This is a genomic window from Citrobacter sp. Cf116 (assembly GCF_030336505.1).
In the GTDB taxonomy this organism is placed as follows: domain Bacteria; phylum Pseudomonadota; class Gammaproteobacteria; order Enterobacterales; family Enterobacteriaceae; genus Citrobacter; species Citrobacter freundii.
In genome coordinates this window covers 57672-111532 of record NZ_JAOWEQ010000029.1, presented here as the reverse complement: position 1 = coordinate 111532, position 53861 = coordinate 57672, and the positions used below count along the sequence as shown (strand labels likewise).

Below are 53861 nucleotides of genomic sequence, written 5' to 3'. Positions count from 1 at the left end.
TCCAGTTTGCGCGTTTTGATGCCAAAAAAGTGGCTAAAACACAGCGTAAATAGCGGGACGGTGGCGACCACCACGGCGGCAATACCGGAAGGGACATTTTGATGTTCTGCGACGGTGACCAGTCCATTACCCACAGCCAGCAGCAGGATACCAATTAACGCGGCGTTCAGGATTAAGCGTAAGGGGGGGAGCTTATGCCCGCGAATAAGTAAAAAACTTGTTAACAAAATTCCCGCAGAGAGAAAACGTACGGCTGCCATCATTAACGGCGGCCAGCTTTCAACACCAATGCGAATAACGAAGTACGTGGAACCCCAAATGATGTACAGCGCGAATAGCGCACTGAAAAGCGGTAACAATTGCCTGAAACGCATAATCCCTCACGGTAGAAATAAAAAGGTGCAACATAGTAAACGTCAAAACTATCTTACTGGCGAGATTTATAATTACGTGTCGATGTTAAAAACTTGTTGACCAGAAAGGTCAGTTTCAGCATGGCGTGTTTTACTTCATACTTATGACTGCAAAAAAATAATATTGAGGGTCAAAATTTTGGCAGGAAGTAGCTTACTAACCTTACTCGATGATATCGCCACGCTGCTGGATGATATATCAGTGATGGGAAAATTGGCCGCGAAAAAAACCGCGGGCGTGCTGGGAGATGATCTGTCGCTTAATGCGCAGCAGGTATCGGGCGTGCGGGCGAACCGTGAACTCCCGGTGGTCTGGAGCGTGGCGAAGGGGTCGTTTGTAAACAAAGTTATCCTTGTACCGTTGGCGCTATTGATAAGCGCATTTATTCCCTGGGCGATCACCCCCTTATTAATGGTAGGTGGGGCGTTTCTCTGTTTTGAAGGGGTAGAAAAGGTTCTGCATACCCTGGAGGCGCGTAAGCACAAAGAAAGCCCGGAAGAGCGTCAGCAGCGTCTGGCTGCTCTGGCCGCACAGGATCCACTCACCTTTGAGAAAGATAAAATCAAAGGGGCAATACGTACTGACTTCATTTTGTCTGCCGAGATTGTTGCGATTACGCTGGGTATTGTAGCGGATGCACCTTTGCTGAATCAGGTGTTGGTGTTATCGGGTATCGCGTTAGTGGTGACCGTGGGCGTGTATGGCCTGGTCGGGATTATCGTTAAGCTTGACGACATCGGGTACTGGCTGGCAGAAAAACGTAGCCAACTTGCCCAGTCGCTGGGGAAAGGGTTGCTGGTGGTTGCCCCCTGGCTGATGAAAACACTTTCTGTGGTCGGTACATTGGCGATGTTTTTGGTGGGGGGCGGTATTGTGGTACACGGAATATCACCGCTGCATCATGCGATTGAACATTTTGCTCAACAGCAAAGTACATTGATTTCGCTAATGCTTCCGACCCTGCTTAACCTGGTGCTCGGCTTTATCATCGGTGGGATTGTCGTTCTGCTGGTGAAAGCTGTCGCCAGACTGCGCGGAGTTTCGCACTAATTGTTACAGGACTGATTATGCAAAACGCCTCTTTGTCATCTAAGGTGTAAAGGTTTCTCTTGATACAGGAGGCAGGTATGGTCTTTTCTGTCAGTGAGGAAGTCACCTCCAAAGAGGGTGGCCCACGTATGATCGTTACCGGGTATGCCAGCGGAATGGTGGAGTGTCGCTGGTACGACGGCTTTGGCGTTAAACGGGAAGCATTCCGTGAAGATGAACTGGTGGTGCCGGGCGAGCGAAGACAGCTCTGTCAGGATGCCTGAACATTTGACTCGACCGTAACCTGGTGATCTCTCACCCATTAGTTATATTTATCATTTTGGTGAGAATTATTTACTTGTCAGGCAAAAAAATTGCAGATAAGGTTTGGTTCACATCAGATTTTCTGGTGTAACGAATTTACAAGTGCTTCTTGCATAAGCAAGCTTGATCCCGACCCGATAAGGGCCGGGATTTTTTTCGCCCTCAGTCAGCGATTGATCTCCGATACGCTAAAGTCATGGATATCAAGCTCGAACGCGTCGGCCAGTTCATGCCATGTATGGTAATCTCGGCCGTCGACGCTAACGCGCTCCGGGTCATCCTGGCTGCGATGAATTTCACTCTCGCAGATTTCGTTGATTGCCTTTAGCAGCGCGTCGACATCGACGCTGACTTCACGTTTGGCCGTATCGCTGTACTCTTTCGCGGTTTTCATCCTCATACCTCTCAACCGTTAAGGATACCGGGGGAGCGTACCCAAACATCAGATACGCACAACTTAAGTATAGACCGTCGATAAAACCCGCAATCGCGCGTGCAGAGCGCTGCCAGAAAAAGGAATTTGTTCTACACTGGCACAAAGCCACAGGAGGAAAACTATGAAGGTGAATGATCGGGTCACAGTCAAAACGGACGGCGGTCCTCGTCGACCGGGCGTGGTACTGGCAATCGAAGAGTTTAGTGAAGGCACCATGTACCTGGTTTCGCTGGAAGACTACCCGCTCGGTATCTGGTTCTTTAATGAATCAGGTCATCAGGATGGTATCTTTGTGGAAAAAGTGGAGTGAGATGAGTTCCGCTGTTTGATTCTGACTGGTGGAGTCGCCACCAGTCAGAACGTCTTAGCGCATATTCACAAAGATACCATTGGTGACGTTGTCCGTAAGTCTCACAACGTGATAGATAACTTGCTTATTATGCGTCTTAATCTTTCGTTTTATATTCCCCTTATGGGATGACACCGTCTTGGCTTTGATATTCATTTGATCTGATATCTGTATTGTTCCCTGACCCTCCATCCACATACGCAACATGCTGGATTCGGTTCGACTTAATGATAATGTCGGCAGATTCACATCAATAGCAATATCTACTTCTTTTTTCAGAATATCGCCAAGTAGTTTATCCAGTGAGTCAGGTTTAATCGATTTAGAACTAATCAATAAATTTTTTCTGACGAGTAGATATTCATCAAAATGCACGTTGGCAATTGCCATAAACACAATAAATAATGTGCTGGGATGCTGATTAATGATTTGCTTTATTTGCTGGCTATTAGCAGGTTCGTGGATAAAGCAGTCCTCATTAATAAACACCACAGCGGGTTGTTGAGAAACACAGGCGAGACTGAGTTCATCAACGTTGGAAATGTTGTTGATTTCCCTTTTTTTCACTCCCCGACTTACCAGATATCCGGTTAACCCTAGTCGAGTGTAACTGCATAAATCCATAATAATCGTTGACATGGCATACCCTCACTCAATGCGTAACGATAATTCCCCTTACCTGATTATTTCATCACAACTAAACGGAATAATAACGACCCAAGATGACGCTTTCGCTGTTTTTCAGGCGAATTTACTATCCCGTAAAGTTGCGTATAATTTGCCAGGAAACATCTTAAAGTAAAGTGAATGTTGCGTTATGTGAGTGAGGCAAAAACAAATAAGCCGCGACAGAGATATCCTGGTGGATGTTGTTACTTTTTAAAATTAGGACAATCCTTAGTAAAACAGGATAAAAATTAAGGGTTATTATTTTCCAGGCATTTCGCTGACGATATCGGCCAGTAAATTAAAAATTTCACTGAATAATCGTTCGCAGAATGGCGCAATTAATGGCATTAGCGCCGCCATCAGTGAAATACCTACGGTCAGAGTGAGAGGAAAGCCGATGACGAAAACCGACAGCTGTGGCGCCATGCGATTTAACAAACCAAGTGCGAGGTTCAGCGTGAGTAGCAGCGTCATTACCGGCAGGGCCAGCATTAGCCCGTTGAGGAAAATCAGGCTACCCGCCCGTGCCAGCGCGAGAAACGCATTGCTGTTCACCGGATTGCCACCGATGGGCAGAGTATGAAAAGTATCTACCAGCAGCGAAATCAGCCATAAATGGCCATTAAAGGTCAGGAACAGCAGCATGGCGAGCATGTCGATCAGTCGTGCCAGAACCGGCATATTCAGACGGCTACCGGGATCGAAGAATGTCGCGAAGGAAAGGCCCATTTGCAGGCCAATTAATTCCCCGGCGGTACGTACTGCGGCAAACGCAAACTGCATGGTGAAGCCTAAAGCGATACCGATCAGGATTTGTTGCATTGCCTGCCATAGTGCGCCGATCGAAAAGATGGGGACGTCAACGGCGGGAATTGATGGGGCGATAACGACAGTTATCATCAACCCCAGCCCCAGCTTTACCCGTTTGGGGATGGCTCGTTCACTGAGGATGGGGGCCGTTGAGATGAGCGCCAGTATGCGCAGCAAAGGCCAGAAGTATAAATTCAGCCAGTGGAGCCACTCAACGCTGGTCACCTGCAACATAACGTTGTCTACCCGATGATGTAGGGGATATTGCTGAACAGCGTACGCACGTAGTCGAGCAGCAGGTTAAGCATCCACGGGCCAGCAACAATGATGGCAATAAACACCGCGACAATTTTGGGAATGAAGGACAGCGTCATTTCGTTAATCTGGGTCGCCGCCTGCAGAATACTGATGATAAGACCTGTGACGAGAGCGACCAACAGCAAAGGTGCAGCAAGGGCCAGGGCGACTTTCATCGCCTCTGTGCCCATCATCATGACCGATTCAGGAGTCATTTCGCGCCTCTAACTGTAAAAGCTTTGTGCCAGCGAGCCGACAAGTAGCTGCCAACCGTCTACCAACACAAACAGCATCAGCTTAAACGGCAACGCGATTGTGGCTGGCGGTACCATCATCATCCCGAGCGCCATCAGTACGCTGGCAATCACCAGGTCGATAATCAGAAACGGAATAAAAATGGTAAAACCTATCTGGAATGCTGTTTTCAACTCACTGGTGACATAAGCGGGTAGCAAAATTCGCATCGGCACGGCTTCTGGTCCCTGTAATGGACCGCTGTTTGCTAAGCGCGCGAAGAGTGCCAGATCGGCTTCACGGGTCTGGCGCAACATAAACTCACGCAGCGGCTGGGCGCCTTTCTCCATAGCTTCCTGCATGGAGATCTTCTCTTCGCTGAACGGTTGATATGCGTCGACGTAGATTTTATCGATCACCGGCGACATGATGAAAAAGGTCAAAAAGAGCGCCAGGCCCAGTAGCACCTGATTAGGTGGTGCAGAGGGGGTACCCAGCGCATTTCGCAGGAGACCGAAAACAATGATGATGCGGGTGAAGCTGGTCATCATCAGCAAAATTGCAGGCAGGAACGTCAGCGAGGTGATGAACACCAGTGTCTGCACGGGCAAAGACCAGCTTTGTCCGCCGCCCGGCAACGGCTGACTAACTAGACCCGGGAGTTGGGCGAGGGCAACGGGACTGAAAAGCCACAAGCCTGCCAGCGTGAGGGATAACAAACGGCGCATCAGGATCTCCCAGAACGCTTAAGCAAACTCTTCATCATGGCCTGGAAATCCGCAGGGGAGGCCGTTTTTTCTTCTGCATCGGCAGGTGCCGGGGGCAGGGTGTGCAGGACGTTAATCTGCGAGGCTGTGACACCCAGTACCAGACGGGCATCTTCGACCTCGACAATCACCACGCGCTCACGTGGACCCAATGAGGTGCTGGCCGTGACTTTCAGCCCGCGTGTACCGGCACTTTTGGGGGCAAACCCCAGACGTTTAATGACCCAGGCCACCGCCAGGATCAAGACGATGATCCCGAGCAGCGCGCCGCTTACCTGCACCAGCGGTGAGCCGGGAACGGCGGCGGGTTGAGAAACGGTAGCCTGGGTATTCATGATTAACGGCTCAGACGGCGCATTCGTTCAGATGGGGTTATAATGTCAGTGATACGCACACCGTATTTATCCGCGACCACGACGACTTCGCCCTGGGCAATCAGATAACCGTTGATTAGGATATCCAGCGGTTCGCCTGCCAGGCCATCCAGTGCGACAACCGACCCCTGCGTCAGGCGCAGCAGCTCTTTGATGGTCATGCGGGTACGGCCCAGTTCGACGGTCAGTTTGACCGGAATGTCCATGATCAGGTCGATGTCCTGCAAAGCACCGCTGACGTCGCCGCCACCTAACTGCTGGAATACCGCATCGGCCGCACTTTTGGTGGGCGTGGTTTTTTGCTCATTTAACGCGTCAGCCCACAGATCGTCCAATGCGCCAGTGTTCTCATCGGACGGATTATTCATATCACTCATTTGGGCTGTTCCTCATTCAGCGAATTCAAAATCGGGTTTATCAGATGTTCTACGCGTAACGCATACTGACCGTTTACAGTGCCATACTGGCTGGTCAGCACAGGCACGCCGTCCACATGAGCAATAATGCGGTCGGGTTTTTCAATCGGCAGTACATCGCCGGGTTTCAGTTTTAAAATCTGGGATAGCCGCAGCGGAATGTCGGCAAAGTTTGCCACCAGCTCCAGCTCAGAATGCTGAACCTGACGCACCAGATTATTGCGCCAGTTCTGATCTTCATTACGCGAGTTTTCCAGCGGCGGATTCACCAGCAGCTCACGCAACGGCTCAATCATGCTGAATGGCAGACAGATGTTAAATTCACCGGTCAGGTTGCCAATTTCAACGTGGAACGGGGTGTTCACCACAATGTCGTTCGGGGAGGTGGTGATATTGGTAAATTTCACCTGCATCTCAGAACGGACGTATTCCACTTCCAGCGGGTTGATGGCCTTCCACGCGTCGCTGTAGCTTTCCAGCGCCAGCTTCAGCATGCGGTTGATAACGCGCTGTTCTGTGTGCGTAAATTCGCGGCCTTCCACTTTCGTCGGGAAACGACCGTCACCACCGAACAGGTTGTCTACGGCGATAAATACCAGACTTGGTGAGAACACCACCAGACCCGTACCGCGCAGCGGCTTCAGGTGGATTAAGTTCAGGTTGGTCGGAACCGGCAAGTTGCGCGCAAATTCGTGGTAAGGCTGGATACGGATCGCACCCACGGTAATATCCGGACTACGGCGCAATAGGTTAAATAACCCCATACGGAACTGGCGCGCGAAGCGTTCGTTAATGATCTCCAACGCCTGTAAACGCTCACGTACCACGCGACGCTGAGTGTTGGGATCATAAGGACGAATATCGCCTTCTTTTGCGATACCTGAAATGGGTTCGTCTTTGGTTTCGCTATCGCCGTTCAGCAATGCGTCGATTTCTGCCTGAGAAAGAATACTGTCGCCCATGTCTTTACCGCAGAATAAAAGCTGTATAAAGAACGTCGGTGACAACCTGTTTCGGCTGCCCAACAACAAGCGGAGTCGCCAGCGTCTCTTTGATGGCGGTAATCAGCTGTTGCTTACCTTCCTCGGTGGCGAGTGTGGCCGCATTCTGACGAGAAAATAGCAGCAGCAAGCGGCTGCGCACTTCCGGCAGATATTCGTTAAGACGTGAACGTGTCGCCTCATCTTTCATGCGCAGTGTGATACCGATATACAGCACACGGTCTGCATCACCCAGATTGACGGTAAAGGTATCCAGCGCAAAGAACACCGGGGCTGGCGGTGGAGCCGGTTCCGCTTTGACGCTGGCGGAAGGCTGCTGCTGCATGCGCCAGTAGCTATAACCTGCAGTTGCGCAGGCGGCGAGGGTAATTAATACCAGCAGAGGGATCCAAATAGCGCGTTTACTTTTTTTGTTAATCGCGGAGTCAGTCATCAGATACGGGCTTCCTGTTTCGGTACAGCTTATGGGCTGATTATCCCGTGTCCTGTCCACGACAAAGCGTGGAAAAGACGCGGATAATCATGCTACCTCTGGCGTTAGGCGAAGATGTCTACTGCGCCATCGCCGCGGGCAGCGGCTTGCAGCGAGGCTGGGGTTGCCAGTATTGCGTCATCTTCAGCGGCAAAAATGTCTTGTCCTTGAGCGCGACCAGACTGCTGTTGCTGTCCGGAAGACTGCTGATGGTCAGCGAAGCTTTCACTGCTGATGTTGCTTTGCCCCAGTTGGATCCCGCTTTCAGCCAACTGTGTACGCAGCATCGGTAATGCGGCTTCCAGTGCGGCGCGCACGTGGCTGTGCGGTGAAACCATTTGTAACTGCGCGAGGTTATCGTCCAGCTTGAGCGAAATATGTACCTGACCCAGGTCCTGCGGATGCAGACGCAGCTCTGCGCTTTGCTGGCCCTGGCGCGTGAACAAGGTGACGTGCTGGCTCAGCGATTGCTGCCATTCATGGCTACCTAACGGAGCGCTTAACACCGGCGCGGCCGTCGGTAACGGTTGTGCGTGCGTTTGTGGACCACTTAGCGGGGCCGCAGTCATGCCAATGCTGGTCGGCGACGGGGTGCTGTCGATTTCAGCTCTGGCGTTCGCTGCTGCCGTCAGCGGGGTTAATGTTGGATTGTTTGCCTGATTAGCACCACCGCCAGCAATCGTGACATCCGCTTTGCCTTTTTTGGCATCACCAGGCAGTAATTCGTCTGCATTATCAGTTGCCGCGCCGTGTACCGCGCCTCGTGACAATGCGGAAAGCGCCGCATCAACAGGGGCTGGTGCGCTGTCGACGGCAGGCGTAGCCAGTGGTTGTCCTGGCAGCATGGCGAACAACGCGCTCAGGTTGGCGAGATCGTCATCACTCAGCGTAGTGTTTTTTTCGTCCTGCTGAGCGACTTTGCTCAGTGTAGTCAGGGCATTCGCTTTCAGTGAAGGCGTGAGAGCGGACAACAGTTGCTGAGCGTCAGTCATGTCGGCAAGAGAAGTCTCGGTTTGCAGCTCCTGTTGCGCCAGCAGATCGGTTAATTTGACCGACTGTGTGGCATCGCCATTTTTTTGCAGCAACCCTTTTTGCAGCTTACTGCTGGCCGCCTGTAAGTCAGCAAGCGACAGCGGGGCGTCTTTACCTTGTGCGTCGCCCGCACCTAATGCGCCAGCCAGTAGCGCTAAAAAATCCTCGGGTGAATCTACCGCTTTGCCTGACTGAAGACCTGCGGCTACATCGGTGTCGGTGGTAATCAGTTGGGGTAAAGTAATCATTCGGGTTTCCTCATAGCTGCGCGCTGAGCAAATTCATCCATTTTTTTCTGATCCAGACGGTTTTCGGCCAGTAACGCCGCCGAGGTTTGTCTGTCCTGCAACGTCTGCCACGCCTGTAATCGTTGTTTTTTGTCGCGCCAACTGTTCAATGCCTGGTCTACTCTCTGTGTCCATTGATTGAGCTGTTGGCGATGTTGCTCAATCGCTTTTTCCAGCGTCTGAATAAATTGTTGGTAATTGATCCAGCGATTGCTGGTAATACCCTGGCCCATGTCGTTGTTCAGATTGTTGCGATACTCATGCTGATAATCGATCAGCATTTTCAACTGCTCTTCCGCCTGCTGACAGCCAAGACGCATCTCTCCCAATAAGACAGCAGCGTCATCTACCTCTTTTTCAGCCAGGTCTTTCAATGTTGCTAATGCACCATGTTGTGCCATGACCTATGCTCTCCTGCTTAATCACACACTAGGGAAAATCAGTTCCAAAGCTTGTAGAGAATCTTCCCAGTCAGCCCGTTCAAAAATACCTTGCTGTAAGAATGCCTCCAGCTGCGGCCATAAGGCGATGGCTTTATCCAGCATCGGATCGCTGCCTTTCGCATACGCCCCCACGCTGACCAGATCGCGGTTACGTTGGAAACTGGACAGCAACTGTTTAAAGTTACGCACCCGTGCATAGTGTTGTTCACTAATGAGCGCGGTCATGGCACGGCTGATCGAGGCTTCAATATCGATAGCCGGATAGTGACCCGCCTCGGCCAGATGACGAGACAGCACAATGTGACCGTCCAGAATCGCGCGCGCGGAATCGGCAATCGGGTCCTGTTGGTCGTCACCCTCGGTCAGTACCGTATAAAACGCGGTGACTGAACCGCCGCCGTGGATACCGTTACCGGCCCGTTCGACCAGCGCCGGTAACTTAGCGAATACTGAGGGTGGATAACCTTTGGTTGCCGGTGGCTCGCCGATCGCCAGGGCTATCTCACGTTGTGCCATCGCGTAGCGGGTGAGGGAGTCCATAATCAGCAATACATGCTGTCCGCGATCGCGAAAATCTTCGGCGATGCGCGTGGCGTAGGCCGCGCCTTGCATACGTAACAGCGGCGAGACGTCCGCCGGAGCGGCAATCACTACCGAGCGTGCGCGACCGTCAGCACCGAGAATATTTTCAATAAAATCTTTAACTTCGCGACCACGCTCGCCAATCAGACCCACGACGATAACATCGGCCTGGGTATAGCGCGCCATCATGCCGAGCAGGACGCTTTTACCGACGCCGGAACCGGCGAAAAGCCCCATACGCTGGCCGCGGCCAACGGTTAACAACGCGTTGATGGGGCGTACGCCGGTATCCAGGACGTGTTCAATTGCGGTCCGTTGCAGGGGGTTAAACGGAGGTGTAATCAGCGCGCCGGTTTCGGTGGTATCCGGGGCGGGCAGTCCGTCGAGCGGTTTGCCGCTACCGTCCAGCACACGACCCAGCAGAGCAGGGCCAAGCGGTAATTGCTTCCCGCTTTGCAGACCTTCTCCGGCAATATTCTTCGCGTATACGCGTGCGCCGGGCAGAACGCCTTCGACCTCTTCGAGCGGCATCAAAAACAGACGTTGACCGTTAAAGCCCACGACTTCGCTTTCGACCTCCTGGGTTTCGTTGCCGTCCTGGCGTTCAATGACGCAGGTGGCACCGAGCGGCAGCTGTAATCCTGTGGCCTCCAGCACCAGCCCGGTTGCGCGGGTCAGGCGACCATAACGACGCACCGCAGGCAGCAGTGACATTTTCTCTTCGAAGTTGTCCAGCGTATTGAGCCAGCGAGTCAGGCGAGTGGTCATTACACGACTCCTGGCGCTGCCAGACGGCAGAGTTCTTGCCAGCGTGTGGCGACGCTGGCATCCAGATCGCCTTCGTCGGCGGAGACTTTACAGCCGCCGTGATGCAGAGTCGGGTCGCCGCGCAGCCGCCAGCCGTGCAGGCTGAGAGTGGCACCGAGCATCTCCTCTACACGCTGGAGATCGTCCGGATGTACGCGCAGCTGAGGCTTACCGCTAAACAGCGGTTCCTGTTGCAATAACTGTTGGATTTGCTTAATCAGCGCCGCGTTATCCACGATTGGCGTCTGACCAATCACCTGACGCGCAGCTTCCAGCGCCATTTGCATCAGTCGCGAGGCAATGACGCTATCCAGCGCGTCCAGCGTATTCTGAAATTCACTCACCAGCTGCTGCATGCGGGCATGGATCGGCGCATGCTGTGCTCGCGCCTGGTTCTGGCCTTGCTCCAGCCCCTGGCTCAGACCTTCCTGATAGCCTTGTTCGTGACCTTTTTGTCGACCTTCCGCCAGCCCCGCGTTATACCCTTGCTCATGGGCCTGCATTTGCAGCTGTGCGAGCTGCTGTTCAAGCTGTTGCTCTGCGGAAAGCTGTGGCTCTTCAGCTTCTTCTGACAGCGGCGTTTCGCTGTGGTCGGCCAGTACGAACTCCGCCATCGGTGGGGCGAGGTCGTCCGGAGTCCAGACTTTCCACGGCAGTTCGTTAGACATAGGTATCCTCGCCGCTGCCTATCACCATCTCTCCAGTTTCCGCCAGACGACGCACAATAAGCAGAATGGCTTTCTGTTCGTTTTCCACCTGCGACAAACGCACCGGGCCGCGGTTGGCAAGGTCGTCACGCAGAATATCGGCAGCACGTTGCGACATGTTGCGCAGGAACTTCTCGCGTAGCGGCTGTTCGGCACCTTTCAGGGCAATCAGCAGAGATTCGGAATCCACTTCCTGCAACAGGCGCTGGATACTGCGATCGTCGACGTCCACCAGGTTTTCGAACAGGAACATCTCGTCGATAATTTTCTGTGCCAGCTCGCCGTCGAATTCGCGTACGGCGGTAATAACCGCTTCTTCCTGCTGGGTTTTCATCAGGTTGATAATTTCTGCTGCCGTTCTCACGCCGCCCATTTTGCTGCGCTTGAGGTTCTGACCATCGAGCAGACCGTTCAGTACCTCGGTCAGTTCTGCCAGCGCGGCAGGCTGCACGCCGCCGAAGGTGGCGATACGCAGCATCACGTCGTGACGTAAACGCTCGTCGAACAGCGCCAGAATATCGGCGGCCTGGCCCCGTTTGAGGTGTACCAGAATGGTGGCGATAATCTGCGGATGCTCGTCGCGGATAAGGTCGGCGGCGCTTTGCGGTTCCATAAAGTTGAGCGTTTCAATGCCGCTGGTGGTATCGCGGGTTTCCAGAATATCTTCCAGCAGGCTGGAGGCGCGTTCCTCGCCCAGCGCTTTCACCAGCACGGAGCGCAGATATTCGTTGGCGTTGATATTCAGCGCGGCAAACTGTTCTGCTTCTTGCTCAAACTCGGCCAGTACTTCCGTCAACTGTTTGTTGGAGATCTGGCGTACGTTCGCCATCGCTGTACTGAGCGCCTGAACTTCGCGCGTGGAAAGGTGTTTAAACACCTCAGCCGCGCGATCTTCGCCAATGGTCATCAGCAGGATGACGCTTTTATCGGTACCGGTAAGGGCATTACTCATGATCGTTACTCATCCACTGGCGAATGACCAGCGCCACGACGCGCGGATCGTTATCTGACATTTCACGAATACGCTGGCTCATCACTTCTGCACCCAGACGTTGATTCGTACGACGCTGCTGGGTTTGTTCGTCTTTGCTGAGGCGAACTTCTACCGCTTCTTCGGTTTCCTGACGGATGCGCGTTTGTTCTTGTACCGCTTTTGCTTCTTCGCTGCGGCGAACCAACTGCGGGCGAACAGCCTTACGCCACAGGATCCAGGCAACAAGCAGCACCAGCAACCAACGGCCAGCGGTCATCAACTGTTCAATAAAGACCTGCTGTTTCCAGAACGGCAGCTCGCCAAGGGAATCGTCGGTCGCCGTGAAGGGTGAATTCACCACGTTCAGGGTATCGCCACGCTTGTCGGAGAAGCCCATCGCTTCGCGGGTCAGGTCCTCAATCTGTTTCATCTGATCGGCGGTTAACGGCAGCGGTTTACCGTCCGGCAACGTTTTATAGTTGACCACCACTGCAACCGAGAGACGCTGCACATCGCCGACGTTCATTTTGGTGTGGCGAATGGTACGGTCGACTTCATAGTTGCTGGTTTCATTACGCTGCGTACTGCGTGGACCAGCATTATTGTTGTTATTTGCCGTTTGCGTGGTTTGCGCATTTTGCTGATTAGCCGGAGGGGTGGCGATTGGCGCGGTATTAGCCGGTGCTGGTTGATTAGACAATGCGCCCGGTACGCCGCCTGGCGCTCCGCTCCCGATCTGCTCGCTGACGTTTAACTGGCGTGAACGCAGCACGGCCTGGGAATCATCACCGTTTGGACGGTACTGTTCTTCGGTTTGCTCTTTATTAGCAAAATCCAGTTGTGCGGTGACCTGCGCATGTACGTTACCGTTGCCGACAATCGGCGACAGGATCGATTCGATACGACGTTGAACGCGCCCTTCGACATCGCTGGCGTATTTCAACTGCGCATCGTTAAGATCGCGGCTGCTGGTGTTTGACTGAGTTAACAGATGACCCGCCTGGTCGACCAGCGTAACGTTGCCCGGTGGCAAGCCTGCAACAGCGCTGGAAACCAGATGCGTGACCGCACTGATTTGACCTTCATCCAGTGCGCGGCCAGGTTCAAGGTTAACGGTCACGGAGGCTGAAGGTGCTTTTTGCTCACGCACAAACAGCGACGGTTTTGGCATTGCCAGATGCACGCGGGCGCGTTTTACCGGTCCCAGCGTTTCAATGGTACGGGCTAATTCACCTTCCAGCGCACGCTGGTAGTTGACCTGCTCGCTAAACTGGCTAATACCAAACTTTTCCTGATCCAGCAGCTCAAAGCCAACGGCGCCGCCCTTCGGCAGACCTTGTTGTGCCAGACGTAACCGCAATTCGTGAACTTTATCGGCAGGAACTTCTATAGCACCGCTTCCCTCAGTAAAACGATAGGGAACGTTCATCTGCGTCAGTTGGGTGACAATCGCGCCACCATCCTGATCGGATAGGTTGCTGAACAGTGTGCGGTAGTCAGGTGTTTTGGCCCACAGGACCATCGCCACGATGATAGCGACGGCAGCGGCTCCCGCCACAATCAGAGGAATTCTGGGATTCGCGCGCAGGCGGTTTAACCACTCGAGAGGTTTAAGCTGGGTTGCAGTCGATGCTGTCGCACTCATCTCGCACCTCGTGGCTTATCGTGGACGGCGTTTTTTGCAAAGTGGAACAAGACTCACTCCCGGGTCAGCAAACTCGAAAAATTGACGGTCTCATTATTTGCGGTTTCGAATTTTTCTATGCGTTAAAAACCGTGGTTTTTTATCGTTATTTAACGCCTTTATCTTATTGACTAACTGGTAATCTCAGCTAAGTAAAAAATCATCCAGGGGATCAGCATGTCGGCAATACAGGGGATTGAAGGGGTCATCAGCCAGTTACAGGCCACGGCGATGTCAGCAAAAATGCAGGATATGCAGCCACAACCGACCGTGAGTTTTGCCGGTCAACTGCATGCGGCGTTAGACAGGATCAGCGATGTGCAAACCGCATCTCGCGTGCAGGCAGAAAAATTTACCCTCGGTGAGCCGGGCATTGCGTTAAATGATGTGATGACCGATATGCAAAAAGCGTCGGTATCAATGCAGATGGGTATTCAGGTACGTAACAAACTGGTGTCGGCGTATCAGGAAGTGATGTCGATGCAGGTGTAGGTTTAACGTGCAGAGACTGGTTGCCGGATAAGCACAGCGGCCATCCGGCAACCAGTTACTTCTGAATCAAATAGCGGATCGTTGGGCCATCCTGCTGAATATCCAGCACCGTATAGCCGTGATTACGCGCATCCAGTGGAATATTGTTGATTGACTGCGGGCAATCGCTCACCACTTCCAGAATTTCACCTTTCTTCAATTGCGGCATCGCTTCCAGCGTGGCGACAGCCGGGTATGGACACGGTTCGCCGACCATATCGAGGCGATAATCAGGCACGATATTTTTCATACAGACTCCTTGGCAGGCGTCAGTCCTGCGCGACGGAAGAAGCGTTTTTCCCAGCCGATAATGAGCATCAGCGCGGCAAACAACAGCAGATAGGTTACCAGCAGACCGCCGAGCGGACCGAAGGTGTTGAGCAGATTCACTTTGTCCCAGTTGGTGGCAAGCGCGGGAGCAAAATCATCCCAGTAGTAGGCCAGAATGGTCGAGCCAATAACGTTGCCCAGACCAACCCACCAGTAATGCACCTGGCCTTCAACGGCGCGGTACATCCAGCCGGTTTCGCATCCGCCCGCTAAAACGATGCCAAAGCCGAACAGCAAGCCGCCGATCACCGCATTTGGACCCGCCCACATGATTTTAGGCTCGACGCCCAGTTGCACGTAGCTAAAGATACCGATGGCGCTGACCGCCATCCCGAAGATGATTGCTTTTGCCATATGGGTGCGACCAGAAATCCACAGGTCGCGGAAGGCGGAGGTGAAGCAGATTTGCGCCCGTTCAATCAGCAGACCGAACCCAACGCCAAACAGCATCGCCAGACCGAGCTTGGGTTTATCCATCGCGGTGAGCAGCGCCCAGCCGATCATGCCGATAAACACCAGCATGCCAAGGCGGAAACGGCGACGGGCCTGATCTGGCTTTTGCGTCAACGGCGAAGCGGCGGAGACTTTCTGCATTTTGACCGGAATACGAAACATCGGCAGCAGGGTAAAGCGTGCGCCAAACCATGAGCCGATTGCCGTTGCCAGCGCGAAAAACCAGGCATGTAACGAGAACTGTGGAATGCCGGTGAAGAATGCGGCCAGGTTGCAGCCCATCGCGAGCCGGGCACCGAATCCGGCGATCATCCCGCCGACTATCGCCTGCATAATGCGCACTCGGCTACGCGGCATGCGTAATTTGACGTTGTTAGCCCACAGCGCGGCAGCAAAACAGCCGCCGAACATACCGAGGATCATCATGCCGTCAATGCGGGTCAGGGGCGAGCCTTCGAGATGGATCAGCTTGTAGTATCCCCACTCTTCGGCGTGCACGCCAAACAGTTGCAGGATTTGCCCACCCCAACGGGTGAATTCACCGGTAACGGCCCAGAAGGTTCCCGTAATGCCGAAATAATAAGTGGAGAGAATACCCGCTGCGATGACCGCAGGGGCGGGGGCCCAAAATTTAATTAACCAGGCCTGTTTGAAGTGTTGCCATGACATGCGTTGCGCCTCTGAACTCAGAAGGTATGTAACAAGAAGTGTGGATACTACACCGTTCAGAATTTTTGACTATGAGTAATAAGAGGTAATACCGTCTGGATCAATCTTTCTCAACGCTGCCGAAAGGCTGGCGACATCAGGCCTTTAATGCCACAATCCCATTTTCTTCGCATGCAGGATGAATGATGAAAAAATTAGCAATCGTTGGTGTATTTCTGGCGCTTACCGGATGCGCCGAAGTAGAAAATTATAACGACGTGGTGAAAACGCCAGCGCCAGCCGGTCTGGAAGGATACTGGCAGTCAAAAGGTCCGCAACGCAGTCTGGTAAGCCCGGAAGCGATTGCCAGCCTGGTGATAACGAAAGAGGGCGATACGCTGGATTGTCGCCAGTGGCAGCGGGTGATCGCGCTGCCGGGGAAACTGACGATGCTCTCTGGCGATCTCACCAACGTGACGGTGAAACGCGAGCTGTATGAGATCGAGCGCGAAGGCAATACGCTGGAATATGACGGTATGACGCTGCAGCGGGTGGATCGCCCGACGCAGGAATGTGCTGACGCGTTAAAGAAAACGCCGCTGGCCACACCGCTGCCATAAACCGTACGCCCCGGTAGCCTCTGGCCACCGGGGTTGAACTTTACAACACGTCCTCAATCACCCACACGCTGACGCTACCACCGTTACAGAAAAACGTTGCTTCACCGTTTTCATCGGTGACCACGCTTTCCTCGCGATTTCCCAGATAGTCACGCCAGGTTTTATTGCCGTAATTGGCGCCGAGATTGATGGTCTTTTCCCCGTCATCGCCGTTTGACAGTACCACCACACAGCCGGGATCGTCGTCTGTTCCGCTGCGGCTAAAAGCGATACAGTTAGGATGATCGAAAAAGAGCGTCTGTACCCCGTGTGCGAAGCGCTGGCGCGCGAGGATCAGTTCATCAAGCTGTTCGATGATCGGCATGTCGATAGGATAGGTTTCGCCATCGCCGCCGGTGTCTTCGTAATGCGCTCCGTAGAGGTCAGGGTAAAACACCGACGGTACGCCATTTTCACGCAGCAAGATCAGCGCATAGGCCAGTGGCTTAAACCACGGCTCGACGGGGGCTTCGAGTGCCTGTAAAGGTTGGGTGTCGTGATTGGCCACCAGCGTGACGGCATGAAACGGATCGGCTTCTACCAGGGTATCGGCGAAAATCTGGCTCATGTCATAATCGCGGCCCTGACGGGACGCTTCGTGGAATTTCATCTGCAAAGGGGCGTCGAACAGCATGGTTTTCCCCTCCACCTGATTAATGTAGGTTTGCAGCTTGTCGACTTCGTGGGACCAGTATTCCGCGACGATAAACAGCGGTTTTGGCGCCACCTCCTGCACGTGCTCAATCCATTCTTTATAAAACCAGGCCGGAATGTGCTTGACGGCATCCAGGCGAAAGCCGTCGCAATGGGTTTGATCCATCACCCAGCGCGCCCAGTATTTGATTTCCTCGGTGACGGCGTGATTACGAAAATCGATATTTTCTCCCATCAGATAATCAAAATTACCCAACTCATCATCAACCTGGTCGTTCCAGCCTTCGCCGGTGTAATCGTTAACGATTTTAAAAATCCCGTCTTCGGTGGGATTCTCGATATGGTCAATGCCGCTGAAGCATTTGAAGTCCCATATGAATTGCGAGTACTGGCCTGCGCGGGCAGGGAAGGTGTAGCGCGTCCAGCCTTCGCATTCGATAATCTCATCGTCTATTTGCGTGCGATCCTCGGCGTTAACCCGTTGGACGCGGATCTTTTCTTTCTCATCTGCGCCCATTTTGTGGTTAACCACCACGTCCAGCAGTACGGCAATATCATTGTGCTTAAGCGCGTCTATCGCCGCCAGCAGCTGGTTTTTATCGCCGTATTTGGTGGCGACGTTTCCCTTTTGGTCGAATTCGCCCAAATCAAACAGATCGTAGGAATCATAGCCAACGGAATAACCGCCGGACGCGCCTTTATAAGCGGGGGGCAGCCATACCATATTGATGCCGATATCATTGAGTCCGCCTGCGCGTTCGGCAAGCTCGGGCCAGAGTTGACCGCCATCAGGGTAATACCAGTGGAAGTACTGCAATAACGTGGGATTTTTCATCTTCCGTGCTCCAGAAGTCGTTTGGCCGACCTCTGGAGTATGGAAGATAATTCAGACGAGACGGGAAATTATTGTGGCGTAGTGGGGGCGTCGGGTACCAGCAGCATACCGGAAAGACGACCATAGGCGTTATTCAGCGTCTTTTGGCGTGTCGACTGGCCGATGAGGTTGCTGAGTTCATCCAGGCGCTGCTGCAACAACGTTTTGAGTAATTGTTCATTATCCAGCGTCTGTTTAATGTACCCGGCCACCAAGTCCTGAATACTTCGCGTAATGCCCGGTGGAGTTTGCTCTTCCATGACCACTTCAATACTTTGCAGATAGGTAACTTCCTGTTCCAGTAAAAGGTCCCATTCACCGCGCTGCGCCAGTTCCAGCAGTGAGTGACTGAGCAGCGCGATGCGCTGCCAACGGTTGATAAACTCCACGGCTGAGGTCATTAACGAGACTCCTGGGACGTCGCTTTCGGTGAGATCTGTTTCCAGGCTTCCGCAATGTTGCCGAGCAACCCTTCGACTTCTTCAATGGCCTGACAATCATTACGCAAGTTAGCTTGCAGTAAACGGCGGATCATATAGTCATACAGCGAGGACAGGTTAGTAGCGATTTCACCGCCATTCTCCTGATCCAGACCTGCTTTCAGACCATTGTCGATAATGTTAATGGCTTTGCTTAAGGCCTCACCTTTGGCGACGATATCACCCTGCTGCATAAACAGGCGAGCGCGCACGAGGGCGCTGTTCGCGCCATCAAACAACATTTCAATCAGCTGATGCGGGCTGGCGCTCATTACGCCACTCTCTATACTGACTTGTGCATAGGCTTTGGTACCGCTCGCGGTATACATACTTACCTCGTGTTATCAGGAATTACTCATCGCAGTAAATTGCTGGCCCAAATAGGTACTGGTGCTGTTCAGTTTGCTCATCATGGTGTCCAACTGCGTAAACTGCGCTTTATAGCGCGCGACGGTATCATCAATGCTGTTGCTGACGGCCAGATATTGTTTGGTCAGTTTTTTCAGCGTGGCGTTAATATTGTCCTGGGCTACATCAATAATGCCGTCATCGGCTAGGTAGCCTTTTACTTCAGTGGCAATTTTTGTGGTAATTCCGGTTTCTTTACCATCACCAACCAGCAATTGACGGGTCGCCGCGGTGTTATCTTTCAGCGCTTTTGCCAGCTTGGTGTCGTCAATTTTCAGCTTGCCGGAGGTTCCGTCAGTGGTAATCCCGATTTCACCCAACGTTTTGAATGCACCGTCGCTGGCGCCATTGGAAAACTGGGCGCGAATCCCTATCTGGATAGTTCTTACTGCGCTGTCGCCGATCAGTGCACCGTTATTTTTATCTTGTGCTTCGGCTCCTGGATCTACTTCAGTGTATTTGGTCAGCGTTGAGAATGTATCCAGCAGCGAGTTATAGGCATCCACCCAACCTTTGATCGCTTCTGTTGCTTTATCATTGCTCTTGGTGACGGTGATTCGCGCGTCAGTAACTTCTTTAGTCAGATTCAGCGTTACGCCCTGAGGGGCATCGGTAATGGTGTTGCTTGGGCGTTCAATATCAATGCCGTTAACCTTTAACAGCGCATTTTTGGCTTCCACCAACTGTTTCATATTTCCGCTACCGGCGGTGCTGTCATAGGCCAGTAAGTCATTAAGCTTACTGTCGCCGCTGACGGAAATAGTCATCTTATTATCGACACCGCTGTCGGCAGTTAATACCAACTGATAATCATTTTCCTTAACTTTAACGATACTGGCGGAAATACCGCTGTCGGCGTCGTTAATGGCATCTCGAATTCCTTCCAGCGACGTCTGATCTTTGCTGAGCTTAATCTCCAGCGGTTTTTCACGGCCTTTTTGTTCAATTTTAATGGTACGGCTTTCGGAAGATGTATCACCTAACGCTTCCTTCGTTGAGCTGATTCCACTTTTGGTACTTAATGATTGCGCCTGCGCTAGTTGCGTAACGCTAACGGTATAGATCCCAGGTGCGGCACCGGCAGAGGTCGATACCTTAAGGTCTTCCGTACTGCTGGTGACGGTGGTGCTTTTAAATAGATCGGCACTATTTAATGTGGTATTTGCCGTCTGGAATTTTTCCAGCGCGCTTTTTAGCGTCCCGTAGGCTGTCAGTCTCGCGGTGTTCGAACTCTGTTGCTGAGTAATTGGAGTTAAACGTTTTTTTTCAGCAGTCGTCAGATTTGTCAGCAATGTATCCAGCGGTAAGTTTGAGCCGACGCCCAGTGATGTAAATGAAGGCATGCCTAATTCCTTGTGATTGCAAACAGTAGTTAAGCGGGTTATCGGCAATCTGCGCGCAAAGTTTAATGATAGTTTTGTAAAAATAATGCGCAGAATAATGGCATATAAAGAGGGTATTTCAGGGGCTAAGAAAAAAGAGGGCGGAAAGTAAAAATTTTCTAAAGTTCGAAATTAAGGTGCCGATACAAGGGTTACGGTGAGAAACCGTGGGCAACAGCCCAATAACATCAAGTTGTAATTGATAAGGAAAAGATCATGGCACAAGTCATCAATACAAACAGCCTGTCGCTGTTGACCCAGAACAACCTGAACAAATCTCAGTCTACTCTGAGCTCCGCTATCGAGCGTCTGTCCTCTGGTCTGCGTATCAACAGCGCGAAAGACGATGCTGCTGGTCAGGCGATCGCTAACCGCTTCACCTCTAACATCAAAGGTCTGACTCAGGCTTCCCGTAACGCCAACGACGGTATCTCCATCGCGCAGACTACTGAAGGCGCGCTGAACGAGATCAACAACAACCTGCAGCGTGTCCGTGAACTGTCCGTTCAGGCATCTAACGGCACCAACTCCGATAGCGACCTGAGCTCCATCCAGGCTGAAATCACTCAGCGTCTGAGCGAAATCGACCGCGTTTCCGGCCAGACTCAGTTCAACGGTGTGAAAGTACTGGCGGGTGACAACACCCTGAAAATCCAGGTTGGCGCTAACGATAACGAAACCATCTCCATTAACCTGAAAGAAATCACCAGCAGCACGCTGGGTCTGAATACTTTCAGCGTAACTGGCGATAAAGCAGCTACCGCTGACCAGTTGGTTAAAGATTTCGGCGCAACGGGTACCATGAACTATAAACTGGCTGCTGATAGCTATTCTGTTGATGTAAAATCGGGTGCTGTTAAAATTGATGTTGGTACCACTGGTACATTTGCTGCGGCTTTCGTTGGTGCAGCAGATGGTAAATTAACCGCTAGTTCTGCAAACGTACAAGTTACCTCAGGTGCAGGGGCAACTGCTGACGCAGCTGCAACTGCTGCTGCTGCGGTAACCGCAGGTGGTCCTAACGCTAAATTTACCTTTAAAGGTGCCGAATGGACTGCTGCTGCAACAAACACAGCAAATGCTGACGGTAACGGTAAATTCACCACAACTATTGATGGCACCACCATTACCATGGACATCTCAGGTGCGACAACCGGTACCGGTGGTACCATGACTCTTTCTGGTGGCAGCATTTATGAGCAGGGTGCCGCAGGTAGTAACAAACTGACTACCCATGCAACCAACGTTGCAGCAAAAGAGTCTGATCTGGTTGCAGCTAAAGCATCTAAAACGGGTGGAGCTTTATCTATTGGTGCTACCAATTACGCAGTTGATGCTAACGGTGTTGTTACCAACGGCGGTGAAACAACTTTCGTTAAAAATGCAGGTACTGCAAATGCTTCTCTGGTTAAACAAAGCCAGGCAAGCGAAGCAACGCGCAACCAGTTGAAACTGATTGATACCGCGCTGGCTCAGGTTGATACCTTACGTGGTGACCTCGGTGCGGTGCAAAACCGTTTCGATTCTACCATCACCAACCTGGGCAACACCGTTAACAACCTGACTTCTGCTCGTAGCCGTATCGAAGATGCTGACTACGCGACCGAAGTGTCCAACATGTCCAAAGCACAGATCCTGCAACAAGCAGGTACTTCTGTACTGGCACAGGCCAACCAGGTTCCGCAGAACGTTCTGTCTCTGCTGCGTTAATTTACGCTTATCGCGCAAACCCCGCTCCGGCGGGGTTTTTTATAATTAGCTTTACCCGTAACCCCCAAATAACCCCTCATTTCACCCACTATTCACCCAATTAAAACCCCTGCAGAAACGGATAATCATGCCGATAACTCATTTAACGCAGGGCTGTTTATCGTGAATTCACTGTATACCGCTGAAGGTGTAATGGATAAACACTCGCTGTGGCAGCGTTATGTACCGTTGGTGCGTCACGAAGCATTGCGCCTTCAGGTGCGTTTGCCGGCGAGCGTAGAACTGGATGACCTGCTACAAGCGGGCGGCATCGGGTTATTGAATGCCGTTGACCGATATGACGCTTTGCAAGGAACGGCATTTACCACTTACGCAGTGCAGCGTATTCGTGGGGCAATGCTGGACGAACTACGTAGCCGGGATTGGGTGCCGCGTAGCGTTCGGCGCAATGCTCGCGAAGTGGCACAGGCGATGGGACAACTGGAGCAGGAATTAGGGCGCAACGCGACGGAAACCGAAGTGGCGGCGCGTCTGGCTATTCCTGTGCAAGAGTATCGTCAGATGTTGCTCGATACCAATAACAGCCAGCTCTTCTCTTATGACGAGTGGCGGGAAGAGCATGGCGATAGTATTGAGCTGGTGACGGAAGAACATCAGCAGGAAAACCCGTTACAACAGCTTCTTGAGGGTAACCTCCGCCAGCGCGTGATGGACGCGATCGAGGCGTTGCCGGAGCGCGAAAAGCTGGTGTTAACGCTGTACTACCAGGAAGAGCTGAATCTGAAAGAGATTGGCGCGGTACTGGAAGTCGGGGAATCACGGGTCAGCCAGTTGCACAGTCAGGCCATCAAACGTCTACGCACCAAGCTGGGTAAGCTATAGGGGTACATCATTACCCCTGAACAATGCCGCATTACGAATTGACTACCAGGAGTTCTCATGACGGTGCAGCAATCAAAAAGACGGCCTCTAAGCCGCTACCTCAAAGATTTCAAACACAGCCAGACGCATTGCGCCCATTGCTTTAAGTTGCTCGACCGGATCACGCTGGTTCGTCGTGGGCAAATTGTGAATAAAATCGCCATCGCCCGACTGGACACTTTGTTGGATGAAGCCGAGTGGGAGCAGGAGAAAAAAGAGTGGGTGGCACTGTGTCGTTTTTGCGGTGATTTGCATTGCAAAGAGCAGAGCGACTTTTTCGATATTATCGGTTTTAAACAGTTTTTATTTGAGCAGACCGAAATGAGTCACGGCACGGTACGTGAATACGTTGTCCGCCTGCGTCGCCTCGGGAATCACCTGACCGAACAAAATATCTCTCATGACCTGCTGCAGGAAGGGTTCCTCGACGAAAACCTTGCCCCGTGGCTACCGGAAACCAGCACCAACAATTACCGCATCGCCTTACGTAAGTATGAGCAGTTTAAAGCCCATACGCATATAGGGCATATGCAGAAATCCTCCTGGACAGCCAGTTCTGATATATATTAAAAACGAATAAGGTGTAACAGAGTCGTGTTTGTGGATCACAGCAAACGTTTTACACTGTAGTCATAAATGATAGTCACTAATGACAATATTCGGGGTAACTATGAAATTAGCACTTCTGGGACGTCAGGCTCTGATGGGTGTAATGGCTGTTGCACTTGTCGCCGGAATGAGCGTAAAGACTTATGCAGATGAAGGTCTGTTAAATAAAGTTAAAGAGCGCGGCACGCTGCTGGTGGGCCTGGAAGGGACCTATCCCCCGTTTAGTTTTCAGGGCGATGACGGCAAGCTGACCGGTTTCGAAGTGGAATTTGCTGAGGAACTGGCCAAGCACCTTGGGGTGAAAGCTAACCTGAAGCCGACCAAGTGGGACGGTATGCTGGCCTCTCTTGATTCCAAGCGCATTGATGTGGTCATCAACCAGGTGACCATCTCTGACGAACGTAAGAAAAAATACGATTTCTCTACCCCGTATACGGTTTCTGGTATTCAGGCGCTGGTGAAAAAAGGCAATGAAGGTGTTATTAAGACCGCTGCCGATCTGAAAGGTAAAAAAGTCGGCGTTGGTCTGGGCACCAACTATGAAGAGTGGCTGCGCCAGAACGTGCAGGGCGTGGATATTCGTACCTATGATGACGACCCGACTAAATACCAGGATCTGCGTGTAGGCCGTATCGACGCCATTCTGGTTGACCGTCTGGCGGCGCTGGATCTGGTGAAGAAAACCAAAGACACGCTGGCTGTGACCGGTGAAGCGTTCTCCCGCCAGGAGTCCGGTGTGGCGCTGCGCAAAGGCAATGAAGATCTGCTGAAAGCGGTTGATGCGGCCATTGCTGAAATGCAGAAAGACGGTACGCTGAAAGCCCTGTCTGAAAAATGGTTTGGAGCGGATGTGACGAAATAATCGGCATCCGATGAAAAAAGGCGCCTTTAACAGCGCCTTTTTTTATTTCATTGCGCCTGAGCGTGCATAATAAAAAGAACATCACAACAACGAATACCGGAGGCTGTATGCCGCTGCATAACTTAACGCGCTTTCCACGTCTGGAATTTATTGGCGCGCCAACGCCGCTCGAATATCTTCCACGTTTCTCCGACTACCTCGGGCGCGATATTTTCATCAAACGCGATGACGTCACGCCGATGGCCATGGGCGGCAATAAGCTGCGTAAGCTGGAGTTTCTGGCCGCAGACGCGCTGCGTGAAGGCGCTGATACGCTGATAACCGCGGGTGCCATCCAATCTAACCACGTTCGTCAGACTGCGGCGGTAGCGGCTAAGCTTGGCCTGCACTGCGTGGCGCTGTTGGAAAATCCGATTGGCACCACGGCGGAAAACTATCTCACCAATGGCAACCGTCTGCTGTTGGATCTGTTTAATACGCAGATCGAAATGTGCGATGCGCTAACCGATCCGAATGCGCAGTTGCAGGAGCTGGCGACGCGCATTGAAGCGCAAGGGTTCCGCCCGTATGTGATCCCTGTTGGGGGCTCTAATGCTCTGGGGGCGATGGGTTATGTGGAAAGCGCGCTGGAAATTGCCCAGCAGTGTGAAGGGGCCGTTTCGCTCTCTTCCGTGGTGGTCGCGTCGGGCAGTGCGGGAACGCATGCCGGGCTGGCGGTGGGGCTGGAGCAACTGATGCCAGACGTCGAGCTTATCGGCGTGACCGTTTCGCGCAGCGTCGCCGATCAAAAACCAAAAGTTGTCACGTTGCAGCAGGATATTGCCCGCGAACTGGAACTGACGGCCTCAGCGGATATCCTGTTATGGGATGATTATTATGCGCCGGGCTACGGTACGCCAAACGAAGAGGGCATGGAGGCGGTAAAACTGCTGGCGCGCCTCGAAGGCATTTTGTTGGATCCGGTGTATACCGGTAAGGCGATGGCGGGTTTGATTGACGGCATCAGCCAGAAGCGCTTCAAAGATGAAGGGCCAATCCTCTTTATCCATACCGGTGGGGCGCCTGCACTGTTTGCCTACCATCCTCACGTGTAACAACCAGGTCGAAAAACGCTAATGCATGAAAGTATCCAACTGGTAATTGATTCCCTGCCGTATCTGCTCAAAGGCGCGGTTTTTACGCTGCAACTGAGTATCGGCGGGATGTTTTTTGGCCTCGTGCTGGGGTTTATCCTGGCGTTGATGCGTCTGTCGCCGCTGCTGCCTGTGCGCTGGCTGGCGCGTTTTTATATCTCTATTTTTCGCGGAACACCGCTGATTGCCCAGCTGTTTATGATTTATTACGGTCTGCCGCAGTTTGGAATTGAGCTTGATCCTATCCCGGCGGCGATGATTGGCTTGTCGCTTAATACAGCCGCCTACGCTGCGGAAACCCTGCGTGCGGCAATCTCTTCCATCGGCAAAGGACAGTGGGAGGCGGGTGCCAGTATTGGTATGACGCGCTGGCAGACCATGCGCCGGGCAATCCTGCCACAGGCTGCGCGCGTTGCGCTGCCGCCGCTGAGCAACAGCTTTATCAGTCTGGTGAAAGATACCTCTTTGGCCGCTACTATTCAGGTACCGGAACTGTTCCGTCAGGCGCAGCTGATTACCTCGCGTACGTTAGAAGTCTTTACGATGTATCTGGCGGCCTCGTTGATTTACTGGGTGATGGCGACGGTGCTTTCTGCGCTGCAAAACTATTTTGAAGAACAACTGAACCGCCAGGAGAGAGAGCCGAAATGAGTGCTATCGAAGTCAGAAACCTGGTCAAAAAATTTCATGGGCAAACGGTGCTGCATGGGATCGATCTTGACGTCAAACCTGGTGAAGTAGTAGCGATTATCGGGCCGAGCGGATCGGGCAAAACCACGCTGCTACGTAGCATTAATTTGCTGGAGCAACCGGAGGCGGGCACCATTAAAGTGGGTGAGATTACCATTGATACCGCGCGTTCGTTAACCCAGCAGAAAGGGCTGATTCGTCAGTTACGCCAACACGTCGGTTTTGTGTTCCAGAACTTTAATTTGTTTCCCCATCGGACAGTGCTGGAAAACATTATTGAAGGGCCGGTGATAGTCAAAGGTGAACCAAAAGCTGAAGCGACAGCTCGTGCGCGTGAATTGCTGGCGAAAGTCGGGCTGGCAGGTAAAGAAACCAGCTATCCGCGGCGTTTATCGGGTGGACAGCAGCAGCGCGTAGCGATTGCCCGGGCGCTGGCGATGCGACCTGAGGTTATCCTTTTTGATGAACCGACCTCCGCGCTTGATCCTGAACTGGTTGGCGAGGTACTTAATACCATCCGCCAACTGGCGCAGGAAAAACGCACCATGGTAATTGTGACGCATGAAATGAGCTTTGCTCGCGATGTCGCCGATAGAGCGATATTTATGGATCAAGGACGGATAGTAGAGCAGGGACCAGCAAAATCCTTATTCACGCATCCGCAGCAGCCACGTACCCGTCAGTTTCTTGAAAAGTTTTTGATGCAATAAATAGTGTATATGGCACTCGCCGGGATTGTTTCTGGCGAGTGCTCTTCGCATAACTATTTATAATTATTGCTTTATTATTAACATTTGATTCTGTTACTTACTTCCGCTGTTGAGTAATACTCAAGTAATTGTTCATTTGTCCGATAATTTGCATATATAAAATACATTTATGTGTTAGCTTGTTTCATATGTTTGGATGATTATCAATCTCAGGGGCATTACCACTTAGTATGCAGGATCTTGATTTCTTCACCTGGCGACGGAGCATGCTGTTACGCTTTCAGGAAATGGCGACGGCAGAGGATGTCTATACGGAATTACAACAACAGACGCAGCACTTAGAGTTTGATTTTTACGCGCTCTGTGTTCGTCATCCGGTACCTTTTACCCGACCTAAAACGTCACTTCATACGACCTATCCCAAAGCATGGGTGGCGCATTATCAGTCCGAAAATTATTTTGCCATTGATCCGGTGCTGAAACCTGAAAACTTCAGTCAGGGGCATTTACCCTGGAACGATACTCTGTTTCGCGATGCGCAACCTTTGTGGGACGCCGCGCGCAATCACGGTTTACGCAAAGGGATGACGCAATGCTTAATGTTGCCTAACCGGGCGTTGGGTTTTTTATCTGTATCGCGTGCAAGTATCCGTAACAGTCGCCTTGCGAGCGATGAAGTGGAGCTCAGAATGCAGCTTCTGGTACGGGAAAGTCTGTCTGTACTGACGCGACTGGAAGATGACATGGTTATGGCGCCAGAGATGCGTTTTAGCAAGCGGGAAAAGGAAATATTGAAATGGACGGCTGAGGGGAAAACCTCTTCAGAGATAGCCATCATTCTGTCGATTTCTGAAAATACCGTGAACTTCCACCAGAAGAATATGCAAAAGAAATTCAATGCGCCAAACAAAACGCAGATAGCCTGTTATGCCGCGGCAACCGGGCTTATCTGAGTAAATTATCGTTCTGAGTGTCAGACGCAAAACCGGCTGAGAGCATTGCTATCAGCCGGTTTCTTATTACTGGCGGTAAGCTTGTTTAATTTGCTTAACCGTGTTGGAAAATACCGCAGCCTGTGATTGATCTTCAATCAGCGCGAGCTGTTTTTCCATTTTAAGAATCACGCGGCCTGCATCGGCTTGACCCATTGCCTGCAGCATCAGCGTTAACATGGCTTTCAGGCAGGCGACTTCATTGGCCAGTTCCTGGTTATTCTCAGCAGTGGAAAAGTCAGGCGTACTCATTTATTTTCCTCGTTATGTTTCAATGAAAAAGTGCGATGTCAAATCTTAAGGCGGCGGAGTATACCATAAGCGAGACTAAAAATATCTGTGGTTGTTTTTTGCGCGGACCAATGTTGTGGACATTAAAATAAACAACATGTTGCAGTGCATATATTTTCTCCACATGTTGTTTATTTCGAGTATTTTCCTCGTTAATTATTGTTACAACTTTGACTGCCTGGTTTGCATTCAGCGAAGGAATATGATCTTTTTGTCACCATTATGAAACAGCTACACAGATATAACCGTGGCAAAAGGTTACCAGTACTGAAAGTTTCCACTCGTCGTACAATCTAATTTCCAAAAACGAGAGCAAAATCGAAAGTCGGGCGTTTTTTACATTTCAAAGTTGAGATAAAACCCGTTAACATAGGACCGATTAACTATCGGTAGCGTTATCCCTATTCTGGAGATATTCCTTTGATCAACGTTTTTCTTGTTGATGACCACGAACTGGTGCGCGCAGGGATACGACGCATTCTGGAAGATATAAAAGGCATAAAAGTTGTCGGCGAAGCGTGCTGCGGTGAAGATGCGGTAAAATGGTGCCGCTCAAATTCCGTTGACGTTGTGCTGATGGATATGAATATGCCCGGTATTGGCGGTCTGGAAGCAACCCGCAAAATTGCGCGTTCCACGGCAGACATTAAAGTGATCATGCTGACGGTACACACCGAAAACCCATTACCTGCAAAAGTTATGCAGGCAGGGGCCGCAGGGTATCTCAGCAAAGGCGCCGCCCCCCAGGAAGTAGTGAGTGCGATTCGTTCGGTTTTTTCCGGGCAACGGTATATTGCCTCCGATATCGCTCAGCAAATGGCGCTCAGCCAGATTGAGCCTGAGAAAACGGAAACCCCGTTTGCCAGTTTGTCTGAACGCGAGTTGCAGATTATGCTGATGATCACCAAAGGTCAGAAGGTTAATGAGATCTCAGAGCAACTGAATCTTAGTCCTAAAACGGTGAACAGCTATCGCTATCGAATGTTCAGTAAATTAAACATTCATGGCGATGTAGAGCTGACTCACCTGGCAATTCGCCATGGCCTGTGTAATGCGGAGACATTAGCAAGCCAGTGACAGATCAGTTTGATGCCAAAGCGTTCCTGAAAACCGTGACCAGCCAGCCCGGCGTCTATCGTATGTATGATACCGCCGGAACGGTTATCTATGTCGGGAAAGCGAAAGACCTGAAAAAAAGGCTTTCCAGCTACTTCCGTAGTAATCTTGCGTCACGCAAGACCGAAGCGCTGGTCGCGCAAATCCAGCAGATTGATGTCACGGTAACGCACACTGAAACCGAAGCGTTATTGCTTGAGCACAACTACATCAAGCTATATCAGCCGCGTTATAACGTATTGCTGCGTGATGATAAATCCTACCCCTTTATATTCCTTAGCGGCGATACCCACCCGCGTCTGGCGATGCATCGTGGGGCAAAGCATGCCAAAGGCGAGTACTTTGGACCGTTCCCTAACGGTTATGCGGTGCGTGAAACGCTGGCGCTGTTGCAGAAAATATTCCCTATCCGCCAGTGCGAAAACAGCGTTTATCGCAACCGTTCTCGACCTTGTCTGCAATATCAGATTGGCCGCTGTCTCGGCCCGTGTGTCGCGGGTCTGGTGAGCGAGGAAGAGTATGCTCAGCAGGTCGAGTATGTTCGTCTGTTCCTGTCCGGAAAAGACGATCAGGTGTTAACACAGCTGATTACCCGCATGGAAAAGGCCAGCCAAAATCTCGAATTTGAAGAGGCTGCGCGAATTCGTGACCAAATCCAGGCCGTACGCCGTGTGACCGAAAAACAGTTTGTCTCTAACACCGGAGACGATCTGGATGTCATTGGCGTGGCGTTTGACGCCGGCATGGCCTGTGTGCACGTTCTGTTTATTCGCCAGGGTAAAGTGCTGGGCAGCCGCAGCTATTTCCCTAAAGTACCAGGTGGTACGGAACTGGGCGAGGTCGTCGAAACCTTTGTCGGGCAGTTTTATCTGCAGGGGAGCCAGATGCGTACCTTACCCGGGGAGATCCTGCTCGATTTCAATCTTAGCGATAAAACCCTGCTGGCAGACTCTCTGTCTGAACTGGCCGGACGGAAGATTAACGTGCAGACGAAACCGCGAGGGGATCGCGCGCGTTATCTGAAGCTGGCGCGGACCAACGCGGCAGTGGCGCTCACCACGAAACTTTCTCAGCAGTCGACGATTACGCAACGTCTGACGGCGCTGGCCTCCGTATTGAAGTTACCTGCGGTGAAGCGTATGGAGTGCTTCGACATTAGCCATACGATGGGGGAACAGACGGTAGCCTCCTGCGTGGTTTTTGATGCCAATGGCCCGCTGCGTGCAGAATATCGGCGTTACAATATTACCGGCATTACGCCGGGTGATGATTATGCGGCGATGAATCAGGTCTTACGTCGGCGTTATGGTAAGGCGATTGAAGAAAGTAAGATTCCGGACGTCATATTGATCGACGGCGGTAAAGGTCAGTTAGGGCAGGCGAAAGCCGTTTTTGCTGAACTGGACGTTCCCTGGGACAAACAGCACCCACTCTTGCTGGGGGTGGCAAAAGGGGTCGATCGTAAAGCAGGTCTGGAAACACTGTTCTTTGAGCCGGAAGGTGAGGGCTTTAGTCTGCCGCCGGATTCGCCTGCATTGCACGTTATCCAGCATATCCGCGATGAATCTCACGATCATGCGATTAGCGGGCATCGTAAAAAGCGGGCGAAAGTGAAAAGTACCAGCACGCTTGAGACCATCGAAGGTGTCGGGCCAAAGCGTCGCCAGATGTTGTTGAAATATATGGGAGGTTTGCAAGGTCTTCGTAATGCAAGTATCGAAGAAATTGCAAAAGTGCCGGGTATTTCGCAAGCTCTGGCAGAAAAGATCTTCTACTCGTTGAAACATTAGGCCCTCTGTAGCAACATAGGGGTAATTTCACTGACAACAGATAGTTATCCGTCATATGCAATTTAATATCCCTACGTTGCTCACGCTGTTTCGCGTCATCCTGATCCCATTCTTTGTACTGGCTTTTTACCTGCCATTCACCTGGGCTCCTTTTGTTTGTGCGCTGATCTTCTGTATCGCAGCGGTCACAGACTGGTTTGACGGTTTTCTGGCTCGCCGCTGGAACCAAAGCACGCGTTTTGGCGCCTTCCTCGATCCGGTCGCTGATAAAGTGCTGGTAGCTATTGCGATGGTACTGGTGACAGAGCATTACCACAGCTGGTGGGTGACGCTCCCCGCTGCAACAATGATTGCGCGTGAAATCATCATCTCTGCACTACGTGAATGGATGGCCGAACTGGGTAAACGCAGCAGCGTAGCCGTATCCTGGATTGGTAAAGTGAAAACCACTTCGCAAATGGCTGCACTGGCCTGGCTGCTGTGGCGTCCAAATATCTGGGTTGAGTATGCTGGGATCGCACTTTTCTTCGTCGCCGCGATACTGACTTTGTGGTCAATGTTCCAGTATTTGAGCGCTGCACGTGGAGATTTGCTTGATCAGTGATCGTTTCGACGCAAATTTCAGCAAACGATCGTTAGTGGTGAAAAATATCGTTGACTCATTGCGTCAGGTAAGTAGAATGCAACGCATCGAACGGCAGCACTGATTGCCAGACGATAACAAAATCAAGTGATTAACAAAGTTACTTGGTGATGCGGGAATAGCTCAGTTGGTAGAGCACGACCTTGCCAAGGTCGGGGTCGCGAGTTCGAGTCTCGTTTCCCGCTCCAAATTAGAGACATCGGCAATCGCGGATGTCGGCTGTAAAGCCAGAAGATTTCGGCGCGTTAGCAAAGCGGTTATGTAGCGGATTGCAAATCCGTCTAGTCCGGTTCGACTCCGGAACGCGCCTCCAATTTCTTCCCGAGCCCGGATGGTGGAATCGGTAGACACAAGGGATTTAAAATCCCTCGGCGTTCGCGCTGTGTGGGTTCAAGTCCCACTCCGGGTACCATGGGAAAGAACAGAATAATCAAAGCAATAAGCAGTGTCGTGAAACCACCTACGGGTGGTTTTTTTGTGCCTGTTTTTTACAAGCATAGAACTCACTATTGCACATCAATCTATCGCCGAATCGGCGCGTTAAACAAAAAGCCTCCTCGGGCAGGGTTGTTGATAAAACCATCGCGGGCGGGATTATAGTTGTGGTCCTGGAAACCATTCATCAGGATGGGATCGCCAAAGCCATCCTGTATCGCCAGGTGTCTGTGGATTCGGTTTCGTGCCCTGAACGTGAAAACGAAATCATCCGTCCCGCCAATGATGATCACGCCATTACCGGCTTGAAGTGCCGCGCTTAACTCTTGCTCTCTGACGGCCTGGTTTTGTAACGTGCTGGATGTGGCAGAAGATGACGACAGCAGCAGTAATATGAGAACGGCGCATGAAAATACCGATGGCAGTTTCATGATTAATACCTATTAAAAGTATGGCTATTAAAGTATAGCTTTATGTTGTCATCTCAACTGAAAAGAAAACCAATAATTTAAACCTGCTGTCCATACTGAGTCTGAGGGCCGGAAGAGTAGTGCCGCGCAGTTAAGAACTATAATAAAAACAGTCGGCAGGTGATAACTCCTGTTTGCCAATCGCGCTGGTTCAGGGGGCAGCTATGAACATTTCATCTTCTCCGATAGTCATGTTCGCAGCATTGCTCACCTTTAGTTGTGCAGCATATTCGGTGGAAAAAGGGAATATCTTTTCGCAGAATGCCAGGGCCATGGATCCCATCGCATTTTCTCAACAGTCATTTAAAAACCTGACGTCTTATCAGGTCATGATGCGCTCTTCGTCGCCATCCGATGAAAGCAAAATTATTCGCTATAGCTTTCAAAAGCCTGGGTATGTGCGGATGGATTTTACCCAACCGCATTCAGGAGCGGTGCTTATCTTTAATCCTGTCAGCGGTAAAGTGACGTTATGGCCATTTGGTGTGGGTTTTTTGCCCATTTTGCAACTGTCGCCTACTAATTCATTGATCCAGGATGAGCGTGGTCATCGAGTGGATCGCTCTGATATCGGCGTGTTGTTGGGCAATATTCGTCATCTGCAACGCGAAGGGACAATGACCACTGTTGGCAAGGAAAACCTTGCAGGACGGGCGACGACGCACGTATCTGTGGTTGGGCCTGGAACAATGGTGGTTGATGGTGTTCACCGCTATGACGTCTGGCTGGATAATTATCACGGACTTCCTGCCAAAGTGATCAGCTATGCGCCAGATGGGCAGCGATTAGAAACCGTGCTTCTGGATGCTATGGTCATTAACATCCGTTTTCCCGCCAATTTCTTCTCACCCTGAAGGAGGCTGTATTATGGCTGACTATCAGTTTTCCACCGTCTGGCGGGTTGAGGCTTCTATTCAGGAGGTATGGGATGTTTTTTCTCATCCCGATCAGTGGCCTGAATGGTGGGAAAGTCTGGAACGCATTGTTGAGATTAAAAAAGGTGATGTACAGGGCATTGGGGCGCTGCATCGTTATACCTGGAAAGGAGCGCTTCCCTATCGCTTAACCTTTGACATCAACGTGTTAAATATTCTGCCTTGCTCGCTGCTTGAGGGACAAGCCAGTGGGGCGGTAGAAGGGCGAGGTGTGTGGTATTTTTCTGCCAGTGGCGCTGAGACCATCGTCAGATATGACTGGAATGTTCGCACCACGATTCGTTGGATGAATTACCTGGCCCCGCTGGCGGCACCCGTTTTTCGCTGGAATCACGATACGGTCATGCGCGAAGGGGCCAGAGGATTAGCCCGCAAACTGGCAACGAATGTACATATATTTTGAGTTCAGTCAGCGTTGAGGATTAATTAGCGTCCTGATATTTAAAATTGCCTCCACTACTGATTAATAACTTAGCGATCTCAGTCAATTTCTTATCATACACGGCGGCATTTTGTAGGCCTGCCTTGCGCAGAAGTTCTAAGTTTTCACGCGATGCGTTATCCAGCGTTGGATCGGCGCCGTATAGTTCAGGCTGAATTCTGTAGTATTTAGAGTTTTTTACCGTTGAGGCAATTTGTTGCAGATAATACGCGGTCATCTGTGGCCCCCCCTCTAGCGCGATATCAATAGCCGGTTTTGCCCAGCCAAAGGGGCCCCAGTCCTTAACTTCGGAATAAGAATACCCCTGCAATTTCTTGCCGGTGCCCAGTGAGACAATAATCATATCCTTAATGCCAGCGACATTACTGAATTTAATCGCTTCGGAATAGGCGCAGAGTGCCGGGTCGTTTGCCACCACACCGCCATCAACCAGGACAAATTTTTCGGGTACCGGGGGTAATGAATAAATACGCGCTGCCTCGAAATAAGTGGGAGCTGCTGAGGTACCCCGTAAGCATCCCTGACCAGGAAGTCCCGATTCTTGGCGAGGGCGGAGTGTTGTTTGAAAATGACAGGAAGACGACTGCTTACGTCATAAGAAACAAAGCAGGTTGGTCTTAATAATTCACTGATTTTTGTTTCACCAAATGCTGTTTTTAATACCCTCTCCAGCTCCTTTGCAGAATATTTTTCATCGCTAGCACCACCCAGTGAACTGATTGTTTTCCAGACGCCGACATCAAAAATTTCATCCCCATCCTGAAGGTAGAAATTGACGGCTTCCTGAGCGGAGAACTTGGGCTTTCCTTTCGCATCAGGGCAAACGTAAGCAGAACACAGAATGGCCCCGGTACTGGTACCGGCAACGAGATCGAAGTAATCCGCAATTCTGGCGGCAGGATTTTGTGATATATCCTGCAATTTCTTCTCCAGTGCCACAAGTAGCATACCCGGCAGGATGCCTCTGATCCCGCCACCATCGATAGACAGTATTCTCATTGCCATTTTTATGTCCTCCAAAGATAAGAAACGGGATTTAGGGGTAGGGTTGTTTCCGCTATGGCTGCAGTTAAATATAGACAGGATTTACGCTGAGTTTGTTTCATAAGAAGGGGGCTGGCAGATTGATATCCGCTCACTGCTGTACTTTTTTGCCTGTAAATGACTTAATAGCGACCTTGTAGTATCTTATTTCATTCACAGTTAACAGGTCTGTTATTGATGAATAACCTCCATCGGCTCACCTTTTTATGTCAGCGTCTGTCTGCTGTGATGATCGTATACGGTTTTTACCTGCTTAGCCGTAGTTCAACTCTTACAACATGGACAGACAGCAATGCAACGTCGACAATTTCTCAAAAATAGCGTTCTCCTTTCGGCCGCCGGTTTAGTCGGTCCTGCGGTTATTAGTCAGACGGTTCGCGCCGCTGAGCCATCCGTTGCACCAGTCGCGCGTCGGCGCTTTGTGTTATCCCAGACCTATAAACTTAACCCTCCTAAGGGCTCGAGCGGTGTAGTAAAACTGTGGATCCCGCTTCCTGTAGATACCGCGTTTCAACAAATGACGGCGCTTGCCTTTAGCGGAAACTATAAGCAAGCGTATGTCACCACTAATAATACTTATGGCGCGAAAACGCTGTTTGCCACCTGGCCTGACTCGCAGGGCGAACTGTTGATTAACGTTGATATCGACATTGAAACCGCCGACTGGGAACCGCTGAAGCAGGACGCGTTGAAAACCTGGCAAGCGCCGGAGCAGATTATTTACCCGCTGGATGTAAAACCGTACCTTTTGCCGACGGCACATACCCCAGTTGATGGGCTGGTTCTGGAAACCGCACGTAAAATCACCGGTAATGAGCAGGATCCGCTGAAAAAAGCACGCCTGATTTACGAGTGGGTGAGTAGCCATATGGAGCGCGATAACGACGTTATCGGCTGCGGCACGGGGGATGTAGCGGAGATCTTAAAAAGCGGTAAGCTCAAAGGAAAATGCACCGACATGAGCTCCGTTTTTGTGGCTCTGGCGCGTGCCAGCGGCATTCCGGCGCGTGAACTGTTTGGTATCCGTCTGGGCAAAGCCAATAAGCTCGAACGTTACTCGAAAAGTGCATTTGGCAAAGCAGACAGCGCAGGCGTTGCTGATGTGAGCGGTGGGCAACATTGTCGTGCCGAGTTCTATCTGGCCGGTTACGGTTGGTTACCTTGCGATCCTGCTGATGTGACCAAAATGCGTCTGGCAGAGAAAAAATCGCATCAGGACGCCGATGTCCAGGCGGTAAACACTTTCCTGTTTGGTAACTGGGAAATGAACTGGGTTGGATTCAACTACGGGCGTGATTTCGAGCTGTATCCGGCAACGGAGCAGGGCGCGGTGAACAACTTTGGTTATCCTTATGCTGAAGTTGATGGCGACCCGATCAATTTCTACGATCCTAAAGCGTTCTCCTACAGTTATGTCGCCACAGAACAACGCTAAAGGGGCGGGACTCACCCTGTTGACGGCCGCGATAGCTGCCGTCACCGCGGGCTTATGCTGCGTTGGACCGCTGCTCTACCTGCTGTTTGGTATTTCGGCGGCGAGCTTTGCTGTTTTCACCCAGTTTGAGTTTTTGCGAACGCCTCTGGTGCTGCTATCCCTGGGATTATTACTGCATGTCTTCTGGCGGCTCTATTTCTCCAGGCGGCTGTGGTGCTCAGGGTGGCTAACGCTGAGGCAAGCGCGCATGTTCTACTGGTGCGCACTGGCATTGATTTTGCCAGTGTTATTTTACCCAACGCTTGTTGCCTGGTTTTATGAGGTATTTGAATGAAGATCTTCACGTTAGTTGCATGCTTGCTATTACCGCTGTGGGCTCAGGCGGCAAACCAAAAAGTGGTGCTGGATATACAAAATATGACCTGCTCGCTATGCGTTATTTCGGTCAATCAGGCGCTACGTGAAACCGACGGCGTGATTAAAGCAAAGTCCACCCTAAAAACCCGACAAGCAGAAGCGATAGTGCCAGAAGGTTTCCCAACCGATACTTTACTTAACGCGGTAGCGAAAACGGGCTATACCGCAACGCTCAACCGTATTGAACAACAGTAAATCACCTGCGGGTGGTTTTATTGTGTTTTCTCGGTATGATGCCCGGCGGCTTAGTGTTCTCTTTTGTGCGTTAACTTCCGGAATTCCCCTCGTTTCCTGTTAACCTGAACAGGCGGCAACTGTATGCCGCATATGCCCATTTGTATCTGTTATCCCTCCAGCCATGTAGGATGATCACAGGCAAGATTTTTTGACTAAGGAAAAGCGTTATGAAAACGGGACCATTAAACGAGAGCGAACTGGAATGGCTGGATGATGTACTGACTAAGTACAATACAGACAAGGCTATTCTGGATGTGTCAGAACTGGATGGTTTGCTGACGGCGGTGCTGAGTTCACCGTATGAAATTGAACCAGAGCAGTGGCTGGTCGCAATTTGGGGCGGCGCGCAGTATGTCCCTCGCTGGTCCTCCGAAAAAGAAATGACGCGTTTCATGAACCTGGCGTTTCAACATATGGCGGATACGGCCGATCGTCTGGATGAATATCCTGAGCAGTTTGAGCCGTTGTTTGGTTTGCGTGAAATTGACGAGCATGAACTGACCATCGTTGAAGAGTGGTGCTTTGGTTATATGCGCGGCGTTGCACTGTCAGACTGGTCCGCGTTACCGGACACGTTAAAACCAGCACTTGAGGCTATTGCGCTGCACGGTACGGAAGAGAACTTTGCGGTGGTTGAGAAATTGACACCTGAAGCGTTTGAAGAGAGCGTCGATGCCATCCGCCTGGCTGCGCTGGACCTGCATGCTTACTGGATGGCGCATCCTCAGGAAACGCCGGTCAAAGTACCGGTGAAAGTGGATGCCAAAGTAGGGCGCAATGACCCTTGCCCCTGTGGCAGCGGCAAGAAATATAAGCAGTGCTGTTTGCATTAACAGAAAGGGGCGAAAGCCCCTTTGTTTTAACCCACTTCTGGTAGTAATCCTGCTGCAATAGAAAACTGTACTGCGATCACCACAATGCCGCACAAAAATACCAGTGCCAGCGCCGGAGCACCGCCGGCTACGCGGTAGTTGGCCTGCGGATTATGTTTTCTGCTCTGCCAGGCCAGCATCGAGGGAATGAGCAGCGCCAGCACCGCCAGGGCAACGCCCGCATACCCTAATGCCATGACAAAACCACGCGGATAGAACAATGCGAATGCCAGCGGCGGCAGGAAGGTCACCACGCCGGTTTGCATTCTTCCCGCTACGGTATTGCGGCGCTGGAAGAGGTCGGCCAGGTAGTCAAATAATCCCAATGCAACGCCGAGGAAAGAGGTTGCCAGCGCGAGGTCGGCAAACAGATGTACCGCCAGTTCGACGTGCGGCGAAGCCACGACTTCACGCAATGCCTGCAATAAGCCGTTTAAGCCTGCGTGGTTGGCTAAAAGCCCCATGAACGTTGTCGAGTTAATGCTGCCAAGCGTCGCCAGTTGCCAGAAGATATAGGCGACCAGTGGAATAGCGCTACCCGTAATAAACACCCAACGCAGTTTACGGATGTTACCGTTCATATAGCTGACGATACTGGGAACACTGCCGTGAAAACCGAACGAGGTGAAGATGACCGGGATTGCGGAGAGCGCCAGCCCCTGTTGCAGCGGCAGCGTAAGCAGGTTCACTTTATGGATATGCGGCATTAACAGAGCCAGCATCGCCACCAGGAAGATTATCTTGGCACTGAATAGCAGACGGTTGAACAGATCGACCAGCGAGGTCCCAACACAAACCACGCCTCCGGCAACAAAGGTGAACAGCAGTACGCCTGTTGTCGGGGATATATTTGTTCCGGTCCAGTCGCTGATGCTGGAGGCCAGCAGTTCACCTGCACCACTGATGTACGCCGCCGTCAGGGCATACATTAAAAACATCATACTAAATCCCGTTACCCATTGTCCGTAACGACCAAGATACCGTTTTGCCAGCGTACCCAGCCCGGTGTCTGCCGGGACATGTTGATATACTTCAAGCAGCAACAGCGCGGTGTAGCACATCAACGCCCAAAGACTGACTAACAATACCAACGTGACGCTAAACCCCACGCCTGCCGCAGCCAACGGCATTGCCAACATACCGGCACCAATCGTGGTTCCCGCCACGATAAAAATACTACCCAGGGTTCTGTTTTTCACGCTTTCCTCTGTCCCAGAGATAATCAACGGTTATATCTGCGGCGCAGGTTAAGGCAAAACGCTATGTTCGTCAAATCGTCGTTACAATGGTTGTACATTAATGTTTACGATATTTTTGACCATTAAGATGCATAACAAATGACATTTATCTGCGGATAAACCTGCGTTAGCGCAAAGCAGCGCCGTGCGGTTCACATTAGGCTACGGTCTTTATTGAGGAGGTAGTATGGAATCTATTCACGGTCACGAAGTGCTCAACATGATGATTGAATCTGGCGAGCAGTATTCAAATGCCAGCCTTGAAGCGGCGATTACGGCACGTTTCGGCGAGCAGGCGCGTTTCCACACTTGTTCTGCGGCAGATATGACGGCAGGCGAGCTGGTGGCGTTTTTAGCGGCGAAGGGAAAGTTTATTGCAAAAGAAGACGGCTTCTCTACGCACGAAAGCAAGATCTGCCGTCACTGATTTTAATGGGTAATGATGGCGGGTTGCCTTCATTACCCCAAATTATTAATTCTGCGTATCAAGCGTAGCCAGTTCTTTATCGATGAAATAAAGACCTTCGCCGCTTTTCCCTGCCAGCGACAGCTTATCAATAACAGATTTAAATAATTTCTCTTCTTCATGTTGCTCGGCAACATACCACTGCAGGAAATTAAAGGTTGGATAATCCTGGTGGGTCATTGCCGCGTGTGCCAGCTCATTAATTTTCTGGGTGATCAACTGCTCGTGTTCGTAAGTGACACGGAACAGTTCATCCAGAGACGCATATTCAGCAAAAGGTGAAGAAACGGTATTAATACGCGGCAAGCTGCCGGTATCGGTCAGGTAATCGAACAGACGCTGCATGTGCGTCATCTCTTCCTGGGCGTGACGGCGCAAAAACGCGGCGGCACCTTCGAAGCTGTGATAGCTGCACCACGCGCTCATCTGTTGGTAGAGCAGAGATGAATATAATTCAAGATTCATTTGCTCATTCAGTTGGTCGATCATTTCTGTTTTCAGCATGGTTCTGCTCCACAAACATTATTATATATTGACGTGGCGTCACTATAGTTTGTTATTTAATTATTTGCAAAAGGTAAAATAATAAATTTATTTATTAAAAATGCGAATGGGAATAAAACGCATTAACGATATTAAGCGGGGGATATAAATAATAAAGTGGTAAAAGACCAGCAAAAATGTGCTGGTCGGAAATATTAATAATTGAATGAGGGGGATTGCGATACCGCGACACCATGACACTGCCAGGCGAGTGTAATTTTGGTATTTAAGCACAGAGAACCTGCATATACGCTGCAGGTTGACACCGGCTGGCCAAACGCTTCAGCGCTGGCATAGCCCAGGCGCTGACACTCTTTGGTGGCTGTCCCTTGGGTAACGTAGTCATCGGTACGTGCTGTTTGTAACATAGCCTGATTATAAGTCAGGCGAACCACACCAGTGATGGCGCTGGCTTCGCTGACCTGTGCCTGTTTTGTAATTGTGCATCCTGTCAGCACGAGCGGCAAAAGCGCTAGGATAAAGGTCTTCATGAGATCGCTCTGAAAGTTCGAAGATACACTATCATGGCATACAGAGGCCCTCATCAATGGCTTGAATAGCCCGAAGATCACCTGTGATTAATCACAACGAGGTCATTCGTTTGAGGCAATTCTGAACTCTTCAGACAAGAATGTGAGCGCAACTTTGTTTTTTAAAACTAAATTTCATTAAATTTGAAAGTGTGATTGCAAAATAGTAATGTGGCTGAATGTTATGACTTTCAGCGGGCTACCGCAGCGCATTCAGGAGAGTACAGAATGAAAATTGCATTGATGATGGAAAACAGCCAGGCAAGCAAAAACGCCATCATCCATAACGAGCTTAAAGCCGTTGCGGATGAGAAAGGTTTTCCGGTCTATAACGTTGGGATGAGCGATGAAAATGATCATCATCTGACCTACATCCATTTAGGAATTATGGCCAGCATCCTGCTTAATTCCAAAGCGGTTGATTTCGTGGTCACCGGTTGCGGCACGGGCCAGGGGGCAATGATGTCACTGAATATCCATCCGGGTGTGGTGTGTGGTTATTGCCTCGATCCTGCAGATGCGTTCTTGTTCTCTCAGATCAACAACGGCAACGCGCTTTCTCTGGCATTCGCCAAAGGCTTTGGCTGGGGTGCTGAGCTGAATGTGCGCTATATGTTTGAAAAAGCGTTCACCGGGCGTAACGGCGAAGGCTACCCACCGGAGCGTAAAGAGCCGCAGGTGCGTAACGCCGGTATTCTGAATCAGGTGAAAGCGGCTGTAGTAAAAGAAAATTATCTGGACACGCTGCGCGCTATCGATCCTGAGCTGGTGAAAACCGCTGTATCGGGCCCGCGCTTCCAGCAGTGCTTCTTTGAAAACTGCCAGGACAAAGCAATCGAAGCGTTTGTACGCGAGGTAATTGGCTAAATCCTGTTGGCCCGGCAGCGTTCACCCTCCGGGCTACTTGTTCTTGTTCGATACTGCACTTCCTGCATCACGGGCGAGCCGCAGCGTATCCACCATACCTACCAGACAAATAATGGCAATAGCGACAAAGGCCAGCCGGAAACTGATCCCTGGAATATTGCCCAATGCCAGCCTTTCACTGACCACATCGCCAATGCGGATCCCAATAGCGGCTAAAGAAATGCCCAATCCTACCGCTAATTGTGTCGCTGTACTGAACAGCGTATTAGCGTAGCTCATTTGTGCCGCGGGGACGTCCGCGAAGGCAAGCGTGCTGACGCCGGTAAACTGAATTGAGCGGAACACACCGCCCAGATACAACACCAGCAAAATAACCCACACGGGGGTCTGCGGCGTAATTAATGCACAGGCCAGCAGCGCCAGAACGTTAAGCGCACCGTTAATCAACAGCAGTTTCTTAAAGCCCAGCCAACGTATCAACGGTGTGGTGGCCGGTTTAATCGTCAGATTGCCCACAAATACCGCCAGCACCAGCGAACCCGCGTGGAAAGCGTTCATGCCAAAACCTACCTGAAACATTAACGGCAGCAGAAACGGCACGGCGCTGATAGAGGCACGAAACAGCGATCCGCCATACATGGTGACGCGAAAAGTAGGGACGTTCATGGCATCAAGGCGAATCATTGGCCATGCGGCGCGACGAAAATGATGCAGGGCAAACAGAAATGTCACTGTTCCTAGCGCCAAAAGTCCGGCGGTCAGCCAGCCCTGAGGCTGTTGGGTTCCCAGTAACTCCATGGCATACACCAGGCTTACCATCGCAACAGAGGTTGCGATAAATCCCGTTATATCAAATGGGCGGCGCTCGTCGTCATGAATATCCGGGATAAAACGAAGCGCCAGCGCAATCGCCAGTATCCCGAGCGGTACATTGATGAAGAAGATCCAACGCCAGTTGGCATAGCTGGTAATGAATCCGCCAAGGGGAGGGCCAATGATGGGGGCGACTAACGCGGGCCAGGTCAGGGTCGCAATAGCGGTGATCAACTGATGTTTAGGCGTGGTACGCAATACCGCAAGTCGGCCAACCGGAACCATTAGCGCGCCACCTACACCCTGTAAGATTCGCATGGCGACAAAGCTCTCAAGGCTTTCGGACAAACCGCATAAAACCGAGGCGAGAGTAAATATCGCCAGCGCCAGGGTAAACACCTTTCGGGCACCGAAGCGATCCGCAATCCAGCCGCTGGCGGGAATCAGCACCGCGAGGGTGATCAGATAGGCGCTGATACCTATGTTCAGGTCTACCGCTTGCACGGCAAAACTCTTCGCCATGTCGGGCAGTGCGGTGGCAATCACCGTGCCGTCAATAAACTCCATAAAGAAAGCCCCGGCAACAAGTAATGCAGCCGGGGATAGACCGCGTTTGTTCTCAACCGCTAAATGTTCACTCATCATGTTGTGCTTGCCATCTCAAAAGAAACTGACTGGATCTATTTTTATTTTCCAGCGCATTCGTAATGCATGCGCGGCTATCGTTTCGTTCGTTGAATAGGTACTATGACGACCTTTCTATAAGGAGCTCACTATGTCCCAAACACTGAATGCCGATCAGGAACTGCTCTCGGACGTTGTTGCCTGTCAGCTGGTTATCAAGCAGATTCTGGATGTTCTTGATGTTATTGCCCCAGTAGAAGTGCGGGAGAAAATGTCCAGCCAACTGAAAAGCATCGATTTCTCCAGCCATCCTGCGGGCGCCGATCCGGTTACTATGCGCGCAATACAAAAAGCAGTTGCCTTGATCGAGTTGAAATTCACGCCGCAGAATGAATCTCACTAAAATAAACCGTTGTTTCAGGTTTTAGAAAGGTTTTTTTGCGCCTCGCAGAATGAGAGGCGTGAGCGTAGAGAAAATTAAGCACCAGCCGGATAAGGTGCGTCGCATCGTTATCCGGCATTAACACGATGAAAATTGAAGATTAGTGATGTTGATAATTCACGACGTTCAGCAGATGCTTATCGGTTTGCGCCATGCACAGTCCCGCACGTTTAGCGCTGCGGACTTCATCAAGAATCGTTTGTAACAGCACGCCATCCTGCTGCTGCTCTTTTTCCAGATCGTGAAGAAAATCAATGGTTGTTGCATCATTCAAGGCTTCTGCTTCATTGGTCAAGCGTGATAGCTTGCTGTAACGCTGTTGGTATTCATCCAGCGTTTTCTGAAACAGTTCTTCAAGAGAAGTTAGTTCATCACCCGGAACATCAATAGCCTTGACGATGGGGTTAGCCCCGGCACTTTTCATAAAATTGAACATACGCATCATTTGAGTCACGTTACCTTGTGCCTGAGTGCGTAGAAAGGTTGCGGTGCCAGTCAGGCTGTGTTCGTAACACCATTCACTGAGATGCAGGTAAAGATTCGATGCGTAGAACTCGAGGTTCATTTGTGTGTTGAGTTTATGAACAATTCCAACTGCAGCCATATCAATATCCTTATTTCCAGAAAGGGGGATGTACGTTACTTACGTCAGTGCAACGGGCTGCCGCTACACATCACCTCTACGTACAATTAAAACTGTTAGCAGAATAAATCCGTTCCGCCGGTCCTTTAGTGATCACGAATTATATTCGCTCCCGATCGAGATTCAGCATAACTCCTGTTCCGACTTAAGAAAATCCTTAAATCTGCGTATTTATGATTTTTTACATATTGTCATAGCAATATTAGTGATTTTTCTGCTTGTGTATATAAGTGGTGTGAATATAAGGGATTGATATTTATGGGATTAAATCCAAGCATTAATATTGAAATGATGTTTCATATCACGAAATGGAATTTCACAATCAGGTATTGTCTCTCACCGGATGATTATCCGGCCTTGGGATGGAGAAATTTCATTATCGGGACGTGTCGGTGAACGTTATCTGCTGGCTAATTTTTTGCGCCAGATCAGTTTTGTGGAAATTAATAAAGTTAAGCGCCTGAATGATTCGGCATTTATGGTTTGGTGTATTTGGAAAAATCGAGGAGTGTGTATGAAAAAGGTTGCCGTGCTACTGGCACCTGGTTTTGAAGAGGCGGAAGCCATTGTTACCATTGATATTCTGCGCCGCCTGCAGATCGAAGTTGAAACACTGGCCTGCGCCGAGTCCCGTGCGGTGGTGAGCTATCATGACGTGCCGATGGTGACGGACAGCACGCTGGCTGCGCGTCAGACGGATCTTTACGATGCCGTTGTGTTACCGGGCGGGCCGCAGGGCAGCGTTAATCTTGCCGCCAGTAAGGCTGTCATCCAGTTTATCGCTCGCCATGACGAGGCAGGAAAACTCATTTGCCCGGTGTGTTCCGCGGCTGCGCGCGTGCTGGGTGGCAACGGCCTGCTGAAGGGGCGTCGCTACGTGTGTTCGGGGGATCTGTGGCAAAACGTAACGGATGGGGAATATATCGATGCGCCGATTGTGGAAGATGGCAACCTGATTAGCGGTAAAGGGGTAGGGCATATTTTCGATTTTGCATTGACGCTTGCGGCGCGTCTATTGGGAGATGATATTCCGGTTCGCGATCACGCTGATCACATTTATTACCGATGGTAAGCATTTTCCCGAATACTCCGGTATTCGGGAACAAGGATTCGTTGGCTGATGTTATGGACTAATCTGCTATTCCTCTTTTTTCCCGTCGACAAAACCGCGTTTTTTTATGTCATTTCCCGCTGAATTTATGTACGCAATTACTGTAATTCTATGGTGTGATGCCGCTCTCTTATGGAGAATCAATTTCCCGCTACAAATACTCTCAGCACTGGCATTGATCTTATCAATAAAAGGTAATGCCTTGTTTTACGTCCGAATTACAAAAAATCGTCTGATTTTACCCTACATAAAAGAACGTTAAAGCTGGAGTTAACCATGCACAAATTCACTAAAGCGCTGGCTGCCATCGGTCTGGCGGCCATTATGTCACAATCCGCTATCGCTGAATCCATGAAGCTCGGTTTCCTGGTCAAACAGCCGGAAGAACCGTGGTTCCAGACTGAATGGAAATTTGCCGATAAAGCCGGCAAAGACCTTGGTTTTGAGGTGATTAAAATTGCCGTCCCGGATGGTGAGAAAACCCTTAACGCCATCGACAGCCTGGCTGCAAGTGGAGCAAAAGGGTTTGTTATTTGTACGCCAGACCCAAAACTGGGGCCAGCTATTATGGCTAAGGCGCGTGGCTACGATATGAAAGTCATTGCCGTCGATGACCAGTTTGCCAATGCCAAAGGTAAGCCGATGGATACCGTACCGCTGGTGATGATGGCGGCAACCAAAATTGGTGAGCGCCAGGGCCAGGAGCTGTACAAGGAGATGCAAAAACGCGGTTGGGATGTGAAATCCACCGCCGTAATGGCCATTACCGCCAACGAACTGGATACCGCACGTCGTCGTACTTCTGGTTCAATGGAAGCGCTTAAAGCCGCAGGCTTCCCGGAAAAACAGATTTACCAGGTCCCAACAAAATCGAATGACATCCCCGGCGCATTCGACGCCGCTAACTCCATGCTGGTTCAGCATCCTGAAGTCAAAAACTGGCTGATTGTCGGCATGAACGACAACACTGTTCTGGGCGGCGTACGTGCGACCGAAGGGCAGGGCTTCAAAGCACCAAACGTAATTGGTATTGGTATCAACGGCGTTGACGCAGTAAGCGAACTGTCTAAAGGCGAAGCGACCGGGTTCTACGGTTCACTGCTGCCAAGCCCGGACGTTCACGGCTACAAGTCCAGTGAAATGCTCTACAACTGGGTAACGAAAGGTGCAGAGCCACCGGCATTCACTGAAGTGACGGATGTGGTGCTGATTACCCGCGATAACTTCAAAGAAGAGCTGGCTAAGAAAGGCTTAGGCGGTAAGTAACACAAATGCCGGATGCGACGTCAACGCGTCTTATCCGGCCTACGAATTGCGTCCTCAGAAGGCCGGATGAGGCAAAGCCCCCCTCCGGCATAAAGATCTGACTCACGGAGACGTTATGCAACAGTCTACCCCGTATCTCTCATTTCGCGGCATTGGCAAAACGTTCCCCGGCGTTAAGGCGCTGACGGATATCAGTTTCGACTGCTATGCCGGACAGGTGCATGCGCTGATGGGCGAAAATGGCGCCGGGAAATCAACACTCTTAAAAATTCTCAGCGGTAACTATGCGCCAACGACGGGATCATTGACGATCCGCGGACAGGAAGTTTCCTTCGCGGATACCACTGCCGCGCTCAACGCCGGCGTCGCCATTATTTATCAGGAACTGCATCTCGTCCCGGAAATGACCGTTGCCGAGAATATTTATTTAGGGCAGTTACCGCACAAAGGCGGGATTGTGAACCGCTCGCTGCTGAACTATGAAGCAGCAATCCAGCTGAAGCATCTGGGCATGGATATCGATCCCGATACCCCATTGAAATACCTCTCCATTGGTCAGTGGCAGATGGTGGAGATTGCAAAAGCGCTGGCGCGAAACGCCAAAATTATTGCGTTTGATGAACCGACCAGCTCCCTGTCGGCTCGCGAGATTGATAATCTGTTTCGTGTCATCCGTGAGCTGCGCAACGAAGGACGCATCATTCTGTACGTGTCGCACCGTATGGAGGAGATTTTTGCTCTCAGCGATGCCATCACTGTGTTTAAAGATGGTCATTACGTCAAAACGTTCACGGATATGCAGCAGGTCGATCACGACGCGCTGGTGCAGGCGATGGTCGGGCGCGACCTCGGGGATATCTATGGCTGGAAATCCAGACCGTATGGCGCAGAGCGTCTGCGGTTGCATGAGGTAAAAGCCCCGGGCGTGCGTACGCCAATCAGTTTATCCGTGCGAAGCGGTGAAATTGTCGGGCTGTTTGGCCTGGTGGGGGCCGGACGTAGCGAATTAATGAAAGGACTGTTCGGTGGTACGCGTATCACGGCGGGCCAGGTATTTATTGATGAACAGCCTATCGATATCCGTAAACCAAGCCATGCCATTGAAGCAGGGATGATGCTGTGCCCGGAGGATCGCAAAGCCGAAGGGATCATTCCGGTCCATTCAGTGCGCAACAACATCAACATTAGTGCACGACGTAAGCATGTTCTGGGGGGATGCGTGATCAACAACGGCTGGGAAGAGACCAATGCCGATCACCATATTCGTTCACTCAACATCAAAACACCGGGTGCAGAGCAACTGATCATGAATCTCTCCGGCGGTAATCAACAGAAGGCTATCCTCGGTCGTTGGTTATCGGAAGAGATGAAGGTGATTTTGTTGGATGAGCCTACACGCGGCATTGATGTAGGCGCCAAGCATGAAATTTACAACGTGATTTATGCCCTCGCAGCGCGCGGTGTGGCCGTATTGTTTGCTTCCAGTGACCTGCCAGAAGTGCTCGGTGTCGCCGACCGTATTGTGGTGATGAGAGAAGGCGAAATTGCCGGTGAGTTACTTCATGAACAGGCGGATGAGCGCCAGGCGTTGAGCCTTGCTATGCCTAAAGTCAGCCAGGCTGTAGCCTGAATAAGGAGAGTATGATGTCTTCCGTTTCTACATCGGGTTCTGGCGCAGCGAAGTCGGCGCTAAATCTGGGCCGCATTTGGGATCAATACGGTATGCTGGTGGTGTTCGCCGTGCTGTTCCTCGTTTGTTCCCTGTTTGTGCCAAACTTTGCCACCTTCATCAATATGAAGGGACTGGGGCTGGCAGTATCGATGTCGGGCATGGTCGCGTGTGGGATGCTGTTTTGTCTGGCATCCGGTGATTTCGACCTGTCTGTCGCATCTGTGATTGCTTGTGCTGGTGTTACCACTGCCGTAGTCATTAACATGACTGAAAGTTTGTGGATTGGCGTGGCTGCCGGACTTCTGCTCGGTATTCTGTGTGGCCTGGTGAATGGGTTCGTGATTGCGCGGTTAAAAATTAACGCCCTGATCACTACTCTTGCGACGATGCAGATTGTACGTGGTCTGGCTTATATTATCTCCGACGGTAAGGCTGTCGGGATTGAAGACGAGCGTTTCTTTACACTCGGTTATGCTAACTGGTTTGGTCTGCCTGCGCCTATCTGGATCACTGTCGTTTGTTTCATTGTCTTTGGTTTACTGCTGAATAAAACCACGTTTGGTCGTAATACGCTGGCCATTGGGGGCAATGAAGAGGCGGCGCGCCTGGCAGGGGTTCCGGTTGTTCGTACCAAGATTATTATCTTTATTCTTTCCGGTCTGGTATCCGCCATTGCCGGGATTATCCTCGCATCGCGTATGACCAGCGGCCAGCCAATGACCTCAATCGGTTATGAGTTGATCGTGATTTCAGCCTGCGTGTTAGGGGGCGTTTCGCTTAAAGGTGGCATCGGAAAAATCTCATATGTGGTGGCCGGGGTGTTAATCCTGGGTACGGTTGAGAATGCGATGAACCTGCTGAATATCTCTCCGTTCGCGCAGTATGTGGTACGTGGCCTCATCCTGCTGGCGGCGGTGATCTTCGACCGTTACAAGCAAAAAGCGAAGCGTACCGTTTGATGATTTAAACCCTAACTTTTTAGTCTAGCTTCTGCCCATCGCCAGCCGCTACCCGGCTGGCGATTGTTTTTCCAAATGGCGAGCATGGTCACACTGTCTATACTTATATCCGTCATACATCATCTATACGCCGCGATCCGCGTGGCGTTCTGACTATGATGAGGAGGATAACCGGGTGACAGCATCACTGATCTTACCCCCTGAACAATCTGTAAACTGTGCTTACTTTTTTGATCTCGATGGGACACTTGCTGAGATTAAACCCTTTCCCGACCAGGTCGTTGTCCCTAAGGCAATCCTGCAATGTTTACATCAGTTAGCGACGCATAATGCGGATGCGCTGGCATTGATTTCAGGGCGCTCAATGGTTGAGCTTGACGCACTCACTACTCCGTTTCGTTTTCCGCTTGCCGGAGTGCATGGGGCAGAACGCCGTGACATCAATGGTCAAACGCACATAGTACACCTGCCTGAAGGTATCGAGCGTGAAGCTGGGGCTTTATTACACGCAGCGTTAGTGACGTTACCGGGGACGACGCTGGAAACCAAAGGTATGGCTTTCGCGTTGCACTATCGCCAGGCACCCGAACACGAAGCTGCGCTGATTACCCTGGCTGAACGCATCACGCGCAGATGGCCGCAGCTTGCTCTGCAGCACGGAAAATGTGTCGTGGAAATAAAGCCTAAGGGCAGCAATAAAGGCGACGCGATAGCTGCATTTATGCAGGAAGCGCCTTTTGCTGGCCGGATCCCTGTGTTTTTCGGTGATGATCTGACAGATGAAACAGGATTTGCTGTGGTTAACCGCGCTGGCGGTATTTCCGTGAAGGTGGGGATCGGGCCGACGCAGGCGACATGGCGTCTGGATGGCGTCAGGGATGTCTGGCGCTGGCTGGAGCAAATTAACTCTTCGCAGCAAGAATCGAAAGCAACGAATAACAGAAGAGGTGGCTATGAGTCGTTTAGTCGTAGTATCTAATCGTATCGCCTCACCAGATGACAAAGGGAGCGCGGGTGGGCTCGCGGTCGGTGTACTGGGCGCGTTAAAAGCTGCTGGTGGTCTGTGGTTTGGCTGGAGTGGTGATACAGGTAATGAGGATAAACCGTTAAAAAAAGTCACGCGTGGCAATATCACCTGGGCCTCGTTTAATTTGAGTGAGCAAGATTACGAAGAGTATTACTGCCAGTTTTCAAATGCGGTTTTATGGCCCGCATTTCACTATCGACTGGATTTAGTTCAGTTTCAGCGCTCTGCCTGGGAAGGCTACCAACGGGTTAATGCCTTACTGGTAGATAAACTTCTGCCGCTGCTTGGCGATGACGACATCATCTGGATTCATGATTACCATCTGTTGCCGTTTGCCTGCGAGTTACGTAAGCGCGGTGTGAATAACCGCATCGGTTTTTTCCTGCATATTCCTTTTCCGACGCCGGAAATTTTTAATGCGCTCCCTCCACATCTGGCGCTACTTGAGCAAATGTGTGACTTTGATTTACTTGGTTTCCAGACCGAAAACGATCGCCAGGCTTTTCTGGACTGTCTCGCAGCCCAGACTCGGGTGTCCACGCATAAAGATAAGCAGCACCTGGCATGGGGAAAAGCGTTTCGCACTCAGGTCTATCCCATCGGTATCGAACCTGATGAGATTGCACGACAGGCGTCCGGGCCGCTGCCGCCAAAACTGGCGCAGCTAAAAGCGGAGCTTAAAAATGTGCAGAATATTTTCTCCGTGGAGCGTCTGGATTATTCCAAAGGCTTGCCGGAGCGCTTTCAGGCCTACGAGGCCTTACTGGAACATTATCCGCAGCACCACGGTAAAATTCGCTATACGCAGATAGCGCCGACCTCGCGTGAAGAGGTGCAGGCCTATCAGGATATTCGCCACCAACTGGAAACAGAAGCAGGGCGAATCAACGGCAAATATGGGCAACTGGGCTGGACGCCGCTTTACTATCTGAACCAGTACTTTGATCGTAAATTGCTGATGAAGATCTTCCGCTACTCTGACGTAGGATTGGTGACCCCGTTGCGCGATGGTATGAACCTGGTGGCGAAAGAGTTTGTGGCCGCACAGGATCCTGCTAACCCTGGCGTGCTGGTTTTATCGCAATTTGCCGGGGCGGCGAATGAGCTAACCTCTGCGCTTATTGTTAATCCTTATGACCGGGATGAAGTGGCAGGCGCATTAAACCAGGCGCTGACGATGCCACTTACCGAACGCATCTCGCGCCACGCTGAAATGCTTGAGACTATCGTTAAAAACGATATCGACAACTGGCAGGCGACGTTCATTAGTGATCTTAAAACAGTCACGCCGCGTCGGAGTCAATGCCAACTGCCAGACAATATTTCTTCCTGTTCTAAACTCGCATGAAGTCCTGGCGCTGTGTATTAATCTCCGGCTAGCGGAACCAGAAGAACGTCCACCTGGCTGGTATGAATCACGCTTTTCGCTGAACAGGAAGCGCGTGAAAAAAAACTGTGGTTATGGTTGCCGTAAATGACCAGGTCAATGGCGTATTTGCGGCATACATCCAGGATATGTTCATTCAGAGCCCCATAGGTAATAAAGGTATGCTCAATGGGGTATTCTGCTTCTTTGCTAAGTTTGTCGATAAAATCCTGAGTTTCTTCCTGCATGACTTCACGCAGGTCTTCCAGCATGGGAGCTGCAAACTGGTTATACAGTTCGGGGTCTGAGACCAGTGTAATCAGGCTAATTCGGGCGTTGACAGGGCGAGCGATAGAAACCGCCTTGTTTAACAACTGCTGACTTTCAGGGGTGGCGGCAACAGCAACAAGAATGTGCGAATAGCTCATAACTCGCTCCTTTTTTTCAAGAATTATGAGAGGGCTTTTCAGCTTTACTCAGCTTACTCCATACTGCAACGTTTCCTTCCTTCATAGTGTGAATGTCATCATGATTATTCATTAATTATTCTTATAAATAGAATAATCGATTCATATTGGTTGCAGATATGTTCAGGTAACTTAAGTAAAACCCACGGCTAATGAAAACAATGTGTTAATAAAAAATAAACATACATTAACATTTGCAAGGTCGTCACATCGCGGTATTAATTAATCGCTCTAAATATTTAAGTCATTGTTTATAAAGAATTTAATTAAAAAAGTTTTTTGAGTTAAATATGTGATCCAGCTCGCTATTTCACGGCGTGATATTAACGGTCGTGAACATAATACTATTCGCTTTTATTGCAAGAATATTCGTACATCAGGAATCGAAATGGATAATGGAAGGTTAAGAAATAAGCAAAGTAAAAGCCACGCTGATGGATTTATGTTAAGTGTTTGGCTGGTTTATGTGATCTTGATCACATATTCTTTAAATTCGCAGCATAGCTCCGTTGTATGTGTAACTGACGGCGGGTAGAGTTGCGTCGAATTAGGAAAAATCTTAGACATTTGTAAGAATTGATGTGAGCTTGTAAGGGACGCTGCCTTCTTAAAAGGGATTGTTTAGACGACGCGTAAGTGTCGTTACGCTGCTATGTATTTGACCTTTTGCTTTTTTTTACCGGGCCTTCCCGGCGACATCACGGGGTGCGGTTTTACCGCATGAAAACAATGTTGGTTATTATGGATGCAAATAATGCATACATCCGAGTTGCTGAAACACATTTATGACATCAATTTGTCATATTTATTGCTTGCACAGCGTTTGATCGTTCAGGACAAAGCATCTGCGATGTTTCGCCTTGGTATCAGCGAGGAAATGGCGGACACGTTGGCAACATTAACACTTCCTCAAATGGTCAAACTGGCCGAAACAAACCAACTGGTATGTCATTTCCGTTTCGACGATCACCAGACTGTTACTCGCCTGACGCAAGACTCCCGCGTTGACGATCTTCAGCAAATTCATACTGGTATCATGCTTTCAACACGCCTGTTAAGCGACATCGATGATGCAGCACGTAAGAAAAGGGCTTGATGATGAGCGAAAAAAGCATTGTTCAGGAAGCGCGTGATATCCAGTTGGCAATGGAATTAATCACATTGGGCGCCCGTTTGCAAATGCTGGAAAGCGAAACGCAATTAAGCCGTGGTCGATTAATCAAGCTGTACAAAGAATTACGCGGTAGTCCTCCGCCAAAAGGGATGCTCCCGTTTTCCACCGACTGGTTTATGACGTGGGAACAAAATATTCATGCGTCGATGTTTTGCAATGCATGGCAATTCCTGCTCAAAACGGGTCTCTGTAGCGGCGTGGATGCCGTGATTAAGGCGTATCGGTTATATCTTGAGCAGTGTCCGCAGCCTGAAGAAGGGCCATTGCTGGCGTTAACTCGCGCGTGGACGCTGGTACGATTTGTCGACAGCGGATTGCTGGAGTTGTCCCAATGCAATTGCTGCGGTGGGAATTTTATCACCCATGCACACCAA

At 50.8% G+C, this 53861-nt stretch carries 65 protein-coding genes, 3 tRNA genes and 1 pseudogene (2 of these 69 cut by a window edge); 36 read left to right on the top strand and 33 right to left on the bottom strand.

Going from position 1 to position 53861, the window contains the following annotated elements:
* Window positions 1-374: the 5' portion of a drug/metabolite exporter YedA gene (yedA, locus tag OGV74_RS04655; RefSeq protein WP_086503964.1), read on the bottom strand. 547 nt of this gene lie to the left of the window's left edge; only the first 374 of its 921 coding nucleotides appear in the window; its start codon is at window positions 372-374; its stop codon lies beyond the left edge, outside the window.
* Between the two features lie 175 nt (window positions 375-549).
* On the opposite strand from yedA, the gene OGV74_RS04650 reads away from it, so the two are divergent.
* Complete coding sequence (locus tag OGV74_RS04650; protein WP_169316136.1) at window positions 550-1464, top strand: DUF808 domain-containing protein; 915 nt, start codon at window positions 550-552, stop codon at window positions 1462-1464.
* Window positions 1465-1541: 77 nt separating this feature from the next.
* Window positions 1542-1727: a YodC family protein gene (locus OGV74_RS04645; protein WP_003030415.1), complete on the top strand. Its 186-nt coding sequence runs from the start codon at window positions 1542-1544 to the stop codon at window positions 1725-1727.
* Between the two features lie 206 nt (window positions 1728-1933).
* On the opposite strand, the gene yodD is transcribed toward OGV74_RS04645, so the two are convergent.
* Complete coding sequence (gene yodD, locus OGV74_RS04640; RefSeq protein WP_003030417.1) at window positions 1934-2161, bottom strand: YodD family peroxide/acid resistance protein; 228 nt, start codon at window positions 2159-2161, stop codon at window positions 1934-1936.
* Window positions 2162-2324: 163 nt separating this feature from the next.
* Here yodD and dsrB point away from each other — a divergent pair, with 163 nt between their 5' ends.
* Entirely contained in the window at window positions 2325-2513 is a 189-nt protein-coding gene (gene dsrB, locus OGV74_RS04635) for a protein DsrB (protein ID WP_003030419.1), read from the top strand.
* 54 nt (window positions 2514-2567) lie between these two features.
* Here dsrB and rcsA read toward each other — a convergent pair whose 3' ends face one another.
* The 14 genes and pseudogenes from rcsA to fliF all read right to left on the bottom strand — a co-directional run bounded on the left by rcsA (window position 2568) and on the right by fliF (window position 14068).
* Entirely contained in the window at window positions 2568-3191 is a 624-nt protein-coding gene (rcsA, locus tag OGV74_RS04630; RefSeq protein ID WP_032949553.1) for a transcriptional regulator RcsA, read from the bottom strand.
* Window positions 3192-3469: 278 nt separating this feature from the next.
* Window positions 3470-4265 (bottom strand): annotated as a pseudogene (gene fliR, locus OGV74_RS04625) (flagellar biosynthetic protein FliR).
* Between the two features lie 8 nt (window positions 4266-4273).
* A complete protein-coding gene (fliQ, locus tag OGV74_RS04620) occupies window positions 4274-4543 on the bottom strand; it encodes a flagellar biosynthesis protein FliQ (protein ID WP_003030425.1) in 270 nt (89 codons plus the stop codon).
* A 9-nt stretch (window positions 4544-4552) separates the two neighbouring features.
* Entirely contained in the window at window positions 4553-5290 is a 738-nt protein-coding gene (fliP, locus tag OGV74_RS04615; RefSeq protein ID WP_003030427.1) for a flagellar type III secretion system pore protein FliP, read from the bottom strand.
* On the bottom strand, window positions 5290-5667 hold the full coding sequence (gene fliO / locus OGV74_RS04610) for a flagellar biosynthetic protein FliO (RefSeq protein WP_086503965.1): 378 nt from the start codon (window positions 5665-5667) through the stop codon (window positions 5290-5292). Before fliO ends, fliP begins: the two co-directional genes overlap by 1 nt.
* Window positions 5667-6080 carry a flagellar motor switch protein FliN gene (gene fliN / locus OGV74_RS04605; protein WP_003030433.1) on the bottom strand — a complete coding sequence of 138 codons (414 nt, stop codon included), beginning with the start codon at window positions 6078-6080 and terminating at the stop codon, window positions 5667-5669. The genes fliO and fliN overlap by 1 nt, the downstream gene beginning before the upstream one ends.
* The gene (gene fliM, locus OGV74_RS04600; RefSeq protein ID WP_086503966.1) at window positions 6077-7081 is read right to left on the bottom strand and encodes a flagellar motor switch protein FliM; all 1005 of its coding nucleotides are present in this window, start codon (window positions 7079-7081) and stop codon (window positions 6077-6079) included. Before fliM ends, fliN begins: the two co-directional genes overlap by 4 nt.
* Before the next feature lie 4 nt (window positions 7082-7085).
* Complete coding sequence (gene fliL, locus OGV74_RS04595; RefSeq protein WP_003030435.1) at window positions 7086-7553, bottom strand: flagellar basal body-associated protein FliL; 468 nt, start codon at window positions 7551-7553, stop codon at window positions 7086-7088.
* Between the two features lie 104 nt (window positions 7554-7657).
* On the bottom strand, window positions 7658-8872 hold the full coding sequence (gene fliK, locus OGV74_RS04590) for a flagellar hook length control protein FliK (protein ID WP_086503967.1): 1215 nt from the start codon (window positions 8870-8872) through the stop codon (window positions 7658-7660).
* The gene (fliJ, locus tag OGV74_RS04585) at window positions 8869-9312 is read right to left on the bottom strand and encodes a flagellar export protein FliJ (RefSeq protein WP_086503968.1); all 444 of its coding nucleotides are present in this window, start codon (window positions 9310-9312) and stop codon (window positions 8869-8871) included. The genes fliK and fliJ overlap by 4 nt, the downstream gene beginning before the upstream one ends.
* A gap of 21 nt (window positions 9313-9333) precedes the next feature.
* Window positions 9334-10704, bottom strand: a complete 1371-nt coding sequence (gene fliI / locus OGV74_RS04580) for a flagellar protein export ATPase FliI (protein ID WP_086503969.1) — start codon at window positions 10702-10704, stop codon at window positions 9334-9336.
* Window positions 10704-11411 carry a flagellar assembly protein FliH gene (gene fliH / locus OGV74_RS04575; protein ID WP_003030441.1) on the bottom strand — a complete coding sequence of 236 codons (708 nt, stop codon included), beginning with the start codon at window positions 11409-11411 and terminating at the stop codon, window positions 10704-10706. The genes fliI and fliH overlap by 1 nt, the downstream gene beginning before the upstream one ends.
* Complete coding sequence (gene fliG / locus OGV74_RS04570; RefSeq protein WP_003030443.1) at window positions 11404-12402, bottom strand: flagellar motor switch protein FliG; 999 nt, start codon at window positions 12400-12402, stop codon at window positions 11404-11406. Before fliG ends, fliH begins: the two co-directional genes overlap by 8 nt.
* Complete coding sequence (gene fliF / locus OGV74_RS04565) at window positions 12395-14068, bottom strand: flagellar basal-body MS-ring/collar protein FliF (protein ID WP_086503970.1); 1674 nt, start codon at window positions 14066-14068, stop codon at window positions 12395-12397. The genes fliG and fliF overlap by 8 nt, the downstream gene beginning before the upstream one ends.
* 216 nt (window positions 14069-14284) lie before the next feature.
* On the opposite strand from fliF, the gene fliE reads away from it, so the two are divergent.
* On the top strand, window positions 14285-14599 hold the full coding sequence (gene fliE / locus OGV74_RS04560) for a flagellar hook-basal body complex protein FliE (protein WP_071696982.1): 315 nt from the start codon (window positions 14285-14287) through the stop codon (window positions 14597-14599).
* A gap of 55 nt (window positions 14600-14654) precedes the next feature.
* Here fliE and yedF read toward each other — a convergent pair whose 3' ends face one another.
* Window positions 14655-14888 carry a sulfurtransferase-like selenium metabolism protein YedF gene (gene yedF / locus OGV74_RS04555; RefSeq protein WP_000790504.1) on the bottom strand — a complete coding sequence of 78 codons (234 nt, stop codon included), beginning with the start codon at window positions 14886-14888 and terminating at the stop codon, window positions 14655-14657.
* Complete coding sequence (gene yedE, locus OGV74_RS04550; RefSeq protein WP_003839093.1) at window positions 14885-16090, bottom strand: selenium metabolism membrane protein YedE/FdhT; 1206 nt, start codon at window positions 16088-16090, stop codon at window positions 14885-14887. Before yedE ends, yedF begins: the two co-directional genes overlap by 4 nt.
* A gap of 185 nt (window positions 16091-16275) precedes the next feature.
* Here yedE and yedD point away from each other — a divergent pair, with 185 nt between their 5' ends.
* Window positions 16276-16689, top strand: a complete 414-nt coding sequence (gene yedD / locus OGV74_RS04545) for a lipoprotein YedD (protein WP_003030454.1) — start codon at window positions 16276-16278, stop codon at window positions 16687-16689.
* Window positions 16690-16729: 40 nt separating this feature from the next.
* On the opposite strand, the gene amyA is transcribed toward yedD, so the two are convergent.
* The 4 genes from amyA to fliD form a co-directional block, all read right to left on the bottom strand.
* Window positions 16730-18217, bottom strand: a complete 1488-nt coding sequence (gene amyA, locus OGV74_RS04540; RefSeq protein WP_086503971.1) for an alpha-amylase — start codon at window positions 18215-18217, stop codon at window positions 16730-16732.
* 68 nt (window positions 18218-18285) lie between these two features.
* On the bottom strand, window positions 18286-18657 hold the full coding sequence (fliT, locus tag OGV74_RS04535) for a flagella biosynthesis regulatory protein FliT (RefSeq protein WP_016150551.1): 372 nt from the start codon (window positions 18655-18657) through the stop codon (window positions 18286-18288).
* Window positions 18657-19064 (bottom strand): flagellar export chaperone FliS, encoded by a 408-nt coding sequence (gene fliS / locus OGV74_RS04530; protein ID WP_086503972.1) that lies wholly within the window; start codon window positions 19062-19064, stop codon window positions 18657-18659. The genes fliT and fliS overlap by 1 nt, the downstream gene beginning before the upstream one ends.
* A 15-nt stretch (window positions 19065-19079) precedes the next feature.
* Window positions 19080-20486, bottom strand: a complete 1407-nt coding sequence (gene fliD / locus OGV74_RS04525; RefSeq protein WP_086503973.1) for a flagellar filament capping protein FliD — start codon at window positions 20484-20486, stop codon at window positions 19080-19082.
* A gap of 255 nt (window positions 20487-20741) precedes the next feature.
* Here fliD and OGV74_RS04520 point away from each other — a divergent pair, with 255 nt between their 5' ends.
* From OGV74_RS04520 to sdiA, 8 genes are all read left to right on the top strand, one after another.
* Window positions 20742-22235 carry a flagellin N-terminal helical domain-containing protein gene (locus OGV74_RS04520; RefSeq protein ID WP_086503974.1) on the top strand — a complete coding sequence of 498 codons (1494 nt, stop codon included), beginning with the start codon at window positions 20742-20744 and terminating at the stop codon, window positions 22233-22235.
* Between the two features lie 162 nt (window positions 22236-22397).
* Entirely contained in the window at window positions 22398-23117 is a 720-nt protein-coding gene (locus OGV74_RS04515) for an RNA polymerase sigma factor FliA (RefSeq protein WP_003030465.1), read from the top strand.
* A 57-nt stretch (window positions 23118-23174) separates the two neighbouring features.
* Entirely contained in the window at window positions 23175-23726 is a 552-nt protein-coding gene (gene fliZ, locus OGV74_RS04510) for a flagella biosynthesis regulatory protein FliZ (protein ID WP_016150547.1), read from the top strand.
* A 100-nt stretch (window positions 23727-23826) separates the two neighbouring features.
* Window positions 23827-24627 (top strand): cystine ABC transporter substrate-binding protein, encoded by an 801-nt coding sequence (gene tcyJ / locus OGV74_RS04505; protein WP_003030469.1) that lies wholly within the window; start codon window positions 23827-23829, stop codon window positions 24625-24627.
* 107 nt (window positions 24628-24734) lie between these two features.
* Window positions 24735-25721, top strand: a complete 987-nt coding sequence (gene dcyD, locus OGV74_RS04500) for a D-cysteine desulfhydrase (protein WP_003030471.1) — start codon at window positions 24735-24737, stop codon at window positions 25719-25721.
* Between the two features lie 21 nt (window positions 25722-25742).
* On the top strand, window positions 25743-26411 hold the full coding sequence (gene tcyL, locus OGV74_RS04495) for a cystine ABC transporter permease (protein ID WP_286520387.1): 669 nt from the start codon (window positions 25743-25745) through the stop codon (window positions 26409-26411).
* Window positions 26408-27160 carry an L-cystine ABC transporter ATP-binding protein TcyN gene (gene tcyN, locus OGV74_RS04490; protein ID WP_003030477.1) on the top strand — a complete coding sequence of 251 codons (753 nt, stop codon included), beginning with the start codon at window positions 26408-26410 and terminating at the stop codon, window positions 27158-27160. The genes tcyL and tcyN overlap by 4 nt, the downstream gene beginning before the upstream one ends.
* A 230-nt stretch (window positions 27161-27390) precedes the next feature.
* On the top strand, window positions 27391-28113 hold the full coding sequence (gene sdiA, locus OGV74_RS04485) for a quorum-sensing transcriptional regulator SdiA (protein ID WP_003030480.1): 723 nt from the start codon (window positions 27391-27393) through the stop codon (window positions 28111-28113).
* Between the two features lie 66 nt (window positions 28114-28179).
* On the opposite strand, the gene OGV74_RS04480 is transcribed toward sdiA, so the two are convergent.
* A complete protein-coding gene (locus tag OGV74_RS04480; protein ID WP_086503975.1) occupies window positions 28180-28404 on the bottom strand; it encodes a DUF2594 family protein in 225 nt (74 codons plus the stop codon).
* A 19-nt stretch (window positions 28405-28423) separates the two neighbouring features.
* Window positions 28424-28567: a hypothetical protein gene (locus OGV74_RS23355; RefSeq protein WP_458294090.1), complete on the bottom strand. Its 144-nt coding sequence runs from the start codon at window positions 28565-28567 to the stop codon at window positions 28424-28426.
* A 296-nt stretch (window positions 28568-28863) separates the two neighbouring features.
* Between OGV74_RS23355 and uvrY the strand changes: the two genes are divergently transcribed.
* The 6 genes from uvrY (at window position 28864) to OGV74_RS04450 (ending at window position 32404) form a co-directional block, all read left to right on the top strand.
* Window positions 28864-29520 (top strand): UvrY/SirA/GacA family response regulator transcription factor, encoded by a 657-nt coding sequence (gene uvrY, locus OGV74_RS04475; RefSeq protein WP_003030486.1) that lies wholly within the window; start codon window positions 28864-28866, stop codon window positions 29518-29520.
* A complete protein-coding gene (gene uvrC / locus OGV74_RS04470) occupies window positions 29517-31349 on the top strand; it encodes an excinuclease ABC subunit UvrC (RefSeq protein ID WP_086503976.1) in 1833 nt (610 codons plus the stop codon). The genes uvrY and uvrC overlap by 4 nt, the downstream gene beginning before the upstream one ends.
* A gap of 55 nt (window positions 31350-31404) precedes the next feature.
* Entirely contained in the window at window positions 31405-31953 is a 549-nt protein-coding gene (gene pgsA / locus OGV74_RS04465; protein WP_003030490.1) for a CDP-diacylglycerol--glycerol-3-phosphate 3-phosphatidyltransferase, read from the top strand.
* 151 nt (window positions 31954-32104) lie between these two features.
* Window positions 32105-32180 (top strand) — tRNA-Gly (locus tag OGV74_RS04460).
* A 51-nt stretch (window positions 32181-32231) separates the two neighbouring features.
* A tRNA-Cys gene (locus OGV74_RS04455) sits at window positions 32232-32305 on the top strand.
* A gap of 12 nt (window positions 32306-32317) precedes the next feature.
* A tRNA-Leu gene (locus tag OGV74_RS04450) sits at window positions 32318-32404 on the top strand.
* Window positions 32405-32513: 109 nt separating this feature from the next.
* On the opposite strand, the gene OGV74_RS04445 is transcribed toward OGV74_RS04450, so the two are convergent.
* A complete protein-coding gene (locus OGV74_RS04445; RefSeq protein WP_086504017.1) occupies window positions 32514-32858 on the bottom strand; it encodes a hypothetical protein in 345 nt (114 codons plus the stop codon).
* A gap of 203 nt (window positions 32859-33061) precedes the next feature.
* On the opposite strand from OGV74_RS04445, the gene OGV74_RS04440 reads away from it, so the two are divergent.
* Window positions 33062-33751, top strand: coding sequence for a LolA family protein (locus OGV74_RS04440; protein WP_086504018.1), 690 nt, complete (start codon window positions 33062-33064; stop codon window positions 33749-33751).
* 13 nt (window positions 33752-33764) lie between these two features.
* A complete protein-coding gene (locus OGV74_RS04435) occupies window positions 33765-34235 on the top strand; it encodes an SRPBCC family protein (protein ID WP_003839113.1) in 471 nt (156 codons plus the stop codon).
* A gap of 19 nt (window positions 34236-34254) precedes the next feature.
* Here OGV74_RS04435 and OGV74_RS04430 read toward each other — a convergent pair whose 3' ends face one another.
* Both OGV74_RS04430 and OGV74_RS04425 read right to left on the bottom strand, forming a co-directional pair.
* The gene (locus OGV74_RS04430) at window positions 34255-34617 is read right to left on the bottom strand and encodes a patatin-like phospholipase domain-containing protein (RefSeq protein WP_286520383.1); all 363 of its coding nucleotides are present in this window, start codon (window positions 34615-34617) and stop codon (window positions 34255-34257) included.
* Window positions 34614-35279 carry a patatin-like phospholipase family protein gene (locus OGV74_RS04425; protein ID WP_286520381.1) on the bottom strand — a complete coding sequence of 222 codons (666 nt, stop codon included), beginning with the start codon at window positions 35277-35279 and terminating at the stop codon, window positions 34614-34616. Before OGV74_RS04425 ends, OGV74_RS04430 begins: the two co-directional genes overlap by 4 nt.
* A gap of 331 nt (window positions 35280-35610) precedes the next feature.
* On the opposite strand from OGV74_RS04425, the gene OGV74_RS04420 reads away from it, so the two are divergent.
* The 4 genes from OGV74_RS04420 (at window position 35611) to OGV74_RS04405 (ending at window position 38240) form a co-directional block, all read left to right on the top strand.
* On the top strand, window positions 35611-36753 hold the full coding sequence (locus tag OGV74_RS04420) for a transglutaminase-like domain-containing protein (RefSeq protein WP_286520379.1): 1143 nt from the start codon (window positions 35611-35613) through the stop codon (window positions 36751-36753).
* Window positions 36731-37087 carry a mercuric transporter MerT family protein gene (locus OGV74_RS04415; RefSeq protein ID WP_086504019.1) on the top strand — a complete coding sequence of 119 codons (357 nt, stop codon included), beginning with the start codon at window positions 36731-36733 and terminating at the stop codon, window positions 37085-37087. Before OGV74_RS04420 ends, OGV74_RS04415 begins: the two co-directional genes overlap by 23 nt.
* Window positions 37084-37365 (top strand): heavy-metal-associated domain-containing protein, encoded by a 282-nt coding sequence (locus tag OGV74_RS04410; protein ID WP_086504020.1) that lies wholly within the window; start codon window positions 37084-37086, stop codon window positions 37363-37365. Before OGV74_RS04415 ends, OGV74_RS04410 begins: the two co-directional genes overlap by 4 nt.
* A gap of 209 nt (window positions 37366-37574) precedes the next feature.
* Complete coding sequence (locus tag OGV74_RS04405; RefSeq protein WP_003034581.1) at window positions 37575-38240, top strand: YecA/YgfB family protein; 666 nt, start codon at window positions 37575-37577, stop codon at window positions 38238-38240.
* A 26-nt stretch (window positions 38241-38266) separates the two neighbouring features.
* Here the strand turns inward: OGV74_RS04405 and tyrP are convergent, their stop codons facing one another.
* Window positions 38267-39478, bottom strand: a complete 1212-nt coding sequence (gene tyrP, locus OGV74_RS04400; protein ID WP_032949537.1) for a tyrosine transporter TyrP — start codon at window positions 39476-39478, stop codon at window positions 38267-38269.
* Between the two features lie 226 nt (window positions 39479-39704).
* On the opposite strand from tyrP, the gene OGV74_RS04395 reads away from it, so the two are divergent.
* Window positions 39705-39944, top strand: a complete 240-nt coding sequence (locus tag OGV74_RS04395) for a YecH family metal-binding protein (protein ID WP_003034586.1) — start codon at window positions 39705-39707, stop codon at window positions 39942-39944.
* Window positions 39945-39989: 45 nt separating this feature from the next.
* Here the strand turns inward: OGV74_RS04395 and ftnA are convergent, their stop codons facing one another.
* Window positions 39990-40487 carry a non-heme ferritin gene (gene ftnA, locus OGV74_RS04390; protein ID WP_003034588.1) on the bottom strand — a complete coding sequence of 166 codons (498 nt, stop codon included), beginning with the start codon at window positions 40485-40487 and terminating at the stop codon, window positions 39990-39992.
* Window positions 40488-40681: 194 nt separating this feature from the next.
* Entirely contained in the window at window positions 40682-41017 is a 336-nt protein-coding gene (gene yecR, locus OGV74_RS04385) for a YecR family lipoprotein (protein WP_003034590.1), read from the bottom strand.
* A 267-nt stretch (window positions 41018-41284) separates the two neighbouring features.
* Between yecR and OGV74_RS04380 the strand changes: the two genes are divergently transcribed.
* A complete protein-coding gene (locus OGV74_RS04380) occupies window positions 41285-41923 on the top strand; it encodes an RpiB/LacA/LacB family sugar-phosphate isomerase (protein WP_003034591.1) in 639 nt (212 codons plus the stop codon).
* A gap of 33 nt (window positions 41924-41956) precedes the next feature.
* Here OGV74_RS04380 and OGV74_RS04375 read toward each other — a convergent pair whose 3' ends face one another.
* Window positions 41957-43378, bottom strand: coding sequence for an MFS transporter (locus OGV74_RS04375; RefSeq protein ID WP_003034593.1), 1422 nt, complete (start codon window positions 43376-43378; stop codon window positions 41957-41959).
* Window positions 43379-43511: 133 nt separating this feature from the next.
* Here OGV74_RS04375 and OGV74_RS04370 point away from each other — a divergent pair, with 133 nt between their 5' ends.
* A complete protein-coding gene (locus OGV74_RS04370) occupies window positions 43512-43763 on the top strand; it encodes a DUF2766 family protein (protein ID WP_003034595.1) in 252 nt (83 codons plus the stop codon).
* A 139-nt stretch (window positions 43764-43902) separates the two neighbouring features.
* On the opposite strand, the gene OGV74_RS04365 is transcribed toward OGV74_RS04370, so the two are convergent.
* Window positions 43903-44406: a non-heme ferritin-like protein gene (locus tag OGV74_RS04365; RefSeq protein WP_003034597.1), complete on the bottom strand. Its 504-nt coding sequence runs from the start codon at window positions 44404-44406 to the stop codon at window positions 43903-43905.
* Window positions 44407-44959: 553 nt separating this feature from the next.
* On the opposite strand from OGV74_RS04365, the gene OGV74_RS04360 reads away from it, so the two are divergent.
* The 6 genes from OGV74_RS04360 (at window position 44960) to otsA (ending at window position 51828) form a co-directional block, all read left to right on the top strand.
* Window positions 44960-45517: a DJ-1/PfpI family protein gene (locus OGV74_RS04360; RefSeq protein ID WP_086504953.1), complete on the top strand. Its 558-nt coding sequence runs from the start codon at window positions 44960-44962 to the stop codon at window positions 45515-45517.
* A gap of 315 nt (window positions 45518-45832) precedes the next feature.
* Window positions 45833-46822, top strand: a complete 990-nt coding sequence (locus OGV74_RS04355; RefSeq protein ID WP_003833897.1) for an arabinose ABC transporter substrate-binding protein — start codon at window positions 45833-45835, stop codon at window positions 46820-46822.
* Between the two features lie 115 nt (window positions 46823-46937).
* Window positions 46938-48452: an arabinose ABC transporter ATP-binding protein AraG gene (gene araG / locus OGV74_RS04350; RefSeq protein WP_086504021.1), complete on the top strand. Its 1515-nt coding sequence runs from the start codon at window positions 46938-46940 to the stop codon at window positions 48450-48452.
* Between the two features lie 14 nt (window positions 48453-48466).
* Window positions 48467-49453, top strand: coding sequence for an L-arabinose ABC transporter permease AraH (gene araH, locus OGV74_RS04345; RefSeq protein ID WP_003034609.1), 987 nt, complete (start codon window positions 48467-48469; stop codon window positions 49451-49453).
* A 175-nt stretch (window positions 49454-49628) separates the two neighbouring features.
* Window positions 49629-50432: a trehalose-phosphatase gene (otsB, locus tag OGV74_RS04340; protein WP_003034610.1), complete on the top strand. Its 804-nt coding sequence runs from the start codon at window positions 49629-49631 to the stop codon at window positions 50430-50432.
* A complete protein-coding gene (otsA, locus tag OGV74_RS04335; RefSeq protein ID WP_048217997.1) occupies window positions 50407-51828 on the top strand; it encodes an alpha,alpha-trehalose-phosphate synthase in 1422 nt (473 codons plus the stop codon). The genes otsB and otsA overlap by 26 nt, the downstream gene beginning before the upstream one ends.
* 17 nt (window positions 51829-51845) lie before the next feature.
* Here the strand turns inward: otsA and uspC are convergent, their stop codons facing one another.
* Window positions 51846-52274: a universal stress protein UspC gene (uspC, locus tag OGV74_RS04330; RefSeq protein WP_061548584.1), complete on the bottom strand. Its 429-nt coding sequence runs from the start codon at window positions 52272-52274 to the stop codon at window positions 51846-51848.
* 793 nt (window positions 52275-53067) lie between these two features.
* Between uspC and flhD the strand changes: the two genes are divergently transcribed.
* Together flhD and flhC are read left to right on the top strand one after the other, a co-directional pair.
* Window positions 53068-53409, top strand: coding sequence for a flagellar transcriptional regulator FlhD (gene flhD, locus OGV74_RS04325; RefSeq protein WP_003034622.1), 342 nt, complete (start codon window positions 53068-53070; stop codon window positions 53407-53409).
* A protein-coding gene (gene flhC, locus OGV74_RS04320; protein ID WP_008785071.1) for a flagellar transcriptional regulator FlhC crosses the window boundary here: on the top strand, window positions 53406-53861 show its 5' portion. The gene runs 129 nt beyond the window's last position; the window shows 456 of its 585 coding nt (coding positions 1-456); its start codon is at window positions 53406-53408; its stop codon lies beyond the right edge, outside the window. Before flhD ends, flhC begins: the two co-directional genes overlap by 4 nt.

What these genes read in the sequence shown, in the direction of transcription:
- OGV74_RS04365 (WP_003034597.1), bottom strand. Translation starts at nt 44,406, where the DNA reads ATGGCTGCAGTTGGAATTGTTCATAAACTCAACACACAAATGAACCTC.
- fliH (WP_003030441.1), bottom strand. Translation starts at nt 11,411, where the DNA reads ATGTCTAACGAACTGCCGTGGAAAGTCTGGACTCCGGACGACCTCGCC.
- fliP (WP_003030427.1), bottom strand. Translation starts at nt 5,290, where the DNA reads ATGCGCCGTTTGTTATCCCTCACGCTGGCAGGCTTGTGGCTTTTCAGT.
- OGV74_RS04405 (WP_003034581.1), top strand. Translation starts at nt 37,575, where the DNA reads ATGAAAACGGGACCATTAAACGAGAGCGAACTGGAATGGCTGGATGAT.
- tcyN (WP_003030477.1), top strand. Translation starts at nt 26,408, where the DNA reads ATGAGTGCTATCGAAGTCAGAAACCTGGTCAAAAAATTTCATGGGCAA.
- fliI (WP_086503969.1), bottom strand. Translation starts at nt 10,704, where the DNA reads ATGACCACTCGCCTGACTCGCTGGCTCAATACGCTGGACAACTTCGAA.
- rcsA (WP_032949553.1), bottom strand. Translation starts at nt 3,191, where the DNA reads ATGTCAACGATTATTATGGATTTATGCAGTTACACTCGACTAGGGTTA.
- amyA (WP_086503971.1), bottom strand. Translation starts at nt 18,217, where the DNA reads ATGAAAAATCCCACGTTATTGCAGTACTTCCACTGGTATTACCCTGAT.
- OGV74_RS04370 (WP_003034595.1), top strand. Translation starts at nt 43,512, where the DNA reads ATGTCCCAAACACTGAATGCCGATCAGGAACTGCTCTCGGACGTTGTT.
- dsrB (WP_003030419.1), top strand. Translation starts at nt 2,325, where the DNA reads ATGAAGGTGAATGATCGGGTCACAGTCAAAACGGACGGCGGTCCTCGT.
- OGV74_RS04395 (WP_003034586.1), top strand. Translation starts at nt 39,705, where the DNA reads ATGGAATCTATTCACGGTCACGAAGTGCTCAACATGATGATTGAATCT.
- OGV74_RS04355 (WP_003833897.1), top strand. Translation starts at nt 45,833, where the DNA reads ATGCACAAATTCACTAAAGCGCTGGCTGCCATCGGTCTGGCGGCCATT.
- OGV74_RS04410 (WP_086504020.1), top strand. Translation starts at nt 37,084, where the DNA reads ATGAAGATCTTCACGTTAGTTGCATGCTTGCTATTACCGCTGTGGGCT.
- yedE (WP_003839093.1), bottom strand. Translation starts at nt 16,090, where the DNA reads ATGTCATGGCAACACTTCAAACAGGCCTGGTTAATTAAATTTTGGGCC.
- dcyD (WP_003030471.1), top strand. Translation starts at nt 24,735, where the DNA reads ATGCCGCTGCATAACTTAACGCGCTTTCCACGTCTGGAATTTATTGGC.
- fliG (WP_003030443.1), bottom strand. Translation starts at nt 12,402, where the DNA reads ATGAGTAATGCCCTTACCGGTACCGATAAAAGCGTCATCCTGCTGATG.
- fliJ (WP_086503968.1), bottom strand. Translation starts at nt 9,312, where the DNA reads ATGGCACAACATGGTGCATTAGCAACATTGAAAGACCTGGCTGAAAAA.
- ftnA (WP_003034588.1), bottom strand. Translation starts at nt 40,487, where the DNA reads ATGCTGAAAACAGAAATGATCGACCAACTGAATGAGCAAATGAATCTT.
- OGV74_RS04645 (WP_003030415.1), top strand. Translation starts at nt 1,542, where the DNA reads ATGGTCTTTTCTGTCAGTGAGGAAGTCACCTCCAAAGAGGGTGGCCCA.
- OGV74_RS04480 (WP_086503975.1), bottom strand. Translation starts at nt 28,404, where the DNA reads ATGAGTACGCCTGACTTTTCCACTGCTGAGAATAACCAGGAACTGGCC.
- fliZ (WP_016150547.1), top strand. Translation starts at nt 23,175, where the DNA reads ATGACGGTGCAGCAATCAAAAAGACGGCCTCTAAGCCGCTACCTCAAA.
- fliQ (WP_003030425.1), bottom strand. Translation starts at nt 4,543, where the DNA reads ATGACTCCTGAATCGGTCATGATGATGGGCACAGAGGCGATGAAAGTC.
- flhD (WP_003034622.1), top strand. Translation starts at nt 53,068, where the DNA reads ATGCATACATCCGAGTTGCTGAAACACATTTATGACATCAATTTGTCA.
- fliK (WP_086503967.1), bottom strand. Translation starts at nt 8,872, where the DNA reads ATGATTACTTTACCCCAACTGATTACCACCGACACCGATGTAGCCGCA.
- OGV74_RS04435 (WP_003839113.1), top strand. Translation starts at nt 33,765, where the DNA reads ATGGCTGACTATCAGTTTTCCACCGTCTGGCGGGTTGAGGCTTCTATT.
- fliN (WP_003030433.1), bottom strand. Translation starts at nt 6,080, where the DNA reads ATGAGTGATATGAATAATCCGTCCGATGAGAACACTGGCGCATTGGAC.
- araH (WP_003034609.1), top strand. Translation starts at nt 48,467, where the DNA reads ATGTCTTCCGTTTCTACATCGGGTTCTGGCGCAGCGAAGTCGGCGCTA.
- OGV74_RS04445 (WP_086504017.1), bottom strand. Translation starts at nt 32,858, where the DNA reads ATGAAACTGCCATCGGTATTTTCATGCGCCGTTCTCATATTACTGCTG.
- OGV74_RS04430 (WP_286520383.1), bottom strand. Translation starts at nt 34,617, where the DNA reads ATGATTATTGTCTCACTGGGCACCGGCAAGAAATTGCAGGGGTATTCT.
- otsA (WP_048217997.1), top strand. Translation starts at nt 50,407, where the DNA reads ATGAGTCGTTTAGTCGTAGTATCTAATCGTATCGCCTCACCAGATGAC.
- OGV74_RS04375 (WP_003034593.1), bottom strand. Translation starts at nt 43,378, where the DNA reads ATGAGTGAACATTTAGCGGTTGAGAACAAACGCGGTCTATCCCCGGCT.
- fliT (WP_016150551.1), bottom strand. Translation starts at nt 18,657, where the DNA reads ATGACCTCAGCCGTGGAGTTTATCAACCGTTGGCAGCGCATCGCGCTG.
- OGV74_RS04360 (WP_086504953.1), top strand. Translation starts at nt 44,960, where the DNA reads ATGAAAAAGGTTGCCGTGCTACTGGCACCTGGTTTTGAAGAGGCGGAA.
- yecR (WP_003034590.1), bottom strand. Translation starts at nt 41,017, where the DNA reads ATGAAGACCTTTATCCTAGCGCTTTTGCCGCTCGTGCTGACAGGATGC.
- OGV74_RS04425 (WP_286520381.1), bottom strand. Translation starts at nt 35,279, where the DNA reads ATGGCAATGAGAATACTGTCTATCGATGGTGGCGGGATCAGAGGCATC.
- sdiA (WP_003030480.1), top strand. Translation starts at nt 27,391, where the DNA reads ATGCAGGATCTTGATTTCTTCACCTGGCGACGGAGCATGCTGTTACGC.
- yedF (WP_000790504.1), bottom strand. Translation starts at nt 14,888, where the DNA reads ATGAAAAATATCGTGCCTGATTATCGCCTCGATATGGTCGGCGAACCG.
- fliM (WP_086503966.1), bottom strand. Translation starts at nt 7,081, where the DNA reads ATGGGCGACAGTATTCTTTCTCAGGCAGAAATCGACGCATTGCTGAAC.
- yedD (WP_003030454.1), top strand. Translation starts at nt 16,276, where the DNA reads ATGAAAAAATTAGCAATCGTTGGTGTATTTCTGGCGCTTACCGGATGC.
- pgsA (WP_003030490.1), top strand. Translation starts at nt 31,405, where the DNA reads ATGCAATTTAATATCCCTACGTTGCTCACGCTGTTTCGCGTCATCCTG.
- fliE (WP_071696982.1), top strand. Translation starts at nt 14,285, where the DNA reads ATGTCGGCAATACAGGGGATTGAAGGGGTCATCAGCCAGTTACAGGCC.
- OGV74_RS04415 (WP_086504019.1), top strand. Translation starts at nt 36,731, where the DNA reads ATGTCGCCACAGAACAACGCTAAAGGGGCGGGACTCACCCTGTTGACG.
- OGV74_RS04420 (WP_286520379.1), top strand. Translation starts at nt 35,611, where the DNA reads ATGCAACGTCGACAATTTCTCAAAAATAGCGTTCTCCTTTCGGCCGCC.
- OGV74_RS04440 (WP_086504018.1), top strand. Translation starts at nt 33,062, where the DNA reads ATGAACATTTCATCTTCTCCGATAGTCATGTTCGCAGCATTGCTCACC.
- araG (WP_086504021.1), top strand. Translation starts at nt 46,938, where the DNA reads ATGCAACAGTCTACCCCGTATCTCTCATTTCGCGGCATTGGCAAAACG.
- fliL (WP_003030435.1), bottom strand. Translation starts at nt 7,553, where the DNA reads ATGACTGACTCCGCGATTAACAAAAAAAGTAAACGCGCTATTTGGATC.
- OGV74_RS04380 (WP_003034591.1), top strand. Translation starts at nt 41,285, where the DNA reads ATGAAAATTGCATTGATGATGGAAAACAGCCAGGCAAGCAAAAACGCC.
- OGV74_RS04520 (WP_086503974.1), top strand. Translation starts at nt 20,742, where the DNA reads ATGGCACAAGTCATCAATACAAACAGCCTGTCGCTGTTGACCCAGAAC.
- fliF (WP_086503970.1), bottom strand. Translation starts at nt 14,068, where the DNA reads ATGAGTGCGACAGCATCGACTGCAACCCAGCTTAAACCTCTCGAGTGG.
- uspC (WP_061548584.1), bottom strand. Translation starts at nt 52,274, where the DNA reads ATGAGCTATTCGCACATTCTTGTTGCTGTTGCCGCCACCCCTGAAAGT.
- fliS (WP_086503972.1), bottom strand. Translation starts at nt 19,064, where the DNA reads ATGTATACCGCGAGCGGTACCAAAGCCTATGCACAAGTCAGTATAGAG.
- tcyJ (WP_003030469.1), top strand. Translation starts at nt 23,827, where the DNA reads ATGAAATTAGCACTTCTGGGACGTCAGGCTCTGATGGGTGTAATGGCT.
- yodD (WP_003030417.1), bottom strand. Translation starts at nt 2,161, where the DNA reads ATGAAAACCGCGAAAGAGTACAGCGATACGGCCAAACGTGAAGTCAGC.
- tcyL (WP_286520387.1), top strand. Translation starts at nt 25,743, where the DNA reads ATGCATGAAAGTATCCAACTGGTAATTGATTCCCTGCCGTATCTGCTC.
- fliD (WP_086503973.1), bottom strand. Translation starts at nt 20,486, where the DNA reads ATGCCTTCATTTACATCACTGGGCGTCGGCTCAAACTTACCGCTGGAT.